This is a genomic window from Ruminococcus sp. YE71 (assembly GCF_900119155.1).
GTDB lineage: Bacteria > Bacillota > Clostridia > Oscillospirales > Ruminococcaceae > YE71.
In genome coordinates this window covers 173,015-230,685 of the sequence record NZ_FPIR01000002.1, presented here as the reverse complement: position 1 = coordinate 230,685, position 57,671 = coordinate 173,015, and the positions used below count along the sequence as shown (strand labels likewise).

At 55.2% G+C, this 57,671-nt stretch carries 53 protein-coding genes (2 of these 53 running past the window's edge); 20 read left to right on the top strand and 33 right to left on the bottom strand.

The window, feature by feature from the left end:
- The 10 genes from BT142_RS02770 to BT142_RS02725 all read left to right on the top strand — a co-directional run.
- Window positions 1-1,194: the 3' end of a glycosyl hydrolase 53 family protein gene (locus BT142_RS02770; protein WP_084659296.1), read on the top strand. The gene continues 1,401 nt to the left of window position 1, outside the view; the window shows 1,194 of its 2,595 coding nt (coding positions 1,402-2,595); the start codon falls outside the window, past its left edge; the stop codon is at window positions 1,192-1,194.
- Between the two features lie 75 nt (window positions 1,195-1,269).
- Window positions 1,270-3,102, top strand: coding sequence for a hypothetical protein (locus tag BT142_RS02765; protein WP_072416672.1), 1,833 nt, complete (start codon window positions 1,270-1,272; stop codon window positions 3,100-3,102).
- A complete protein-coding gene (locus tag BT142_RS02760) occupies window positions 3,075-3,296 on the top strand; it encodes a hypothetical protein (protein WP_072416671.1) in 222 nt (73 codons plus the stop codon). Before BT142_RS02765 ends, BT142_RS02760 begins: the two co-directional genes overlap by 28 nt.
- Window positions 3,286-4,401: a glycoside hydrolase family 53 protein gene (locus BT142_RS02755; RefSeq protein ID WP_072416670.1), complete on the top strand. Its 1,116-nt coding sequence runs from the start codon at window positions 3,286-3,288 to the stop codon at window positions 4,399-4,401. Before BT142_RS02760 ends, BT142_RS02755 begins: the two co-directional genes overlap by 11 nt.
- A 31-nt stretch (window positions 4,402-4,432) precedes the next feature.
- Window positions 4,433-5,722: an extracellular solute-binding protein gene (locus BT142_RS02750; RefSeq protein ID WP_072416669.1), complete on the top strand. Its 1,290-nt coding sequence runs from the start codon at window positions 4,433-4,435 to the stop codon at window positions 5,720-5,722.
- Window positions 5,723-5,891: 169 nt separating this feature from the next.
- Window positions 5,892-7,406 carry a carbohydrate ABC transporter permease gene (locus BT142_RS02745; protein ID WP_072416668.1) on the top strand — a complete coding sequence of 505 codons (1,515 nt, stop codon included), beginning with the start codon at window positions 5,892-5,894 and terminating at the stop codon, window positions 7,404-7,406.
- Window positions 7,406-8,275, top strand: a complete 870-nt coding sequence (locus BT142_RS02740) for a sugar ABC transporter permease (RefSeq protein WP_072416667.1) — start codon at window positions 7,406-7,408, stop codon at window positions 8,273-8,275. Before BT142_RS02745 ends, BT142_RS02740 begins: the two co-directional genes overlap by 1 nt.
- A gap of 85 nt (window positions 8,276-8,360) precedes the next feature.
- Window positions 8,361-9,509, top strand: coding sequence for an ABC transporter ATP-binding protein (ugpC, locus tag BT142_RS02735; RefSeq protein WP_072416666.1), 1,149 nt, complete (start codon window positions 8,361-8,363; stop codon window positions 9,507-9,509).
- A 6-nt stretch (window positions 9,510-9,515) separates the two neighbouring features.
- A complete protein-coding gene (locus tag BT142_RS02730; protein WP_084659295.1) occupies window positions 9,516-10,562 on the top strand; it encodes a LacI family DNA-binding transcriptional regulator in 1,047 nt (348 codons plus the stop codon).
- A 181-nt stretch (window positions 10,563-10,743) separates the two neighbouring features.
- Window positions 10,744-12,123, top strand: coding sequence for a hypothetical protein (locus BT142_RS02725; RefSeq protein WP_072416664.1), 1,380 nt, complete (start codon window positions 10,744-10,746; stop codon window positions 12,121-12,123).
- A gap of 181 nt (window positions 12,124-12,304) precedes the next feature.
- Here BT142_RS02725 and hypE read toward each other — a convergent pair whose 3' ends face one another.
- From hypE to BT142_RS02655, 14 genes are all read right to left on the bottom strand, one after another.
- A complete protein-coding gene (gene hypE / locus BT142_RS02720; protein WP_072416663.1) occupies window positions 12,305-13,312 on the bottom strand; it encodes a hydrogenase expression/formation protein HypE in 1,008 nt (335 codons plus the stop codon).
- 37 nt (window positions 13,313-13,349) lie between these two features.
- Window positions 13,350-13,802 (bottom strand): GNAT family N-acetyltransferase, encoded by a 453-nt coding sequence (locus BT142_RS02715; protein ID WP_072416662.1) that lies wholly within the window; start codon window positions 13,800-13,802, stop codon window positions 13,350-13,352.
- 40 nt (window positions 13,803-13,842) lie between these two features.
- Window positions 13,843-14,895, bottom strand: coding sequence for a hydrogenase formation protein HypD (gene hypD, locus BT142_RS02710; protein ID WP_072416661.1), 1,053 nt, complete (start codon window positions 14,893-14,895; stop codon window positions 13,843-13,845).
- The gene (locus BT142_RS02705; RefSeq protein WP_072416660.1) at window positions 14,892-15,101 is read right to left on the bottom strand and encodes a HypC/HybG/HupF family hydrogenase formation chaperone; all 210 of its coding nucleotides are present in this window, start codon (window positions 15,099-15,101) and stop codon (window positions 14,892-14,894) included. The genes hypD and BT142_RS02705 overlap by 4 nt, the downstream gene beginning before the upstream one ends.
- A 31-nt stretch (window positions 15,102-15,132) precedes the next feature.
- A complete protein-coding gene (hypF, locus tag BT142_RS02700; RefSeq protein WP_072416659.1) occupies window positions 15,133-17,466 on the bottom strand; it encodes a carbamoyltransferase HypF in 2,334 nt (777 codons plus the stop codon).
- A gap of 67 nt (window positions 17,467-17,533) precedes the next feature.
- Window positions 17,534-18,091 carry a hypothetical protein gene (locus tag BT142_RS02695; RefSeq protein ID WP_072416658.1) on the bottom strand — a complete coding sequence of 186 codons (558 nt, stop codon included), beginning with the start codon at window positions 18,089-18,091 and terminating at the stop codon, window positions 17,534-17,536.
- A 21-nt stretch (window positions 18,092-18,112) separates the two neighbouring features.
- On the bottom strand, window positions 18,113-19,144 hold the full coding sequence (locus BT142_RS02690; RefSeq protein WP_072416657.1) for a nitrogenase component 1: 1,032 nt from the start codon (window positions 19,142-19,144) through the stop codon (window positions 18,113-18,115).
- Window positions 19,141-20,439 carry a nitrogenase component 1 gene (locus BT142_RS02685; RefSeq protein ID WP_072416656.1) on the bottom strand — a complete coding sequence of 433 codons (1,299 nt, stop codon included), beginning with the start codon at window positions 20,437-20,439 and terminating at the stop codon, window positions 19,141-19,143. The genes BT142_RS02690 and BT142_RS02685 overlap by 4 nt, the downstream gene beginning before the upstream one ends.
- A complete protein-coding gene (locus BT142_RS02680) occupies window positions 20,436-21,194 on the bottom strand; it encodes a nucleotide-binding protein (protein ID WP_072416655.1) in 759 nt (252 codons plus the stop codon). The genes BT142_RS02685 and BT142_RS02680 overlap by 4 nt, the downstream gene beginning before the upstream one ends.
- On the bottom strand, window positions 21,191-22,315 hold the full coding sequence (locus tag BT142_RS02675; protein WP_072416654.1) for a nitrogenase component 1: 1,125 nt from the start codon (window positions 22,313-22,315) through the stop codon (window positions 21,191-21,193). Before BT142_RS02675 ends, BT142_RS02680 begins: the two co-directional genes overlap by 4 nt.
- A 12-nt stretch (window positions 22,316-22,327) precedes the next feature.
- Window positions 22,328-23,644: a nitrogenase component 1 gene (locus BT142_RS02670; protein WP_072416653.1), complete on the bottom strand. Its 1,317-nt coding sequence runs from the start codon at window positions 23,642-23,644 to the stop codon at window positions 22,328-22,330.
- A gap of 4 nt (window positions 23,645-23,648) precedes the next feature.
- Window positions 23,649-24,404: a nitrogenase iron protein NifH gene (locus BT142_RS02665; protein ID WP_072416652.1), complete on the bottom strand. Its 756-nt coding sequence runs from the start codon at window positions 24,402-24,404 to the stop codon at window positions 23,649-23,651.
- Window positions 24,397-25,449: a [FeFe] hydrogenase H-cluster radical SAM maturase HydE gene (gene hydE / locus BT142_RS02660; RefSeq protein ID WP_092983064.1), complete on the bottom strand. Its 1,053-nt coding sequence runs from the start codon at window positions 25,447-25,449 to the stop codon at window positions 24,397-24,399. The genes BT142_RS02665 and hydE overlap by 8 nt, the downstream gene beginning before the upstream one ends.
- Window positions 25,450-25,605: 156 nt before the next feature.
- Window positions 25,606-25,854 (bottom strand): TM1266 family iron-only hydrogenase system putative regulator, encoded by a 249-nt coding sequence (locus tag BT142_RS02655; protein WP_072416650.1) that lies wholly within the window; start codon window positions 25,852-25,854, stop codon window positions 25,606-25,608.
- A 264-nt stretch (window positions 25,855-26,118) separates the two neighbouring features.
- On the opposite strand from BT142_RS02655, the gene iorA reads away from it, so the two are divergent.
- The 9 genes from iorA (at window position 26,119) to BT142_RS18630 (ending at window position 32,498) form a co-directional block, all read left to right on the top strand.
- On the top strand, window positions 26,119-27,843 hold the full coding sequence (iorA, locus tag BT142_RS02650; protein ID WP_072416649.1) for an indolepyruvate ferredoxin oxidoreductase subunit alpha: 1,725 nt from the start codon (window positions 26,119-26,121) through the stop codon (window positions 27,841-27,843).
- A gap of 118 nt (window positions 27,844-27,961) precedes the next feature.
- Complete coding sequence (locus BT142_RS02645) at window positions 27,962-28,168, top strand: hypothetical protein (RefSeq protein WP_072416648.1); 207 nt, start codon at window positions 27,962-27,964, stop codon at window positions 28,166-28,168.
- Window positions 28,161-28,334, top strand: coding sequence for a hypothetical protein (locus BT142_RS18965; RefSeq protein ID WP_175444877.1), 174 nt, complete (start codon window positions 28,161-28,163; stop codon window positions 28,332-28,334). The genes BT142_RS02645 and BT142_RS18965 overlap by 8 nt, the downstream gene beginning before the upstream one ends.
- A gap of 6 nt (window positions 28,335-28,340) precedes the next feature.
- Complete coding sequence (locus tag BT142_RS02640; protein ID WP_072416647.1) at window positions 28,341-28,916, top strand: indolepyruvate oxidoreductase subunit beta; 576 nt, start codon at window positions 28,341-28,343, stop codon at window positions 28,914-28,916.
- 95 nt (window positions 28,917-29,011) lie between these two features.
- Complete coding sequence (locus BT142_RS02635) at window positions 29,012-30,328, top strand: phenylacetate--CoA ligase family protein (protein ID WP_072416646.1); 1,317 nt, start codon at window positions 29,012-29,014, stop codon at window positions 30,326-30,328.
- A 19-nt stretch (window positions 30,329-30,347) separates the two neighbouring features.
- A complete protein-coding gene (locus BT142_RS02630) occupies window positions 30,348-30,791 on the top strand; it encodes a hypothetical protein (protein WP_072416645.1) in 444 nt (147 codons plus the stop codon).
- Between the two features lie 12 nt (window positions 30,792-30,803).
- Complete coding sequence (locus BT142_RS02625) at window positions 30,804-31,292, top strand: DUF1877 family protein (RefSeq protein WP_072416644.1); 489 nt, start codon at window positions 30,804-30,806, stop codon at window positions 31,290-31,292.
- A 206-nt stretch (window positions 31,293-31,498) separates the two neighbouring features.
- Window positions 31,499-31,933, top strand: coding sequence for an ACT domain-containing protein (locus tag BT142_RS02620; protein WP_072416643.1), 435 nt, complete (start codon window positions 31,499-31,501; stop codon window positions 31,931-31,933).
- 73 nt (window positions 31,934-32,006) lie between these two features.
- Window positions 32,007-32,498 (top strand): hypothetical protein, encoded by a 492-nt coding sequence (locus BT142_RS18630; RefSeq protein WP_139182168.1) that lies wholly within the window; start codon window positions 32,007-32,009, stop codon window positions 32,496-32,498.
- 32 nt (window positions 32,499-32,530) lie between these two features.
- Here BT142_RS18630 and BT142_RS18625 read toward each other — a convergent pair whose 3' ends face one another.
- The 19 genes from BT142_RS18625 to mraZ all read right to left on the bottom strand — a co-directional run bounded on the left by BT142_RS18625 (window position 32,531) and on the right by mraZ (window position 55,601).
- A complete protein-coding gene (locus BT142_RS18625) occupies window positions 32,531-35,584 on the bottom strand; it encodes a fibronectin type III domain-containing protein (RefSeq protein ID WP_139182167.1) in 3,054 nt (1,017 codons plus the stop codon).
- Window positions 35,585-35,789: 205 nt separating this feature from the next.
- Window positions 35,790-36,725 carry a hypothetical protein gene (locus tag BT142_RS18960; RefSeq protein ID WP_072416642.1) on the bottom strand — a complete coding sequence of 312 codons (936 nt, stop codon included), beginning with the start codon at window positions 36,723-36,725 and terminating at the stop codon, window positions 35,790-35,792.
- Between the two features lie 338 nt (window positions 36,726-37,063).
- Window positions 37,064-37,336, bottom strand: coding sequence for a zinc-ribbon domain containing protein (locus BT142_RS02595; RefSeq protein ID WP_072416641.1), 273 nt, complete (start codon window positions 37,334-37,336; stop codon window positions 37,064-37,066).
- A gap of 90 nt (window positions 37,337-37,426) precedes the next feature.
- The gene (locus BT142_RS02590) at window positions 37,427-37,966 is read right to left on the bottom strand and encodes an RNA polymerase sigma factor (protein WP_072416640.1); all 540 of its coding nucleotides are present in this window, start codon (window positions 37,964-37,966) and stop codon (window positions 37,427-37,429) included.
- A 199-nt stretch (window positions 37,967-38,165) separates the two neighbouring features.
- The gene (locus BT142_RS02585; RefSeq protein WP_072416639.1) at window positions 38,166-38,726 is read right to left on the bottom strand and encodes a Fe-S-containing hydro-lyase; all 561 of its coding nucleotides are present in this window, start codon (window positions 38,724-38,726) and stop codon (window positions 38,166-38,168) included.
- Window positions 38,716-39,714, bottom strand: coding sequence for a V-type ATP synthase subunit E family protein (locus BT142_RS02580; RefSeq protein ID WP_072416638.1), 999 nt, complete (start codon window positions 39,712-39,714; stop codon window positions 38,716-38,718). Before BT142_RS02580 ends, BT142_RS02585 begins: the two co-directional genes overlap by 11 nt.
- 272 nt (window positions 39,715-39,986) lie before the next feature.
- Window positions 39,987-41,141: a cell division protein FtsZ gene (gene ftsZ / locus BT142_RS02575; protein WP_072416637.1), complete on the bottom strand. Its 1,155-nt coding sequence runs from the start codon at window positions 41,139-41,141 to the stop codon at window positions 39,987-39,989.
- A gap of 231 nt (window positions 41,142-41,372) precedes the next feature.
- The gene (locus BT142_RS02570) at window positions 41,373-42,488 is read right to left on the bottom strand and encodes a cell division protein FtsQ/DivIB (protein ID WP_072416636.1); all 1,116 of its coding nucleotides are present in this window, start codon (window positions 42,486-42,488) and stop codon (window positions 41,373-41,375) included.
- 19 nt (window positions 42,489-42,507) lie between these two features.
- On the bottom strand, window positions 42,508-43,761 hold the full coding sequence (gene murA, locus BT142_RS02565) for a UDP-N-acetylglucosamine 1-carboxyvinyltransferase (protein WP_072416635.1): 1,254 nt from the start codon (window positions 43,759-43,761) through the stop codon (window positions 42,508-42,510).
- 47 nt (window positions 43,762-43,808) lie between these two features.
- Entirely contained in the window at window positions 43,809-44,672 is an 864-nt protein-coding gene (locus tag BT142_RS02560; protein ID WP_072416634.1) for a hypothetical protein, read from the bottom strand.
- A gap of 42 nt (window positions 44,673-44,714) precedes the next feature.
- Window positions 44,715-45,848: an undecaprenyldiphospho-muramoylpentapeptide beta-N-acetylglucosaminyltransferase gene (murG, locus tag BT142_RS02555; protein ID WP_072416633.1), complete on the bottom strand. Its 1,134-nt coding sequence runs from the start codon at window positions 45,846-45,848 to the stop codon at window positions 44,715-44,717.
- 163 nt (window positions 45,849-46,011) lie between these two features.
- Complete coding sequence (locus BT142_RS02550; RefSeq protein ID WP_072416632.1) at window positions 46,012-47,274, bottom strand: FtsW/RodA/SpoVE family cell cycle protein; 1,263 nt, start codon at window positions 47,272-47,274, stop codon at window positions 46,012-46,014.
- 31 nt (window positions 47,275-47,305) lie between these two features.
- Complete coding sequence (locus tag BT142_RS02545) at window positions 47,306-48,319, bottom strand: MraY family glycosyltransferase (RefSeq protein WP_072416631.1); 1,014 nt, start codon at window positions 48,317-48,319, stop codon at window positions 47,306-47,308.
- Window positions 48,306-49,670 (bottom strand): UDP-N-acetylmuramoyl-tripeptide--D-alanyl-D-alanine ligase, encoded by a 1,365-nt coding sequence (murF, locus tag BT142_RS02540; RefSeq protein WP_072416630.1) that lies wholly within the window; start codon window positions 49,668-49,670, stop codon window positions 48,306-48,308. Before murF ends, BT142_RS02545 begins: the two co-directional genes overlap by 14 nt.
- Before the next feature lie 69 nt (window positions 49,671-49,739).
- Window positions 49,740-51,191 (bottom strand): UDP-N-acetylmuramoyl-L-alanyl-D-glutamate--2,6-diaminopimelate ligase, encoded by a 1,452-nt coding sequence (locus tag BT142_RS02535; RefSeq protein WP_072416629.1) that lies wholly within the window; start codon window positions 51,189-51,191, stop codon window positions 49,740-49,742.
- A gap of 19 nt (window positions 51,192-51,210) precedes the next feature.
- On the bottom strand, window positions 51,211-53,535 hold the full coding sequence (locus BT142_RS02530; RefSeq protein WP_072416628.1) for a penicillin-binding transpeptidase domain-containing protein: 2,325 nt from the start codon (window positions 53,533-53,535) through the stop codon (window positions 51,211-51,213).
- A gap of 122 nt (window positions 53,536-53,657) precedes the next feature.
- On the bottom strand, window positions 53,658-54,140 hold the full coding sequence (locus BT142_RS02525) for an FtsB/FtsL family cell division protein (RefSeq protein ID WP_072416627.1): 483 nt from the start codon (window positions 54,138-54,140) through the stop codon (window positions 53,658-53,660).
- A 46-nt stretch (window positions 54,141-54,186) separates the two neighbouring features.
- Complete coding sequence (rsmH, locus tag BT142_RS02520) at window positions 54,187-55,134, bottom strand: 16S rRNA (cytosine(1402)-N(4))-methyltransferase RsmH (protein WP_072416626.1); 948 nt, start codon at window positions 55,132-55,134, stop codon at window positions 54,187-54,189.
- A complete protein-coding gene (mraZ, locus tag BT142_RS02515; protein WP_084659293.1) occupies window positions 55,134-55,601 on the bottom strand; it encodes a division/cell wall cluster transcriptional repressor MraZ in 468 nt (155 codons plus the stop codon). The genes rsmH and mraZ overlap by 1 nt, the downstream gene beginning before the upstream one ends.
- Window positions 55,602-56,320: 719 nt before the next feature.
- On the opposite strand from mraZ, the gene BT142_RS02510 reads away from it, so the two are divergent.
- Window positions 56,321-57,671, top strand: partial view of an EAL domain-containing protein gene (locus tag BT142_RS02510; protein ID WP_072416625.1) — the 5' portion only. The gene runs 587 nt beyond the window's last position; the window shows 1,351 of its 1,938 coding nt (coding positions 1-1,351); the start codon lies at window positions 56,321-56,323; the stop codon falls past the right edge of the window.

Here is a 57,671-nt window from a genome sequence, read left to right as displayed (position 1 = left end):
GAGAAGGTAGTGCTTCCCGACACCGTGCCTGCCATATACACCGACGGCAGTGAGAAGGAAGTCGCCGTCAAGTGGGAGGACGCAGACCTCGAAGCCATGAGCGCAGGCGAGGCGGCGACCTACACGGTCAAGGGCGTCGCGGACGGCATGGAGACCGTCTGCCGCATCTCGATGGTCGAGGCGAACTACGTTACCAACTACAGCTTCGAGGACGAAGACCGCTCCATGTGGGTGCTCGAAAACAAGGACGACAAGACCACCGAGCTGGACTTCCAGCAGAAGCAGATGGACGCTGTGACGGGCGAATGGTCGGTACACTTCTGGGGCGAGACAGGCACTGACTTCGAGCTGTATCAGGAGATAAAGGACATCCCCGCAGGCAAGTACACGCTGGCGGCTTCGGTACAGGGTGGCTTCAACAAGGACGGCGAACCGCAGAACATCTACGTTTACCTCAGGGTCAACGGCGAGGAGACCACCGCAAAGGCGGAGATAACCGAGTGGGCTGTCTGGGACACCGCTAAGACCGAAGCAGTGGATATACCCGAGGGCGCGGAAGTCACCGTCGGCATCCACGTCGAGGCAGGCAAGGAATCCTGGGGAACCATCGACGATTTCCTGCTCAATCCCGTGGACGAGAGCAAGCCTTCCGACGAGAAAAAGTCCGACGGCAAGGATAACAAGGACAATAAGGACGAATCAAAGACCGACGACTCCAAGACCGACAGCAGTCCTTCGGGCGGTTCGGCAGAGGTCGCGAACGCGGGCTTTGAGGACGGTGAGAGCAGCTGGACGTTCGAGAATATCGACAACACCACCACTCAGATAGACATCCAGCAGAAAGCCGACGACGCCTACAGCGGCGAGAACGCACTGCACTTCTGGGGCGAGAACGGCACTAAGTTCAGGGCTTATCAGAAGGTGGCGGCGGCGGCTGGCACCTACGACCTGGCGGCGTTCGTGCAGGGCGGATTCAGCGGCGATGACAACTCGCAGAACTTATACATCTACTGCTCGGTCAACGGCACCGAGTACACCTGCCCCGTGACCCTCTCGGGCTGGAGCGTATGGCAGTCACCCGTAATAAGCGGCATCGTCGTCCCCGAGGGCGCGGAAGTCATCATCGGGATCTACGTCGAAGCAGGCGCTCAGTCATGGGGCACTGTGGACGACTTCGCACTCACACCGGCTTGATCTTAATGAAGAAATCAGAAATAAGAAAGAGGAAAGAGCATTTCTTATCTCTATAAAATAAAGGAAGTGACTGATTTGGAAGAAAAATTCGTGCTAAACCTGATCCATCGTCCCGAGCTTGCTCCCGAATACGCGGAGACGGTCATGGGGCAGGGAAAGAAGAAGGATATCACGCGTTCCGATCTCAGGGACGAATCGCTGGATATATTCATCTTTCAGCAGGAGACAGCCCACAAGAACGGGCTGAAAACCACCATCGAGATGACCTACGCTTCGCTGTTCTCGGAAGAAGCGGTAAGGCTCGCTAAGGAACACCACGAGAAGTACGGCGACGAGATAGGGCTCTCGCTGCTGGGACTCCCCTGCAAGGAGTTCCGCGACAAGTACAAGACCCATGACTTCTGCATATGGATGTTTTCGAGCGAGGACAAGCGTGCCATCGTTGACGATGTGTTCGGAAAGTTCTACGAGTGCTTCGGGTTCTACCCTGCGTCTACGGGCTCCTACTACATGGACGCGGAGCTCACCAACTACATCAAGGAGAAGTACCCCTCGGTAGTGTGCGCGGTGGCGACCTGCTGGGAGGAGGGGCCGAAGGCTTACCACACCTGCAACAACAGCTGGTACACCCTCATGGACGGCGGCCCGTGGGCTCCGTGGATACCCTCGAAGCAGAACACCCACGCTCCCGCGGCGAACGAAGAGGAGGACAGCGGCATCGTCGCGATTCCGCATCTGTCCCGTGACCTGCTCGCCTGCTACGACGGCAACGGCTCGAACTTCGGCACCCATCCGCAGAACGTGCTCCGCGGAATGATATATCACGACGGCAAGTACCCCTACCTGTTCAACCTCATCGACCAGTACAGGCACCTTGCGAAGTACAACGACGGCATCGCATACAACATGATGTTCGTGGGACCGGGATGGCTCAACAAGCTGGGCCGCTGGGAGTCGCCCTATGAGCTGCTGGCAAAAAGCTACGAGGACGGACTCGCATACTACGGTGAGCTGAAAAAGCAGGGCAGGCTCATCGACATGACGATGGAGGAGTTCGCACACTTCTACCGCGAGAACAAGCACTACACCCAGCCTGAATGTGCGCTCTGGAAGGACATTCTCTACGGCAGCAAAAAGCAGGTGTTCTGGTACTGCGACCCGTTCATGAGGGCAGGCATAGACATGAATCAGGGCGGTGCGCTGTTTGACCTGAGACCCTATGTCTCGAAGCTGGACTGGAAGTTCGGCATCGGTACGAAGAGGGTTCAGGATGTGTCCTATCCGTTCCTCATCCAGATGAACTACCGTGCAGGATACTTCACCCACTACGCAGGCGAGGGCACCATCCGCAGCTGCAAGATAAGCTGGAAGGGGCAGGAGACGGATATGTGCCTCTGCCGCACAAAGGCGCACTTCTCGCAGGAGGGGAACAAGCGTATGCTGACCCTCGACCCTGTGGACATCGTGTTCGACGGACTGAGCGCGAAGATACAGACGGTCATCACCTTTGAGGAAGGCAGCTCACGCATCGACTACAGACGCGAGATACTCGAAATTTCCGACGAGAACGAAAAGCTCGGCATCACCGAGTACATCACCGCCTGCTACGGCACCACCGAGTACCCTGAGGACATGACCGAGGTCGTGCTCACCGCCGAGGGCAGGGACGGCACAAAGACCATCAGCTACGCATACAAGGACCGCACCGAAACGGTCGAGGGAGCAAAGGCTCTCACGGCTGTGATACCGCCCATCGAGACTAAGGTCGCTTTCGGCAGCAAAGAGGACGCGGTCGGATATATCCACGAGGGCTACGCCTTCTCGCCGATGTTCACACTCGGCATCAAAAAACCGCTCGGGAAAGGAGATGTGCTGAACACATGGCTCAGTCTGCAAAAGGAAAACTGAATTTCAGATGTCCGTCCTGCTTCATGCGTGACATCGACATCGATATGTTCTACGACAAGGACATGAAGGAATACTACTGCATCCGCTGCTGCTATCACGGAAGCGAGGCGGACGTTCTCGCGAAAAACGAGATGGCAAGGTTCCGCTACCGCGACATGATGAAGCGCATCACGGTGGACGATTATGACGACTGACAGGCTCATAATGGGCTGCGACCTCTCGACCCTTGAGGACGTCGAAGCCGACGGCGGAAGATTCTTCGACGGCGGCAAAGAGGGGCTGTGCGACGATATTCTCATCAGCCACGGCTACAGCTCGGTCAGGCTCAGGGTCTGGAACGACCCCTACGACCGCAGCGGCAAGCCCTACGGCGGCGGCACCTGCGACACCGAAAAGATGATACGCACCGCAGTCAGGCTCAAAAACAAGGGCATGAGCTTCATGCTCGACCTGCACTACTCCGATTTCTGGTGCGACCCTGCAAGACAGGGCACCCCGAAAGCGTGGCAGGATATGAACCTCGATGAGATGTGCTCCGCCCTCGGCGAGTTCACCGAGAGGACGGTCAGCGCCTTCATGAGCGCGGGGGCAGCTCCCGAGTACGTTCAGGTGGGAAACGAGATCACAAATGGTATGCTCTGGGACACCGCAAAGCTCGACAGGAGCACACCCGAAGCGTTCGAGGAGAGCTTTGCAAGGCTCGCAAAGCTGCTGAAATCAGGCTGCGAAGCGGTGCGCAGAGTCTCGGACGCGAAGATAATACTCCACCTTGAACAGAGCGGCAGGAACGCCATGTGGCGCGAGTGGTTCGACGAGGCGGTAAAGCACGGCATCGACTTCGACATCATCGGGGCGTCCTACTACCCCCTGTGGCACGGCAGCCTCGCCACCATGAAAGCGAACCTCGACGACATGGTGAGCCGCTACGGCAAAGACGTGATGATAGTCGAGACCGCTTACCCCTTCACCGACAGGCACTTCGACCCGAACAGCCGACAGCTGATGATAAACGACAGCTTCACCCCCGATGACGGCTCGAAGCCCGCCTGGAGCTTCACACCCGAGGGGCAGGCGCAGTACCTGCGCGACCTGGTCGGGACTGCGAAGACCATCGGCGGCGGAAGATGTCTCGGCATCTACTGGTGGGAGCCCGCATGGATACCGACCCCGAATTCCACCTGGGCGACCCGTGAAGCCCTCGCGGACATCGGCGAGGAAGAAAAGGATACAGGCAACGAATGGGCGAACCAGTGCCTGTTCGATTACGACGGAAATGCGCTGCCCGCGCTTGACATTTAGGGCAATTTACTAAGATACGGAGGTAACTCATATGAAAATCAAAAGATTCCTTTCGGCAGCAATGGCACTCACGATGATCGCGGCAGGTCTTTCGGGCTGCGGCGGTTCGGATTCCGACAGCGGTTCGGGCGGCACAGGCGGCGGCTCGGGCAAGAAGTCGGGCGGCGCGGCTCAGGAGATAACCGTATGGGCTCCCGAGGAGATCAGCGAGCTGACCCAGCAGAAGCTCTCGGCGTGGGTGGATTCGTCCGACTGGGCAGGTCAGTACACCATCACCGTTTCTGCCATGGGCGAGGGCGACGCTGCAACTCAGATGCTTACCGACGTTGAGGCAGGCGCGGATGTTTACGGCTTCGCACAGGATCAGCTGGCACGACTCGTTGCGGCAGGTGCGCTTTCCGCTCCGGGCGGCGTGTTCCTCGACAATGTCAACAACAATAACGACTCGGGCTCCATCGGCGCGGCTACCCTTGACGGAAAGGTCTACGCTTACCCCGAGACTTCCGATAACGGCTTCTTCCTGTACTATGACAAGTCGGTAGTCTCCGACCCGTCCACACTGGAAGGCATACTCAGCGATTGCAGCGCGGCAGGCAAGAAGTTCTACATGGACATCCAGTCGGGCTGGTACAACGTGGCGTTCTTCTTCGCGACAGGCGCTCAGTGCTACTACAACTACGACACTGAGGGCAACGTTACCGACGCAGTCTGCGACTACAGCGGCGTCAACGGTCTCACCGCGTTCAAGGCGATGAACGACATGGCTCAGAACCCCGGGTTCGGACAGTCTCCCGACGGCGCGGCTTCTCTGTTCGACCCCAACGGCGGCACGGCAGGCGCCATCGTTTCGGGCACATGGGATTCCGCCACTGTCAAGGAACTTCTCGGCGACAACTTCGGCGCCGCCAAGATGCCGACCTTCACCGTTGACGGCCACACCTATCAGATGAGCGGCTTCGGCGGCTTCAAGCTGGTGGGCGTCAAGCCCCAGACCGATTCGGACAAGCTGACCTTCTGCCACGCTGTCGCGGACTACCTCACGAGCGAGGATATGCAGCTGGCACGTTTCGAGGCAAACGGCTGGGGTCCTTCCAACAAGAACGCTCAGCAGTCGGATTCCGTCAAGTCCAACGAAGCGCTGTCGGCACTCGCGGAACAGCTCCAGTTCTGCCCTGCTCAGGGTCAGTACCCGAACGCTTACTGGACGCTGACCGAGGCTTTCGGCACCGACATCAACAGCGGCAAGTACAAGGACGCATCCGACGCAGACCTGACCGCAGCTCTCACCGAGCTCGAAGCGGCTATCAAGGACGCAAAGTGATGCTCTCACGATAACACTACCCATAATTATTTCTCCACTATAAAAAGAGGAGCGGCAGCGCCGTGCTGAAACGGCGGTGTCTGCCGCTTCCGAAGTGCATGGAACTTCATACGCTTCGGAAACGGCAGATACATCAGACAAACCACTACCACGAAAGGATAGATGTTCAATGAAAAGACTACCCGAGCTCGAATACTTAGGGCTTCCGCCTGCGCAGCAAAAGCTGTATGATGTCAGGCTTTTCTTCGCGGAGCTTCCGAAGAAACTGCTCTGCGGACTGAAAAAAATACCGAGCGGCATCGGACGCTTCTTCGCGGCGGTCGGAAGATTCTTCTCTGACCTCGGCTCGATGTTCGTAAACGGCGACGTTAAGACGAAGCTCTCGTTTTTCATCATGGGCTTCGGACAGTTTTTCCGCAGACAGACAGGGCGCGGCATCATCTTCCTCATCATGGAGGCGCTGTTTGTCTGGTTCATGGCAGGGTTCGGCCTCGGATACCTCTCGGACATGAGCACACTCGGAACTGTCGCCGTCGAAAAGACGCTTAACGACTACGGCCTTGAGATAACCGTCTACAAGGACAACAGCCTGAAAATACTGCTGTACGGCGTGCTCACCATCTTCATCATCCTCGGTTTCCTGTGGACCTGGTACACGAACGTGAAACAGAACTACACCGCACAGGAGCTAATCGCCGAGGGCATACGCCCCAAGTCCTTCAAGGACGACCTGAAAAGCATCGCGGACGAGCAGTATTACAAGACCCTGCTGGCTGTCCCGCTTCTCGGCATCACGGTGTTCACCGTAATCCCGATATTCTTCATGATACTCATAGCCTTCACCAACTACGACTACTCCCACCTGCCCCCCGAAAAGCTGTTCTCTTGGGTGGGCTTCGAGAACTTCCGCACCATACTCTCCACCGACGTTTCGGGCGGCTCAAAATTCGCCTTCACCTTCAGGGAGATACTGATATGGACGATGATATGGGCGCTGGTCGCGACCTTCTCCAACTACTTCCTCGGAATGTTCGTGGCTATCTGCATCAACAAGAAGGGCATCCGCTTCAAGAAGGGCTTCAGAACTATACTCGTTATGACCATCGCTGTGCCGCAGTTCGTTTCGCTGCTGCTCGTGTCGAAGATGTTTGCGGATGAGGGCATCGTCAACAGTATGCTGATGGATCTCGGCTGGATAAGCTCGAAGATCGGCTTCATGACCACCCCCACCCTCGCAAAGATAATGGTGCTCATCATCAACCTCTGGATAGGCATACCCTACCTGATGCTCATAACCACGGGCGTGCTGATGAATATACCTTCCGACCTCTACGAGAGCGCACGCATCGACGGCGCTTCGGGCATGAAGCAGTTCACGAAGATAACCCTGCCGTATATGCTGTTCGTGACGGGTCCCTACCTGCTCACAAGCTTCACGGCGAACATCAACAACTTCAACGTCATCTACCTGCTGACCGCAGGCGCCCCCAAGACCATGTCCTACGAGGGCGGCGCAGGTCAGACCGACCTGCTGATAACATGGCTCTACACCCTGACCATGACCAACAACGACTACAAAATGGCGGCGGTCATCGGTATCCTTGTGTTCGTGGTGGTAGCGGTGATATCGCTCATCGTCTACAACCTGTCCCCTGCGATGAAGAATGAGGAGGATTTCCAGTAATGGCAGACACAACGAAAAAGTATGCGAGCAAATCGGGCAGAGAGCGCACCTCACGCATACTCATCTACGTCTTTCTGACGGCGCTCAGCATCATTTGGATGATACCCTTTTTCTACCTGATATGTCAGGCGTTCCGCGGCGAATCGCGGTCGATGGTGACCTACTTCTTCCCGAAGCAGTGGTCGCTGGAGAATTTCCGCATCCTGTTCAGGGAAACGGAGTTCGGTCACTGGTATCTGAACACGCTCATCATCGCGCTTTTCAACGCGGTATTGCAGACGGTCATCGTGCTTTGTGTGGCATACGCGCTTTCGAGAATGAGATTCAAGGGCAGAAAACTGCTGATGAACCTTATGCTGATACTGGGGATGTTCCCGGGGTTTCTCTCGATGATAGCGACCTATTTCATCTTAAAGCTCATCGGTCTGACGAGCGAGAACAGTGTGCCGGGACTTATCCTTGTGTACGCGGCAAGCTCGGGCATGGGATACTACATCGCGAAGGGCTTTTTCGACACGATACCGAAGTCGCTGGACGAAGCGGCGCGTATCGACGGCGCATCGAGGAGCAGAGTATTCTTCCGCATCATCATGCCGATGGCGAAGCCGATAATCATCTACACGATAATGATGGCGTTCATCGCGCCGTGGGGCGATTTCATGTATGCGTCGCTGATAACCTTCGGTCATGAGAAAGCCTACAATGTTGCGGTAGGATTATACAAGTGGCTGGACAAGGAGCATCTGAGCAATTATTTCACGGTATTCTGTGCAGGCGGACTGTTCGTATCAGTCCCCGTGACCGCGCTGTTTTTAGGACTCCAGAAGTACTATGTAGAAGGCGTAACAGGCGGAGCAGTAAAGGGCTGACCCCCAGGCCGCTCGCAGAGCGGCAACCCCTCAAAAAACCCAAAACACACAAACCAACAGCGAAGAAACATTCGGAGGAATATATATGGCTGACGTAAAACTGACAAATGTCAAAAAGCAGTACGACAACGGTTTTGTCGCGGTGCATGATTTTAACCTGGAGATAAAGCACGAGGAGTTCATCGTGCTGGTAGGACCGTCGGGATGCGGCAAGTCCACGACCCTTCGTATGATAGCAGGACTTGAGGACATCACCGACGGAACGATCGAGATAGACGGCACCGTCGTGAACGATATGGAGCCGAAGGACCGCGACATCGCGATGGTTTTCCAGAACTACGCGCTGTATCCGCATATGAGCGTTTACGAGAATATCGCTTTCGGCCTCAGGCTCAGAAAAGTCCCGAACAAGGAGATACACAAGAAGGTCACCGAGGCGGCGGAGATACTCGGCATCACCGAACTCCTCGGACGGAAGCCGAAACAGCTCTCGGGCGGTCAGAGACAGCGTGTTGCTATCGGCCGCGCTATCGTCAGAGTCCCCAAGGTGTTCCTCATGGACGAGCCGCTCTCGAACCTCGACGCGAAACTCAGGAACCAGATGCGCGCCGAGATAATCCTGCTCCGCGAAAAGATCCGCACCACCTTCGTGTACGTAACTCACGACCAGACCGAGGCTATGACCCTCGGCGACCGCATCGTTATCATGAAGGACGGCTACGTGATGCAGGTAGGTACGCCGCAGGAACTCTTCAACCACCCCGCGAACCTGTTCGTGGCAGGCTTCATCGGCACGCCCCAGATGAACTTCTTCGACGCGGAACTGAAAAAGGACAGAAACGGCTACACCGCCAAGGTCGAGGGTCTGAACGTGAAAGTCCCGAAACATATCGCGGATGCGCTTGACAAGCGCGAGAGCGTTCCCGAAAAGGTGCTCCTCGGCGTGCGACCCGAGAACCTTATCCTCACCGACAGCGGCGAAAGCATCGGCGCAAGCATTAAGGTCACCGAAATGATGGGCAGCGAGATACACATCCACGCTGAACTTCCCGACGGAAAGAACGTCATCATCAAGGTGCAGATAGCCGACCTTGACGACGACCAGCAGAATGAGATGCTCACAAGACACGGCATCGCCTTCAGGATCCGCGAACGCACTATCAACCTCTTCGACCCCGAGGACGGCAGAAATCTCGCCGTGAGCGACGCGGCGGCTGTCCCGACGAACGAATAATGACAAATGACAAAGGATCAGGTGTTGCAAAGCATGGATACCGAAATGAAGAATAAAAAGACCCAGCTCGAAGATATCGCGGAAGCACTCGGTCTTTCAAAATCTACCGTTTCAAGGGCTATCTCGGGCAAGGGCAGGGTCAGCGCAGAGACCCGCGAGAGGGTCATGCGCTGCATCGAGGAAATGCACTATACCCCGAATATGATCGCAAAAAGCCTCTCGGAAAGCAAGACTTACAACATCGGCGTGGTGATCCCGATGGACAGCAGCGAGACCGAAGCGCCCTTCTTCCAGACCTGTCTCATGGGCATCTCGAAGGAGTGCGCTATCAGGGACTACGACGCCATAATCGTCGGCACCGACAAGAACGACCTCTCACAGCTGAAACGCGTGGTCGGCAACCGCAAGGCGGACGGATTTATCATCATGCGCCCCGTTGCGAACGGCGAGATGGAAAAGCTGCTGAGAGAGAGCGGACTGCCCTTCGTCACTGTGGGTCAGAGCGTTGACAGCTCGGCGGTGACGGTGGACAGCAACCACAAGGACGGCTGCCGCGAACTGACATCCTACCTGCTGATGTCGAGCCCCGCCGACAAGATAGGGCTCATCATCGGAAGCATGGAGCACACGGTCAACAAGAGCCGCTTTGCAGGCTTCATGAAGGCGTTCGAGGCGGTGCATCGGGCACCCTCCCAGCAGATGATATTCACAGGCATCGACAGCGACCTGCAATTCTCGAAGGCGGCGGCGGCGCTGCTCAAAAACGAGCCCGACTGCATAATCTGCGGCGACGACGTGCTCTGCATCAAGCTGCTCAACATCCTCAACGAGATGGGCAGGCGCATCCCCGATGACATAAGGGTCGCGTCCTTCTACAACAGCTCCCTGCTGGACGTGTATCAGCCGCCGATAACCTCGCTCATCTACGACTCGGAAGAGCTGGGGTCTGTGGCCGCGGCAAAGATAATCGAGATGCTCGGCAGCAGCAGCTCGAACGAATCCGCGCTGCTCAGCTACGAGATGCTCGTGCGCAGGTCTACACAACAGGTCTGAACCGACAGCACCGCAGACTGCTTTGCGGTGCTGTTTTTGTGCTTTTTGTCAGAAATGTACATAATCAAATGGCAGAATTGTCTGAAAAGCACCTTGTAAATTTTCATAAAATATGCTATAATATTAATATGTATATGCGCAAGCGATTGCGCCTGACTTGATTTTGGAGGACAAGAAAGAAATGAAAAGCATTATAAAAAGAACTGCGGCAGGATTTGCGGCTGCGGCTCTTGCTGTTACCGCTGCGGTCTCGGGTTCGATATTCGCGGTGGCTGACGGCGTTGAAGTCAAGAACGCATTATTTGAGACCGACATCTGGGGCGACGGCGGCGCATGGGCTGTCTCTGTCGATTGGGACACGGGCGCTACCGTTTCCTACATAAGCTATGCCGACAAGGGCGCGGACGCTCCCTCGACGGGTTCCGCAAACGGCGTGAACGTGTGGTTCCCCTCCGACTGTGACGGCGGCGAGGCTGTACTGACCCAGACCGTTTCCGTGCCCGCAGGCGAGTATGCCATCAAAGCACAGGGCATGGGCGAGAACTGCGACCTCAGAGTTTCGATGGGCGACTGCGAGAGCGGCAACGTTGGCATGAACGGCTGGAACGTCTGGAATGAGGCTTCCACCGAATTCAGCTGCCTGAGCGCAGGCGATGTGGAGATAAGGATAATCGCAGACTGCAAGCCCGGCGGCTGGATATACCTCGACGGCGTGACCGTTGATGTCATCAGCCTTTATTCCGACTCGTCTTCAAACAGCTCGGGCGATACGTCAAGCTCGTCTGTCCCCGATGACAGCGAATCGGAGTACGAAGACAATTCTTCGAGCGTGCCCGACTCTTCTTCCGACACGACTTCTTCCAAGCCAACTAACACCACTCAGAACAACACCATCTACAACGGCAACTTCGAGAAGGTCAGCGAGACCGACCTCGTGGGCTGGACCGTTGACTGGAAGGACGAGCTCAAGTGCTGGTACGCGACCGACGAGCAGAAAAAGGGCAGAGCCGACCTCGCGAACAACTACCTGAACGTATGGGCTGAGAAGGCTGTTCCCTTCTCCCTCAAGCAGACCGTTCACTTCACCCCGGGCGACTACAAGATAGCCTACAGCCTCGACGCCAACGAGAATTTCGACACCGGCGTTAAGGTCAGAGTCGGCAGTCTTGTGACCACCGCTTTTCCCAAGGGCGAAGGCTGGGAGAAGTGGAAAAAGTGCGCGTCCGACAAGTTCACCATCACCGAAGAGGGCGACTACGAGGTCGAGTTCTTCGGCGACCTGGCGGCTGACGCGTGGTTCGCTCTCGACAACATCGAAGTCAAGGACGGCGGATATGACCCTGCTTCGGGTTCGGGCAGCACCTCTTCTTCGAGCAGTTCGGGCAGCAGCACAGCCAAGTCAACCACAAGCACCGCGGCGGGCGGCGGCTCGACAAGTTCCGCAGCCGCCGATTCGACTGCCAACACCGAGACAGGCGCTGCAAACACCGCAGCACAGGCTTTCCTGCTCGCATCCGCAGCGGCGGCCGTCATCGTGGTAAACAAGAAGCGCAAGGACTGATTTTTTCAGACAGCAATATAAAAAGCTCGGAAGTTTCACGCTTCCGAGCTTTTTTGATGCCGATTTTATGTGTGGGCTGCTCATTTGGCTCTCTTACGGGTAAGAGCGACCTTCCCTCAGCAGGGACTCTTTGTAGCCGTGCAAAGCAAAGGCGGAGGTTCTCCCCCTGTAGAAATCGCACTCAGCAGATCCTCGGCAGGAGCTCGCCCTTCGGCTGCGGGAGCATGGTCTGCGTGCCGATCTCGGTCTCCATGATGACCTTGCCGACATTGTCCGCGGTGACGTGCCCAATGACCGCCGCATTTGCCGAGTACTTGCCCTCGCGGAGCTTCGCCACCAGCGCGTCCGCGTGCTCGGCAGGCGCGAAAATGACCAGCCTTCCCTCGCAGGCGAGATACAGCGGCTCAAGTCCCAGCATTCCGCAGACGCCCTTCACACGGTCGTCAACAGGTATAGCCTCGCGGTCGAGGGTGATGCCGACACTGCTCTGCGACGCGATCTCGTAAAGCACCGTACCAACGCCGCCGCGTGTTGCGTCGCGGATAACGTGTATGTCGTTCGTGACCTCGAACATACTTTCGACAGTGTGCCACAGCGGTGCGCAGTCGCTGTCAACGTCCGACTCGATGCCGTAGTCGTCGCGCGCGATAAGGATGGTGCAGCCGTGCCTGCCCACGTCGCCCGTCACGATGACCGCGTCCCCGGGCTTCGCGAGACTGCCCGAAGTGTGGGCATTCTCCATGATCTGCCCGACACCGGTGGTGTTGATGAACACGCCGTCGCACTGACCCTTGCCCGTCACCTTGGTGTCGCCTGCGACGATGCGCACGCCCACCTCAGCGGCGGTCTTTTCCATCGCAGCGGCGATCTGCTCCAGGTCGTCGAGGGGAAAACCCTCCTCGATAACGAATCCGCAGGTCATGTAGAGCGGCTTTGCACCCATGCAGGACAGGTCGTTGACCGTTCCGCAGATAGACAGCTTTCCGATGTTTCCGCCGTTGAATTTCCAGGGCGAAACGATGAATCCGTCAGTGGTCATGGCAAGCCTGCCGCTTATCGCAGGAAGCACTGCCGCATCATCGGCGGTAAATTCGGGACTGTCAAAGTGTGCCTTGAACACACGCTCGATAAGTTCACTTGTCTGCTTTCCGCCCGCACCGTGAGCTAAAGTTACTGTATTGTTTGACATTGTTTTTTCCTCCGTTTTTAAGATAGATCAGAATTTATCATTTGATCTGTTTTACATATACTCTTGACACTCCACCGTAAATGCTTTCCATTTGCGTTATATACTCAAATCCGTATTTTTCATATAGACCAATGTGATCTGTTGATAAATATATTTTAGGTATATTATATTCTTTAGCCAGAGATTCAATTTTCTGAAACAGCAGTCCAATATACCTATGCCCCCGATATTGTGGGAAAGTATATATAAATCCGCACCAAGGGGAATAGTCTGTTGATAGAATTTCGTCTTTCTTTGCGAATGTACAGAAAGAAATCAGTTTATCTTCGTCCGTAAGCAAAAGCAGTTTAGAGCCTTCACCCACAGTATTAAAAAAGGTGCCATCACTTAACAGTTGATATAGGTATGCTCCGGCGCTCCAGTCACTTTTTCCGATTTCATCAAGCCAATGCCTTTGCCTTTCGTTTTCATAAAAGCTGATTACTTCCAATTGTAATTACACCTCTAAATCCCGATTTATCATGTTTTCTTTATTCTATCTCGCTGTACTGATAGTACGCCGCACAAGCCCCTTCATCCGACACCATGCACGCGCCGACCGGGTGGAGCGGTGTGCAGCCCTTGCCGAATACCTTGCAGTCTGACGGCTTGCACTTGCCTTGCAGAACGTCGCCGCAGCGGCAGGCGGGGTTCGGTCTGCCCTTTATCTCGGGCATCGCGTATTTCAGGCGAGCGTCGTAATCGGCGTACTCGGCTCTGAGCTTCATGCCCGACATGGGTATCAGCCCAAGTCCGCGCCACTCGCTGTCGCACGGCTCCATAACGCGCTCCATCAGCTCCATCGCCGACTTGTTGCCCTCGTCCTTCACGACGCGGGTGTAGCAGTTGCGGAAGAACGGCTCGCCCTTTTCAAGCAGACGCACAGTCACCGCCATCGCCGTGATGAGTTCGCTCGCCGTGAATCCTGCCACAACGCCCGACACGCCCTTCTCCTCGCACAGCTTTATGCAGGCGGAATTTCCCGTGATGGCGTTCACATGACCGGGATAGAGGAACGCGTCCGCGCTGCCCACCAGCGCATTGTAGGCGTTCGGCATGGTCTTGTTCGCAGTCAGCAGCGAGAAGTTTTTCAGCCCTGCCGCCTTAGCCTGCTCAGCCGCGAGACACGCCGACGGGGTAGTCGTCTCAAACCCGACCGCGAGGAAAACAACCTGTCTGTCGGGGTTTTCCTTGGCTATCTCCACCGCGTCGAGCGGCGAGTAAACGGGACGGATGTCCGCGCCCTTTGCCCTCGCCCCCGCAAGGCTCATCTCGGTGCCCGGCACGCGGATGAGGTCGCCGAAGGTGCATATAAGACATCCCTTTTCCAGCGCCAGCCAGCACGCCTCGTCGATGAAGCCCACCGCCGTTACGCACACGGGACATCCCGGGCCCGAGATAAGGTCGATGCTTTCGGGCAGCAGCTTTCTCAGTCCGATGCGGAATATCTCATGGGTGTGCGTGCCGCAGACCTCCATGATGCGCAGCGGTCTGCCGCTGTAACCCGTGATAATGTCTCTTGCTTTTTTTACGCTCTCGGTCATAGCAGATCCTCCATCAGCTCGTCGGCTTCTTCGGCCTCGTCCTGCGTGATCTTCGCGATAGCCACGCCTGCGTGTACCATCACGAAATCGCCCGGCTCCAGATCCTCAAGGATGCCCGCGCTGACCTCGCGCTTTGCACCGCTCGCATCAATAACAGCCGTTCCGTCCTTAACATTAACAACTCTTGCAGATAATCCAACACACATAACAATATACCTCCGTAGTATTTTTTATCTATTATTTCAGGACCCCGTGCGCTGCCTGACCCACGCAGATGCCGCCGTCGTTGGGCGGGATGAGGGTGTGGAGCAGAACGGTGAAGCCTGCCTTTTCGAGGGCGGCTTTTGTCAGCTTCACCAGCAGACGGTTCTGGAAAACGCCGCCGCTGAGTGCGACCTCGTTCAGTCCGTGCTTTTCGCGCAGCTCGATGCAGGCGATGCGAATCAGCTCGGAAAGCGCCGCATGGAACTCGAAGGCGAGCTGTCCCGCGTCGCCGCCGTCCATGAAGCGCCGCGCTATCTCAGCCGCGAGTGCCGAACTGCCGAGGGTGATGAAGCCGCTGCCCGACTCGGTGTCGGCAGTCATTTCTATCGGCAGCGTCAGCTTCGTTTCACCGTTTTGTTTTACGTAGCGCTCGGCGGCGGTCATCAGCGCGGTCGAAGCCTCGCCCTCGAATGTCGAAGCCTGCCTGATGCCGAGTATCGCCGACACCGCGTCGAAAATGCGTCCGCAGCTGGTCGAAAGCACGCTGTTGACCCTCTTGTCAGCCATCGCCGACTGTATCTTGAAGGTCTTTGCGTCGCACAGCCCGAGCCGTTCGCAGACCGCCTGCGCGTCCTCGCCGAACCCCTGCCGAATCAGCTGAACGGCGATGCGCCAGCCCTCCTTCGAGGAGAGGTCGCCGCCGCACTGCATGAAGGGCGCCACGCTCCCGACGCGCTCGTAGCTGCCGTAGCCGCAGATCATCAGTTCGCCGCCCCAGATCGTGCCGTCGTCGCCGTAACCCGTGCCGTCGAAGCTCACGCCTATCACGCGGCTGTCGGGGGCAAGGCGGTTCTCAGCCATGCAGGACAGGATGTGCGCGAAATGGTGCTGAATCTTCACGAGGGGCAAGCCCATCTCTTCGGCAAGCTCCTCCGCCACCGTCACCGTGTTGTACATCGGGTGCGTGTCGCAGACGATGACCTCGGGCTCTGCTTCCAGCAGACCGATCATGCGGTGAACCGACTCTTTCAGCGCCCTCACCGTGCGGATGTCCGCCATGTCGCCCACGTAGGGCGACGCGTACAGCAGACCGTTCCGCGCGATGCAGAAGGTGTTTTTCAGCTCGCCGCCGATGCCTATCGCCTGCCGACCCTCGCCGCCGTGAAGCATTACGGGCAGCGGCGCAAAGCCCCTCGAACGGCGTATCATATACGGCTTCCCGAACAGCCAGTCGCAGACCGAGTCGTCAGCGCGGATGCGTATCTTTCGGTCGTGGGTGAGGATATAGTCGCAGAAGCCCGGTATCTCGGCGAGTGCATCCTCGTCACTGCGGCAGATGGGTGCGCCCCTCGCGTTGCCGCTGGTCATGACGAGACAGTCGGTGAAGTCAAGCCCGTCGGGGTAGTCGAACAGCAGCATCTGCACGGGCGCGTATGGCAGCATCACGCCCACCGTGTCGTTGTCGGGGGCTATCTGCTCCGAGAGGGTGCTGTCGGGGCGGCGTTCGAGCAGAAGTATCGGCTTCTGCCAGCCCGTGAGGTACTCGCGCTGACCCTCGGCGACGAAGCACTCGCGCTCGGTGGTCTCAAAGTCGCGCATCATTACCGCGAATGGCTTCATCGGGCGGCGTTTCAGCTCGCGGAGCCTTGCCACTGCCGCCGCATTGTGAGCGTCGCAGCAAAGATGGAAACCTCCGATGCCCTTGACCGCCGCGACCTTGCCAGCCATTATCTCGCGCCGTATCAGCCGAATCGCGTCGCCGTCGAAAATGTCGGTGCCGAGTATCCGAACCCTCGGACCGCAGTCGTTGCAGCAGACGGGCTGAGCGTCGTAGCGTCGGGTGGCGGGGTCGTGATATTCGCTGTCGCACTCGGAGCACATGGGGAACTCGCCCATGCTGGTGCGCACGCGGTCGTAGGGCATGGTGTCGAGGATCGTCAGCCGCGGACCGCACTGGGTGCAGTTGATGAACGGGTGGAGATAGCGCCTGTCGTTCTTATCGAACAGCTCGGTGCGGCACTTGTCGCAGGTGGCGATGTCGGGCGAAACGAAAATATCGCCGTACTCCTTCTTGCTCTCGATTATGCGAAAATCCGCAAATTCGGGGAACTCACCGTCCTCGCAGGGGTCGATGTCCAGCCCCAGTATCACCGAGCGTTCGGGCGGCGAATTGCGCACGATGTCGGCGTAGCGGTCTATCTGCTCGCCGCTCCCCTGCACTATCGCCTCGACATACGAGCCCTTGTTCGCCACCGTGCCGCAAACGCCTGTTTTTTCAGCCGAAACAGCCATAAACGGACGAAATCCCACGCCCTGAACTATGCCGAAAATTTTCATGCGAACGGTCTTTAACGCCAAATCACGCACCTCCTTGTTAAAGTAGAAATAAGAAATCAGAAATCAGAAAGAATTTTTCTTTTAAAGAGAATACACCCTATTCTTTCTTACCTATTTTATATACAACAGGACAAAAATAGCTGTCCTCATTTGCGACTATCACTCTGTCTCCTGTCTCAATTTTCGGGAAATCCCTGCTCAGACAGCATACGTTTTCATATATCTCTCCGTTTATCTCGACAGTGCAGTAGTAATAGTCATAAACGGTCTCAAACAGTGTATATCTGTGCTTGTAAGTTCCTGCTTCAACGGTTTTTTCATACGGAAGATAAACAGAGCATTTTCCCGAGGAATTAGCACATCGGACGGTCTTGTCAACTACCGCTGCATAGCAGGCAGATGTTTCACGGCGTTTGGATGACGGTGCTGACAACATACCGAAAAATGCAAATACAAGGCTGTAAAAGACAGGAAATTCTTTCTCGGCAAGCAGCGTATAAATGCCTGCGATAAGGCTTATGACCATGACAGCAGTTAAGAATATTTTCAGAGTCTTTTCTCCGCTTTTCTTTTCGATCATTTTTATTTCGTCAGCAGTGACCTTTTCATCTTGTACCGCCGAAAGCATTTGCAGATAACCGTAGGTGAGAACCATTGCTTTTGCTCCTAAGCTGTTTTAAGCAAGCGTCGCACTTACCGCATAATGCGGAAAATCAATCAGCTCGCCGCCGAAGTACTTCATCGCACGCCACAGGTCGCGGTCTGCGAAGATCACATCGTAGCCGCCCTGCTCTATGCGCTCGCGGAGCGTGCCCTCGTCCTTTATTCGGAAATCGTTTTCATGCGCGTATCTCTTGTCAAGGGCGAACCAGGTCGCACAATCGACCTCACAGCCCTTCAGCTTCTCGCGCAGAGTGTTCGCCGCGAACTGCTGATTTATCACAAGCACTTTCTTCCCCGACAGTCCGTCCGCACTCTCGCAGACGGCTTCGGGCAGACAGGGATAGCCCGCCTCGAACGGCGTTCCGAAACGCTTGTTCAGGTACTCCGCCGCCTTCACGCCCGAGGGCGAGATGACCAGCAGACGCTCACACTCGGCGGCGCGTTTCACCTCGTCAAGTCCGCTGTCCAGACCGAAGCAGACCACCTCGTCAAAGCCCATAGCCTTTCCTGCGGCGATGAGCTTTTCGGCGAACATCAGCCCCGTGTTCAGCGGAGTCGCACCGATGATGCCGAGTTTTCCCTTCTTCGGCTCGATGCCCTCCTCCGCGAACCGCCTGAACAGTTCGGTGTAGGCAAGCTCCTCGCCGTAGTCGTACAGCCGCGTGCCGTCGGTCGGGAGCGCGATGCAGGGCAGTCCCGAACGCCGCTCGCTCATGCGTTCCAGCGCGTGGTAGTCGGTGGCGATGACCGCAGGCACGGGGGTGCCGATTATCGCGGTGAAGTCCGCCTCCACCTGCCCCGTCACCTTCACGAGCTTTTCCACCAGCCTGTCGTCGCGCCCGAGGATAGCGTCCATGTCGCGGAGCCCCGCGCTGAACAGCGCCGAACGCTTGCAGTGCCACCTCGGCTCGTCGAAGCCGCAGACGTTTCCTGCACAGCCGCCCGCGTCACAGATGACCACGATGCCGCCCATCTCGTACAGCACCGAGCAGGCTCCCGAATCGTCGGGGGCGAGGGGGGAGATGTGTTTCAGTAACGTGCTCATATCTTCACCGCCTTTCCCTCGGTAAGCGCCGTGTCGAGCTGTTCAAAGAGCAGGGTCACAGCCCTGTAGCCGAAGGGCTGTTCCTCGCCGCTCCAGCTCACCGACGGCAGGTCTTTGTGGTAGTACGCCGCGTCGGTGCCGATGCAGGCGTTTATCTCGCAGTCGCGCTCGTAACCCATCATCGTCGGCGACAGGTTCGAGTATACGCGTGTCTCGGGCGAGACTTCGGCGAGCTTTCTGAGGAACAGGAAGTTGCGCTCGCCGATAGTGCCGTATATCTCCGCCACCCTGAAACCGTACTCGCAGAGCGCCAGCGCCAGCTCGAAGCTGTCCGCGTTCATGCACTCGCCCACCGCGAAGCTCACCTCGCCGTGCTTCGCCTTAAACGCGGTCACGGTGTCGAACGCCTCGTCGTAGAACTCGCTGTCGTCGAACTCCGCGCCTATCGCCTGACCCAGCAGCTTGTACTGGTTGTGTATCTTCCCGAGCCTGTACAGCCGCGTCAGCTCGATGAACGGGATGCCGAGCCGCTTTTCCATGTCCTGTGCCGCCGCCCTCGCTTCCGAGTTGAGCACCAGCGCGAAATTCGCACGGGAGATCTGCCTGTACTCCTCGAAGGTCTTGCAGCGGCCTATCTCGTGTATCTTTTTGATGCCCGCGCGGCGGAGCAGCTCGTATATCTCGCACCCGTCCTCCAGCGCCGAGAAAAAGCCCATCAGAGCGCACTCGTTGGAGCGTCGCTTCTGCGGTTCGAGCAGCGAATATATCGACTTTCTCGCAAGACCCATCGGCGGCAGGCGCTTTTCACGCGTGAGCGCGTACATATACGCAGGCACGCAGGGCACGCCGCTTGTCTCGGCACAGCTTCGACAGACGCGCTCCATGTCGGTGCCGAGCAGCGCGTCCACGCAGGTCACACATATCATGATAGCAGACGGCGTGTAGTCGAGCTCTTCGACTATCTCGGCGCAGGCCTTCGGTATCTTCTTGAGGTAGCGTCCCGTCACGATGTCGGTGTCGTCCAGCATCAGGTAAAAGAACTTGTCGTTGTAGCCCAGCTCGTTGAGCAGCGCGGTGTTTCGGCCGCAGCAGCCCGGAGCCACCAGCAGCATCACCGACTCGGGCACGACCAGTCCCGCACGCTTCACGCCGAAGCCCTTGGCACCCGGCGAGTTGAAGTCGAGGGTCGCGGGGGATGAATATATCATGTGCTTCGAGGAGACCAGCTCGTCGGGGATGTTCTCGAACCCCGATGCGGCAAGCTCCGCGGCAGTTACGTAAAAGCCCTTGTTCATACTTTTTCCTCGTCGATAAGTTTCTGTGCCAGCGCGAAGAACCGCTTCGAGGTCTCACATTCGGGGTCGCCCTCGATGACCGTCTTGCCCATGTCCTCGTACTTGATGATGTCAGCCGAGCGCGGGATGTCTGCGGCGACTTCAAGCCCTGCGCCCTCAGCGAAGGCGCGGACCTTCTCTTCCTCGTTCTCGACGTTGCGGCGGTTCATGATGACGCCGCGGACTTTCGCGTAGCTTCTGTCCTCGAAGTTCTTCACCGCGCTGTTGATGTTGTTCGCGGCGTAGAGCGCCATCTTCTCGCCCGAGGTGACGATGAGCACCTGCTCGGCGTAGCCCTCACGTATCGGCGCTGCGAACCCTCCGCAGACCACGTCCCCGAGGACGTCGTACAGCACCACGTCGGGCTTGTGCTTCTCGAAAAGCTCCAGCTGTTCGAGAAGGTTGAAGGTGGTGATTATCCCTCGACCCGCGCATCCGAGCCCGGGGGTAGGACCGCCCGTCTCGATGCAGAGGATATCCCCGAAGCCTATCTTCGATATTTCCCCGATGCTGTTCGGGTCGTCGTCATGCTCGCGCAGGTAATCCATAACAGGCTGCAAAGGTTCGCCGCCCAGCAGATTTATGGTCGAGTCGGCTTTCGGGTCGCAGCCTATCTGTATCACGCGCTTGCCCAGCATCGCAAACGCGGCGGCAAGATTCGCGGTACAGGTCGATTTGCCTATGCCGCCCTTGCCGTAGAGTGCAAGTTTTATCATTTAAAATACTCCTTGATGTCGGTATTTATGAGGTCTTTCATGTCCCTCTCGAAGCATCTTCCCGAGAAGGCAAAATGCGGCAGTTCGATGAACCGCGTACCGTCGGGGACGATGTATTTGTACAGAGGGTCGGCGATGACCGTTTTCGGATCCATGTCCGAAAGCGCCGCTTCGATGTCCTCCTCAGCGTAAAGGTCGAGATCGGTGTCGGCAAGGATGCCATCTCCGCAGGTCAGCGGACAGATGACCTTTGCACTGATGCCGAGATCGGCAGACAGCGCCGCCGCCAGCGATACCGAACCTATCCCCTCGCCGATGATGACCGTGTCGGCATCGTCAGCGGTGCGGACAGCGCCGCCGTTTTCACCCTTCAGCTGTTCCGCAAACGCCTTCGCGTAAGCCCTGCCATAGGGAACGCCGCAAACGTAGGGTATCCCGAAACGCTCTTCCATATACTTCGCCGCCGCAAGTCCCGAGCTGCTCACCACAAGGTTCACGCTCGCGGATGCCGCACGGCGTATCTCGTCAAGAGAACTTCCCATCGCAATGCAGGAAACGTACTCCAGACCGTTCTCTGCGAGCCAGCCTTTCACCGCGTCCATCGTGCCGCGCCACTTGAAGTCGAGGGGGGTCATGCCGATGATGTTCACGCCAGAGCCCTCGGTCTTCGGACACTCACGGACGTACTGCTTCACGATGTAGTCAAACGCTTCCGACGCCCCCTCGATGTAGGAGTGCGTACCGTTGGTGTGCATCCCGAAGGTCGGGATATCGGTGCGGGATTCTATCTCGGCGGCTATCGCGTCGAAATCCACGCCCGTCATCATCGGCATCGGCGAACCGCACACCGCGATGAACTCGGGCTTCTGGTCATTCGCCGCCGACACGATGTCGGAAATGAGCTTTTCGTCGTTGCCCATGATGGCGTCCATTTCGGTCAGCGCCGAAATATACATTTTCGACTGGATGTCGTACCAGCGCGGCTCGTCGTGGGTGGCGTAGGTGGAATTGCACCCCGAAGCGTCGTGGGTGACCACCATTCCGCCCAGCTCGTACAGCGCCGAACAGACCCCTGCCGTGTCAGCCGAGTAGCAGGGTATTATCTTTGAAACGTTCTTCATAGCCTGCCCTCCTTACGCAAGACAGCTCGCACAGCCGTAGCCTTTCAGGCTTATGACGCGCTTTCTGTCCTTCTCGTTCCGATATGCGTCAGTCATCAGCTCCGCGAGCTTCACGATACCCGAATAGCCGTAATAACCGCCGTTCAGGATGATATTCACGAAGTTGTCGGTGGCGAAGTAGTAAGCCGCCTTCTGACCCACAGCCAGCACCTTCTCATGGGGCTCATAGCGCATATTCAGCATATTGACGTTGGCGGCGGCGTATATCTCAAGGTCGGGGCGTGCGGCTTTCAGACGTTCGAAAGCGTCGCCCTCCTCACCCGCGCCGTCAGCGATAACGTACCTGACGTTGAAGCCGTGCGCGATGAGCAGTTCGGCAAGCTCAAAGGGTCGGGTGACCGCCGTGAAATCTATCGCCACAGCCGTGTCGCCGATGACCTCGTGAGCCGCTTCGAGCGCCGAATCTGCGGCGGCTCTTTCCGCCGAGAGGTCTGTCTGACCGATGCCGAGAGCCTCACAGAGGGTGCGGTGGTTTTCCTCGATGGTGTCATAAACGAAGCTGTTGGGCAGGTAAAGATGCCTTGCCCCGAACCGCTCTTCAAGCGTGCCGCCTGCGAGGACAGCCGTCGGGATGTATGTGATATTCAGCGAGCCCTTCGCCATTTCAAGGTACTCGTCAAAGGTCTTGCAGAGAGTTATGTCACGGAGCGTAAAGCCTGCTCCGCGGATGGTCTTCACAAGCTCCGAACCCTCGTCGGTGGCGCGGTCGTTGCCGATGATGTTCACCGACTTCGGGTCGAGTGGCATCGGCTTCAGCGCGTCGTAGAGCTGTGCCGCCATCTTCGCAACGGGCGAAACGGTGGTGCGCATGGTCGGGGTCATGTAGCAGTCGGAGAACCATATGTCGGGGAAACGCTCATGAAGCTCGTTGATTATCGCCTCAAAATCCACGCCCGCGAACAGGTGGATGCAGCTCAGGTACAGCAGCACCACAGGCGGTCTCTTGCCGAGCTTTTCGATTATCTCGGTCACGCCGTCGATAACGTCGGTCTCGATCGTGCCGTCGAACATATCCTCTTCCGAAACGGATATCCAGCTCATGCGGTCAAGGGTCAGCATCTCCGCCGCCGTGAGGATAACGCCCCTCAGACAGCCCTGCGCACAGCAGAATATCTCGTGCGCTTCGGGGAGCAGCATACCCGAGTGGACGATGTTCCACATACCCCTTGCAGGGGTGTTGTATTCAAGCCCCGACTCGAAGAAACAGTCGCGGTCGGTGTCAGCGATCTGCTTGCAGGGGGGCTTTTCATAGCGTATATCTTTAAGCATACTGTCACTCCTTAAAGCTGTCGAGCAGAGCCTGAGCGATAGCGTCGAGCTGTGTCACGGCGCGGCTTTCTGGACAGACCACCGAAACGGGCTTGCCCCTCTCCTCTGCGAAGGTTATCTCCTCGCTGCGGTCGAGCGAACCGATGACGGTGGTGTTGAAGTCAGCCGCCAGTTCTTCCGTGCCCTCGTTCTCGCCCCTCACGCCGCGTCGGTTGAGGATGATGCCGCCGAGGGAAGCATAGCCCCTGCCCTTGAAGTTCTCCACCGCCATGCAGATATTCGCCGCCGCATATCTCGACATCTTCTCGCCGCTGGTCACGACGAACACCTTGTCTGCGTAGCCCTTTCTCATGGGCATCGAGAAGCCGCCGCACACAACGTCACCCAGCACATCGTATATCACAACGTCAGGCTGATAGACCTCATAAGCGCCGAGCTTTTTGAGCGTTTCGAGGGCGTTGATGATGCCGCGTCCCGCACACCCGATACCCGGAACGGGGCCGCCCGCTTCGACGCACTTCACGCCGAACTCGCCCTCAAAGACCACCTCTTCGAGGGTGAGCTTATTGCCCTTCTGACGGGTGAGGTCGAGAACAGTGGGGATGCGCTTGCCGCCGTGCAGCAGCGAAGTCGAGTCGGCCTTCGGGTCGCAGCCTATCTGCATGACCTTCATGCCCTTCTGAGCCAGTGCCGCGGAAACGTTTGACGAAACGGTGGATTTTCCGATACCGCCCTTGCCGTAGATCGCTATTTTAATCATCGCAGTAATCTCCTCTCGTGATCTCGATCTCGTAACCTATCGACTCCATGCGCCGCTGCAAGCAGAAGCGGCATTCGGTGGTGGAATCCTCGGTGCAGATCTTGTTGTCGTAAAGCATATACTTCTTCCGCACAGCCGTCGGCGAAAGGTTCGGCATGATGACGTTCGCCCCGTGGAGCACTCCCTGTTCCCTGCCGTTGGGTCTGATCGTCCCGAGAGCCGTGGTGGCTGGCAGCAGCACGTTCGGCAGCATGATGCGCACAAGGCTCAGCACGAACAGCGTCAGTTCATATGAACCCTTCGGCTCGTCACGGAACGGCGTGTCCTTATGGGGCAGGAACGGCCCCGTCCCCACCATGTGGGGTTTGAACTCGCAGAGGAACTCCAGATCCGAAGCGAGGGTGTCCGAATTCGCGAAGGGTGCGCCGATCATCATGCCCGTACCCGTCTGATAGCCCAGCTCTTTCAGGTCTTGCAGACATTTCATGCGGTGCTCGAAGGACATGAAGTCGGGGTGGAGCTGTTCGTAGTGGCACTTTGTGGCTGTCTCGTGTCGGAGCAGGTATCTGTCCGCCCCCGCCTCACGGAGCCTCGCCAGATCTTCGCGCTCCAGCTCACCCAGCGACAGCGTCACCGCACAGTCGGGATGCGCCGCCTTTATCCTGCGGACTATCTCCACGAGCCTGTCGGTGGTGTAGGCAGGGTCTTCGCCGCTCTGCAACACGAAGGTGCGGAAACCCGTCTCGTAGCCCTCGTCACAGCAGGCGAGTATCTCGTCGTCGGTCAGGCGGTAGCGCTGAGCGTTCCTGTTCGAGCGGCGGATACCGCAGTAAAGGCAGTCGTTCTTGCAGTAGTTGGAGAATTCGACTATACCTCTTATATAGATCTTCTTGCCGTATTTTTCGTCTGCGATCTTTCTTGCGACCGAAGCCGCGTACTCGCGTTCCTCGTCCGTGAAACCGTCAAACAGCGTCACCCACTCCCCGTGCGGGAGTTTCTTTTCGCGGTCGAGCTTGTCGATAAGACCTTTCAGTATTTCGTTCATCATTTCACCTCATGCAAAAATCGAAAAAGGGACAGCCCATCCCTGTGCAAGCAGATATGGCTGTCCCGTTGATTCACATATGGGGTGCGCATCATCATGCTTCTGTCTCAGGCGCGTGAGCGGCTTTGACATCAGGGGAAAAAGCGGCTGATATTTTCATCCGGCAGGTGCATAGACCGTTTTGGCGCTGACGCCGCTGAGTCTGCCTATCCTGCCCGTCAGAGAGCTTATCTTGTCCTGCGGAGCGTCGATAGCGATGCTTATGACGCTCACGCCCTTAGTTCGGTAGGGGACGCCCATCCTGCCAATCACGAACTTGTCGTATTCGTGGAGCAGGGCGTTTATGTCCGCCGCCGATTCGGGGTCTTTTACGATTATAGCAATAACGGCTATACGTGTTTCCATAAGGCACACTCCTTTGCTGTTATTACACTTATATTATAGCATATCCCACACCCAAAGTCAATGATCTCTGACAAGATTTGTCTGTTCTCACAATAGCGCGGGGGAAAATTATACTGATTTATACAAAATCAGTATAATTTACGTTCTGTATCTCACTGATTTAAAGCACGAAGATATTTTTCAAAAAGATGCACAAAAAATATTGCTTTTTTGTACAGACTGTGGTATAATAGTAATATTAAGACTTGAAAGGAAGGTTTTTCAATGAAAAAACTTATGCTCGGAAACGAAGCATTTGCACGCGGACTGTACGAAGCAGGCTGCGAATTCGTTTCCTCCTATCCGGGAACTCCCTCGACCGAGGTCACTGAGTTTGCCGCAAAATACGATGAAATGTACGCTGAATGGGCTCCCAATGAGAAGGTCGCTATGGAAGCGGCTCTCGGTGCGTCCATAGCAGGTAAAAGAAGCTTCTGCGGAATGAAGCACGTCGGTCTCAACGTTGCCGCCGACCCCCTCTACACCGCAGGATATACGGGCGTTAACGGCGGCATGGTCGTTTGCGTTGCCGACGACCCGGGTATGCACTCCTCCCAGAACGAGCAGGACTCCCGTCACCACGCTATCGCTTCCAAGGTGCTGATGGTCGAGCCCTCCGACTCGCAGGAATGCAAGGACTTCACCAAGACCGCGTTCGAGCTGAGCGAGAAGTTCGACTGCCCCGTTATCGTGCGCATGACTACCCGTATCGCACACTCCCAGTCGTCGGTGGAACTGCTCGACAGAGTCGTTCCCGACGCTAAGCCCTACGAGAAGAACCCCGGCAAGTTCGTTATGGTGCCGGGCAACGCAAAGCGCCGTCACCCCGTCGTTGAGCAGAAGCTCCGCGACGCTGCCGAATACGCCGAGACCAGCCCCCTCAACCGCGTTGAGTACAACGATACTTCCATCGGTATCATCGCGGCAGGCGACTGCTACGTTTACGCTAAGGAAGCCCTCGGCGACAAGGCGAGCTACTTGAAGCTCGGTATGGTAAATCCCCTGCCCGTCAACATCATCCGCGATTTCGCCGAGAAGTGCGGCAAGGTATACGTCATCGAAGAGCTTGACGACATCATCGAGACCCACTGCAAGAAAAACGGCGTAAGCGTTATCGGCCGCGAGGTATTCTCGGGCATCGGCGAGATATCCCAGTCGATCGTCCGCAAGGCTATCCTCGGCGAGACTGCCGAAGTCATGACCTTCGGCGAGGACGTGCCTGTTCGTCCGCCTGTAATGTGCGCCGGATGTCCTCACAGAGGTCTGTTCTACTGCCTGTCGCAGCTGGGCGTTTACGTTTCGGGTGACATCGGCTGCTACACGCTCGGTTCGGCAGCTCCGCTCTGCGCTATGGACACCACCATCTGCATGGGCGCATCCATCAGCGCACTTCACGGCTACAACAAGGCTCTCGGCGCTGACGCCGAGAAGAAGAGCGTTGCTGTTATCGGCGACTCGACCTTCATGCACAGCGGTATGACAGGTCTCGTGAACGTTGCCTACAACGCTTCCAACTCCACCACCATCATCCTCGACAACTCCATCACGGGCATGACAGGTCACCAGCAGAACCCGACCACAGGCAAGAACCTCAAGGGCGACCCTGCTGCGGCTGTAAACCTCGAAGAGCTCTGCAAGGCTATCGGCATCAGGAGCGTCCGCGTAGTTGACCCCTACCACATGGCAGAGACTAAGAAGGTCATCGAGGAGGAGCTCGCAAAGGACGAGCCGTCTGTTATCATCTCGCGCCGTCCGTGTGCTCTGCTGAAGTATGTCAAGCACAATCCTCCGCTGCACGTTGACGAGGACAAGTGCGTAGGCTGCAAGCAGTGCCTGAAAGTCGGCTGCCCCGCTATCTCGATCAAGAACAAGAAGAGCGTTATCGACCATACACAGTGCGTAGGCTGCGGCATCTGCACCGAGCTTTGCAAGCTCAACGCGATCATCTGATATAAAGAAGAAATAAGAGTTAAGAAATAAGAAAGAGGTCACATTCCGACCGTCGGCAAAACCGGCGTTAAACGGTCAGGGGTTCTGATCTCTTATAGATCAAGGAGAATAACACGAAATGAAGAAGATCAACTGCCTGCGGTGCGGAGTCCCGATGAAGCACCTTTTTAACCAAAGAATACAGCTCGGAGGGGCAAGCTGGCTGCTGCCGGACCTTAACAATATCATGTCGGGGTATCTGCCCGTGATGATACTTGTCTGCCCGAAGTGCCGCAAGCTCGAATTCTTCCTGCTCAGCGAAAAGCAGCGGAATAAGCATGAATAACCTTCTTCAAGCCGCCGTTGTCATGGGCGTGCCGTTTATACTGATAGCGCTCGTCATCGCGGCGGTGGGATTTATTCTCAGGCGCGTGCGCCCCGACCTCTACATGACAGACGAGGAAAAGGCGGAGCTGAAAGCAAAACAAGACAATGAAATAAACAAGGAGTAATATATAATGGAAACTAAATCTATTATGATAGTCGGCGTGGGCGGACAGGGCACCCTGCTCGCATCGCGCATACTCGGCAGCGTGTTTCTTGCCGAGGGCTATGACGTTAAGGTCAGCGAGGTTCACGGAATGAGCCAGCGCGGCGGTTCTGTGGTGACCTACGTCAAGTACGGCGAGAAGGTGTACTCGCCCGTAGTCGAGCTGGGCGAGGCGGACGTTATCATCAGCTTCGAGCAGCTTGAAAGCGCAAGATGGCTGCCCTACCTCAAAAAGGGCGGCAAGCTCATCACTTCCGACCAGACCCTCGACCCCATGCCCGTTATCACAGGCGCGGCAGTTTACCCCGAGGACATCATCGCCAAGATCGGGAAGATGGGCGTTGAGGTAACTTCCGTTGACGCACTCGGACTCGCGGAGCAGGCAGGCACCGCAAAGGCTGCGAACGTGGTGCTCATGGGCGTGGTATCGAAGAAGCTGCCTTTCGAGGAGAGCGTATGGCAGACCGCACTCGAACAGTGCGTCCCCGCAAAGTTCCTCGAACTGAACAAGAAAGCATTCGCGCTCGGAAGAGAAGCGGTGTAATACAGATAATAGATGAGAGATAAGAGATAAGAGATTTTATTCTGTCTTTCATCAATTATCGATCATCTTTATCTTTTTTTCAGGAGGAATATCCAATGGAACAAGCCAAAAAGTACTGGGACGAAGAGCATGAATGTATGTCCCGCGAAGACATGAAGAAACTGCAAAGCGAGAAGCTCGTGGCACAGGTGAAGCACGTATGGGAAAACGTTCCCTACTACAGAAAGAAGATGGAAGAAAAGGGCGTCACCCCCGACGACATCAAGTCGGTTGACGACCTCTGCAAGCTCCCCTTCCTCTCGAAGGCCGACCTCAGAGACGCTTACCCCTACGGTCTGCTGGGCAAGCCCCTCTCGGAGTGCGTGCGCATCCAGTCCACCAGCGGCACTACAGGCAAGCGCGTAGTTGCGTTCTACACTCAGCACGACGTTGACCTGTGGGAAGACTGCGTTGCAAGAGCTATCACAGCAGCAGGCGGAACCGAGGATGACGTTTGTCAGGTCGCTTACGGCTACGGTCTGTTCACGGGCGGCGCAGGTCTGCACGGCGGTTCGCACAAGGTCGGCTGCCTTACCCTGCCCATGTCCTCGGGCAACACCGAAAGACAGATACAGTTCATGCAGGATCTCGGTGCTACCATTCTCTGCTGCACACCTTCGTATGCGGCTTACATCGGCGAAGTCGTCAAGGAAATGGGTATTTCACCCGACGAACTGTCGCTCAAGGCAGGCATCTTCGGTGCCGAGCCCTGGACAGAAGAAATGCGTCAGGAGATCGAGAGTTCCCTCGGACTCAAGGCGTATGACATCTACGGCCTTACCGAGCTCAGCGGCCCCGGCGTGTCCTTCGAGTGCTGCGAGCAGAAGGGTATGCACGTAAACGAGGATCACTTCATCGCCGAGATCATCAATCCCGAGACAGGCGAAGTTCTCCCCGACGGCACAAAGGGTGAGCTGGTGTTCACCGCTATCGACAAGGAAGCGTTCCCGATGATCCGCTACCGCACACGCGACATCTGCGTGCTCAGCCGCGAGAAGTGCTCCTGCGGCAGAACATTAGTCCGCATGGCTAAGCCTATGGGCAGAAGCGACGATATGCTCATCATCAAGGGCGTCAACGTATTCCCGTCCCAGATCGAGAGCGTTCTGCTCAAGATGGCGAACGCCACCCCGAACTACCAGATCGTCGTTGACCGCGTCGGCACCACCGACACCTTCGAGATACTCGTCGAGATCAGCGATGATATGTTCTCCGACACCGTCAAGACCTACGAGGAGCTCCAGAAGAAGATCTCCAACGACATCAAGAGCGTTCTCGGCATCCGTGCGAAGATCAAGCTTGTCGAGCCCAAGTCTATCCCCCGTTCCGAGGGCAAGGCTGTCCGCGTGATCGACAAGCGCAAGCTGGTCTGAGCGAAGGCGGTACAGCATAATGTTCACCTTCAAAAGGGCTGACAGCAGCAAATATCAGGGCGGCTGCAACATAATGAACGTCGGGAATGGTTCCATACAGGCTGCACAGCTTTTCCCGGGTCAGGCAATAGCGCTTTTCGGACAGCCCGATGAGTTCACCGAAGACTATGAGCAGATGTTCACCATGGTGGTCTCTGCCGAAAGAGAAGGCTGCGAGCCGATTTATCTGGAGATATACCACGGCCCGAGCGGCCCTGCTATCGGCGGCGACAGCAGCTCCATCGAGGCAAACGCGGCGGCTAAAGAGCTCGCTGCCCTGCTTATAGCGGCAAAGCCTGCTGATTATGACTGGGAGGGCGATTACGCCGACGTCCCCGTTCATATCAGGATGGGCATAAAAAACGGCGTCCCCTATTACGAGGACGAAATGGGAGAGGACTTCGATCCCGAAGATTTTATGTAAGGAGGTCACGGCATGATCGGCAGCGGCGTTTATTTCGCAGTTGACGGACAGACGGTGAAAAAACTTCGCAGTCTGGGTGCAAAAGGTGCAGCGGAGTACATCATTCAAGAGCTCGAACCGCTGTACTTCGACGAGTTTCCCGAGCAGACCTTCGAGGTCGAGGAGTACTGGGAAGCCATACACCGTGCGCTGACGGGGGATTTCCTCTTCGACGGCAGCGAGCCGATGTCGGAAGTGATACTCGGCGGCGAGCTTCTGAGCTACGACGGATATATCGTGAGCGCCAAGCCGCCCGAGCAGGTCTCGAAGCTCTGCGGCGAGATAGCGTCCCTTACCGAAAGCGATTTCGATAAAGGTTACAGCGCCATCGACACCGCCGACTATCCCGACAAGAGCGCAGAAGACTGTGAAGAAGCGTTCGGATACCTGAAAGACAGCCTGTCCTTCTGGCGTTTCGCCGCAGAGCACGGGCTCTGGGTACTTTTCACAGCAGAAATATAAAAAATAAATCCCTTTTACTTTTGTGTAATCCCGATTTGTGGTGACTGCGGGTTTAACCTGGGAAACCTTTCTTTTAGCCGTGCGCAGCCAAGGCAAAGGTTTCCCCCTGTAAAACCCGCAGTCAGCGGCACAAATAATGATTTATCACAGGAACACATTTGCAAAAAGGGAAAAACATACTATCATTTAGAAAGAAGGTAGTCATCATGACAGTAAAACAGTTATCGGTATTTGTTGAGAACAGAGCAGGCAGGCTCTCGAACATCACAAGACTTCTCGGCGACAACGGCGTGAACATCCGCGCCATGTCCATCGCCGACACGAAGGATTTCGGCATCCTGCGCCTCATCGTCAACGACAGCGAGAAGGCAATGCAGGTACTGAAAGACAACAGCTTTGCAGTGACCATCACGAACGTTCTTGCGCTCCGCATCGCCGACCGTCCGGGCGGACTTGCCGACGCGATGGCTTGTCTCTACAAGGACAACATCAGCGTCGAGTATATGTACGCGGCTTTCATTTCCGAGACCGACGAGACCGCTTATCTCATCCTCAGAGCCGACAAGACCGACGAGGCTGTTACCGCGCTCACCGAGGGCGGATTCAAGCTCGTTTCCGATACCGAGCTGAAATCGCTCTGATAAACCACGCAAACCAAAGACCCGTTCGTAATTGATACGAACGGGTCTAATTATAAATGAAAGGTACAATATAATGGGACGTTCTAAAATGCAAGGTACTCCGTGGCATTATGAATATAAGAAAGAAGAACCTAAAGACAATGATTATTCATCTCTCACTTGTATTTATTTAAGTTCAAAGAACATATGTAATCATAAAAAATCATATTATTACAACGAAAGATGTCCTCAGTATATGAAAAATGTTTGCTCTTTAAAAGAGGGTAAATATGAAGAACCTTTAGCACTTTTGTATTCAATGATGTATAGTAAAAATTCTCAAAGTTTACTATTAAAATCAAACCAAAAAATCAGCAGAAATCAAAAGCACAAAATATATTTAGATTGTGTTATTCTAAAAAAAACAAAATGCCCCTCTTGCAAAAGTAGCAATATAAAAAAGAAAACAACGGAGTTTAAGAAAAAAGGAATAGTTTTACATAATTTTTGTTGTTTGAGTTGTAACCATGAATGGACATTAACAGCATATGACAAAGATGCTGATGATTATTTTAATAACCTGTAAAAAAAGGACGGAGATTATCCGTCCTTTTAATGTTAATAATTGTAGACCGAAGTTATCCCGAGATACTCTTCAAGCGTCTTGCCGCTCGCAGTTACCTTCTTTGCGAGGTCAACACCCAGATATCTGATGTGCCACGACTCATACATGAAACCTGTCGAATTCTGCTTGCCATACGGATAGCGGATGATGAATCCGTACTCCGCACAGTGCGCCGCCAGCCACTTCGCCTCGGCTGTGTTATTGAACGAGGACGAAGGATTGTTCACGTCCAGCGCGAGACCCGTCTGATGCTCGCTGTGTCCGGGACGCGCCGAATAGGTGTCGGCAGCAGCCTTTCCGTCACGCGCAACGTAGTTGTTGTAGAGGTACGCCTGATAGGAATAGCTCCTGAATCCCGAAGCACACCACAGATAAATACCGTCCTTCTTCGCCGCCTGCTGTAGCTTCGCGAACGCCGCCGCAGTCTCAGCGGTCAGTCCGCCCGGGTTGTAGCTCGCAGGGAGCGCGTAGGTCTTGTTCGCGATGAGCACGCCGTTAACGTATGTAACGCCGTTCTTGACCTCGATAGTCGGACCTGCGTTGGGGTCTTTGAGGGTGGTAGCCTTGTAGTCCTTGCCGAACTCGCCGAAAACCTTGCTTCCGTCGCCGCTCAGTCTGAACGCGCGTATCCTGAAATAGTAAGCGGTATTCGGGGTCAGACCGCCGTAGCGGATGTTGTCCGCGTCCTTGCCGAGGGTATCGCTGAGCACGAATTTGCCGTTGATCTTGCGGTATACCTCGTAGCCGTCGCAGTCGAGCTTTTCCCATGTAAGGCGGACAGCGGTCTTGCCCTTGCTAATCTTGATGACATTGACAGCAGGCGGAGCCTCGACCTTCTTGACCTGAAGCGTGGTGACCTTCGTGTTAGCCGAGAATTCGCCGAAAACGGTAGTCGAGCCGCTCTTGTTGAAAGCTCTCACAGTCACGTAGTAAACGGTGTTCGGGGTCAGACCCGTGATGTTCATGCTGGTTGCGTCGCCGTTCGTGGTGCCGCAGAACAGCCACTTGTTATCCTTGTAGATGTACACCTCGTAGCCCGAGCATACCTGCTTCTGCCAGTACACCTTCACGGAGTCGGAAGTCTTGCTGATGCCCGTGATCTTCGCCTGAGCGGGCTTCGCAACGGTCTCCGCCTTGGTGGAAGAGGTGATGACCGAGGTATATCCGCTGAACAGCCTTGTGCCGTCAGCCTTGGTGTTGAATGCTCTCATCCTGAACTGATAGGAAGTGCCCGCCGACAGGTTCTCGATCCTGTAGTTGTAAACGCCCTTGGATGCAGTACCCACGAGAGTCCACATACCGTTCTTCTTCATCCATACCTGAACGCCGTCGCACTTGAGCTCTTCCCAGTAAAGTCTGAGGGCGTACTTGCCGACGCCCGTCCTCACGTACTTCGGAGTAGCGGGAGCCTTTACATCGTCAACGGGTGCGATACCCATAGTCTTCGACTCGATGACGCTTGTGTAATTACTTGTCACCTTAGTTCCGTCGGGCTTGGTGTTGAACGCTCTCAGCTTGAAGCGGTAGGTGGTACCCTCAGTAAGCCCCTCGATACGGTAATTGGTAACGTCCTTAGCAGCGATATCTTTGAGAATCCACGAGCCGTTCTTCTCCATCCATACCTCAACGCCGTCGCACTGGAGTTCTTCCCAGTAAAGTCTGAGAGCGAACTTGCCCCTGCCCGTTCTGATATACTTCGGTACATCGGGAGCCTTGACCTCAACGGGTTCAGCGGCGGTAGAGACCTTGATTATCTCCGAATCCTTGCCCTCAACGAGTTGACCGTCAGTCTTCTTGTTGTAAGCACATAGCCTGAACTGATAGGATGTGCCGGATTTAAGCCCCGTAACGAGGTAATTTGTCACATTCTTTCCGACCCTGCCTGCCTCTTTCCACTCGCCGTTCTTGTCGAGCATCTTTACGACAACGCCGTCGCACTCCAGCGACTTCCAGTAGAGTCTGATGTTGTCCTTGCCGCTGTCAGCCTTGGTGAATTCGGGAACATCGGGAGCTTTGATCTCTGCCTTGGCAGACGCGGTTATCGTGCTTGTATAGCCGCTGTAGACCTTAGTGCCGTCCGCCTTCTTGTTGAAAGCCCTCAGCCTGAAATAATACTCGGTACCAGAAACGAGCCCGTCAACGAGGAAATCGTTCACACCCTTCGCGGCAGTACCGTACAGCTCCCAGTCATAGCCCTCCGACTTGTATATCTCAACGCCGTCGCACTGGAGCGCTTCCCAGTAAAGCCTGATAGCCTTGTCCTCGCAGCTGCTCTTCGTGTACTTCGGAGTTTCGGGAGCCTTGACCTCGCCCTTAACGTCGTCAAAGTCGGTGCCCTTTTTCTCAACAGCAGTGCTCTTGAGAGTATCGCCGTCAACGTTCACATAAGTCAGCACAGCGTATGTAGACTCGGGGTCAAAGTCCTCCCACAGATACGAAGTCGTATTTGCGCCGAGGATGCGGTGAGAATAGCCGTTCTTGCCGCCGTAGCGGTAAAGCAGATAGCCGTCTACGCCCGATACCTTCTCCCACTCGATAAGAGCGCCCTTGTCGGTGACCTTGGTGGTGACGAACTTTGTGGGAGCGGGAGCCTTTGTCTTTTCGCCCGAAGAGACATTGTCATCCTTGTCGAAGTCGGTACCCTTCTTCTCGACCGACGGGCTCTTGATGGTGTCGCCGTCAACGTTCACGTAACTCAGCAGAGCGTAGGTGTAGTCGGGGTCGAAGTCAGTCCATGTGAAGGATGTGATGTTTGCGTTCAGTATGTAGTGGGAATAGCCGTTCTTGCCGCCGTAACGGTAGAGCAGGTAGCCGTCAACGCCCTGCACCTTTTCCCACTCTATGAGAGCGCCCTTGTCGGTGATCTTCGTGGTAGTGAACTTGGGAGCGTTCTTGACGCCTGCGGGTATCTTAGCCGCCTGTTCCCTGCTGAGCGAGGTGTATGCGATCATGGAGTCCGCATTCAGACCCGTTTCCGCAAATACCGTCGTAGCCGCCGAAGCCGCCATCATGAGTGCGAGCATCGCCGCCGTGATCTTCTTCATCATATTTTTTCCGCCTTTCTGTCTCGCGGCAGAGTTTCCTCCGCCTGTTTTTGATCCTTTCTTTTGCCCTCTCTGACGTGAGCTTTATTTCGATGTATCTATTATAACACACACTCCCATTATTTTCAAGGGGATTTTGTCAAAAAAAATTCTTATATTATTCTTAAAAAAGACCCGTTATCATTAACGGGCCTTTCATAATTTATTATCACTTAGCGCTGTGGATCCAGATCCTGCTGACCATACCGTCGTCGAGGAAGGATACCTGAAGCTTGGTATCGCCCTCTTCGTAGTAGAAGTTGTTGTCGTCAGAGGACTTGGGCGAACCGTAAGCGTTCTCAACATCGTACTTGTTGGAGTTGAGGCTGATGTTCACAACAGTGTAAACATAAACGCTCGGGTCGGTGTAGAGGTTGTCCATGATCTCGATGGAGAAGATCTTGTCGTCCTTCACCTGAAGAGTCATGCCGAAGTAGTAGTACTCATAAGCAACATCGTTAGCATCGATGCAGCTGAGGACCTTTGCGGAAGGTGCAGCCTGAGTGCCCAGCGAACCCTCGATCTCGCTCATCTTATCGCCGATGCCGATCTCGACACCGCTGTAGAGAACTCTTACATCCTGCTCGAATTCGGTGAGCTCCTTTGGAGTTTCGGGCTCCTGAGTAGATGAACTCTCGGTAGGAGTGGTCTGGCTCTCGGAATCGGTCGGCTTCTCGGTCGCAGGAGTTGTGGACGCGGAAGTCGAGGACGAGGTCGAAGCAGAGGTCGCCTTGGTGGTCGTAGACTTTGTGGTGGTCGCCTTCTTGGTGGTAGCAGGGATCTTGGTGGTCACCTTCTTGGCGGTGGTCGTAGTCTTTCTGCTGTATGTCTTCTTGGTGGTATTCTCGCCCGAATCGGTGTTGGTAGCAGCGTCGGGAACGATAGTCGTAACACCGTTCTCATCCCTGCCGTCGTCTACCGAATCTACCTCAGTGTCAGCTTCATCAGCATCGGGAACGGATGCGTCGATGGAAGTCGCAGTAGTCCTGAGGGTAGCGAGGCTTACCTCACCGTCTTTTTTCTTGCCGAGGTCGTCGAGTTTGCCGCAGGAAGCAAGACAAAGCGCAGCCGCGATAACAGCGATAGCCTTTGCGTTGAGTTTCATGATATATTCTCCTTTGTGTGTTCGTATTAGCCTGTACGGATGATGCCAAGCGTACCCGTCAGGCATTCTTTCTTCGTACACTTCTATTCTACATCATTTCACTATAAAAGTCAATCAGCAACCATCATGAAAAAAATATGCATTTTTTTGGGATTTCAGTTCATTTTGCTCGGGTTGTGGGGGTGCCGTACCTTCTTGAGGGAGACCCCCGCCTTAGCTTCGCACGGCAAGGGGAGAACCTTTCTTCAGAAAGGTTTCCCCAGCAAAACCCGCACTCTATAAGCCAAAAGGCACTTCCGTCGAGACGAAAGTGCCTGATAGTTTTGATATTAAGGCGATCAGCCCTTCATTTTTGCAAAGCAGTCGCTGCAATAAACGGGTCTGTCTTCTCTGGGCTGGAAGCGAACCTTTGCCTCACCGCCGCAGGCAGCGCACACGGTAGTGAACACCGGTCTGTCGTCAGGGCGGCTGGCCTTACGCTTGTCGCGGCAGTCCTTGCAGCGCTTAGGCTCGTTTGTGAGACCCTTTTCTGCGAAGTACTCCTGTTCACCTGCGGTGAAAATGAATTCATTTCCACATTCCTTGCATACTAACGTCTTGTCCTCGTACATGATTACCAAACCTTTCCGATCGAGATACCCCGATACACTATTGAAAATTTTTCTCCCGATCACCCGTTCACCGCAGATCATCGTCAAGGCTCAATGCTGTTGAAGTTCTGTCCTCAGCTTTTTGCGAGCTCTCTGCATCGCATTATCGACCGATTTCAGGTCTTTGCCGAGCCGTTCAGCTATTTGCGAGTAGCTGTGTCCCACGAGATAAAGACTCACGACCTCGCGCTCGTAGTCGGTGAGGCAGGTCTTGATCGCCGCCCTCAGCCGTTCGAGCTGTTCGCTGTGTGACTGCCCCTCATCCGCGACCTTCGAGAGTTCGCTTTCGGGGTCAGTTGCGCCGCCGATAAGGCTGTTGCGTTTGAGCGCCCCGTACATCCTGTTTTTCGCACAGGAGATGAGATACGTTCTCGCGCTGCCCTTTTCGGGGTCAAAGCTGTTCACTGCGCCGAGCGCACCCATCAGCCCCTCCTGCAACAGATCCTCACATATAAGAGGGTCAAGTTCGATCGCAAGAGCGTACACCGAGTGTGTCAGTCTTATCATCAGCTCGGTCGCTGCCGCCGCGTCGATCGCCGCCCTGCGGGTCAGTTCCTCGTCGCTGAGCAGCTTATAATCTTGCTGTTCCACAGTTTCCTCCCGAGCATCATGCCTATAAGTAATCATACCACATCATAACAAAAAAGTCAAGCACTATTAAAATTTTATCAAAGAACCTGTAATTTTCGTAGCATTTTACAATTTTCGTCATAATAAATTGTACATAAATACAACATAAAATCCATTGAAAAAGAAAGCAGCCCTTACAGCTGCTTTCATTAATCACATATCAAAGCTGTGCAAACTCTGCCCTGCCCGTCTTAAAAACATTTCCGCCGCTGCAATCTATGCAGGTTACGACCGGGAAATCTTCAATATACAGTTTCTTGACAGATTCGCAGCCCAGATCCTCGAATGCGATGACCTCGCACTCCTTGATCCTGCTTGCCGCAAGTGCTCCGCAGCCGCCGACAGCGCAGAAATACACCGCACCGTTGCGCCCGATAGCATCGCAGACAGCCTCGCTGCGTTCGCCCTTGCCGATCATCGCGACAAGACCGAGGTCTAAGAATCTCGGGGCATACTTATCCATTCGTCCGCTGGTAGTCGGTCCGCAGGAACCTATCGGCTTGCCCTCGGGGGAGGGAGTCGGGCCCGCGTAGTAGATCACAGCGTCTTTCAGGTCATAAGGCAGTTCCTTGCCCTCGTCAAGCAGCGCAGTTATCCGCTTATGAGCGGCATCACGCGAGGTGTACACCGTACCCGTCAGCAGTACCTTGTCGCCTGCCCTGAGTTTCGGCGCAGCCTCACGAAGCTGCGAGACATCAAGCCTTATCGGTTCATTCGCCATCGCCGTCGTCTACGAGGTCAAGACCCTCATCAACGAGGTCTCTTGCGGAGTTAGCCATTCTCATGCTCTCAGAGCTGAGTTCATTGATCTGACCGAGCAGCTTGCTGACAACGTCGTTAAGACCCTCGAACTGATCCTTGACTTCCTTTCTGAGGTCAGCGGATCTGGACTTGATGGAAGCTGCCTGATTCTGAGCGTCCTCGATGAGCTTAGCAGCCTTAGCCTCAGCCTCGGTAGTGACCTTGTAAGCCTTAACGTTAGCCTCTTCGGTAACTCTGTCAGCCTCAGCCTGAGCGCCAGAAGTGATCTCCTCAGCCTCGCTTCTTGCGTCGGACATAACGGTCTCAGCCACCTCATTAGCGTGAGCCATGGTAGCCGCAGCCTCATTGTTTGCCTTAGTAACGGTAGCCTCAGCCTGAGCGTTAGCGTCATCGATGACCTGATTAGCCTGAGTTTCAGCCTCTTCAGTGGTGTTCTTAGCCTGCTCCTTAGCAGCGAGAACGATCTTGTTAGCGGTGTTCTGAGCCTCGATAAATACGTTTCCGAGGTCGAATGCCTGCGAAGTGCTGCTCGAAGAAGCTGCGCCTTCCTTCTTAGCGTTCTCAACGTCTTCCTTGAGCTGCTCGATCTCCTCCGCCTGCTGCTTGATGGTAGCGTCCTTCTCAGCGATCTGCTGCTCATAGTCAGCGATGCGCATATTCATCGAATCGGTAGAAGCCATCAGTTCTGCGACCTTGTTCTTAGCCTCTTCGACCTTCTTCTTGGACTCCTCAACCTGGCTCTCGAGTTCCTTCTTGCCCTCGAAATCGCCGCCCTTGCCTGCGCCGTTAGCGACCTGTATCTCAAGACGCTCGTTGGTCTCTTCAAGATCCTTGACCTTATTCTCAAGAGTATAGATCTTCGAGTTAAGATCGTCAACGTAAGTGAGAACGTCCTGCTTATCAAATCCGCCCATACGGACAGTTCTTAAATAACCTGTGCTTGCCATTTTCGTTTCCTCCCAATAGCTGTAGTTTCATATATTAATTATACTATACTTTAATTATTTTTTCAACTGAATTTTTGAATTTCTGTAAACTTCATCGGCTTGAACAAATATAAAACAGCTTTTTTGTTTATTTCAACCATTTGTTACAAAACTGAATTATTGTTGCCCTTTGCACAAATGCGCTGAATCGTTCTTAATCGTTTTCGTAGATGATTGCTATATTTAAGGATTAAGGACGAACAGGAACTGATCCCGTCCGCCCTTTCATTTTTTTACTTAGACTTGAAGATATTGAAGATATCGTCGTAGTATGTCGGGTTATCCGCAGCCTTCACGCCTGCTCTGTGGTTAGCCTCAGCCTGCTCCTTAGCGTTCTCCTCAGCCTTCGGTCTTGCGGCAGCCGCAGCGGAAAGAGCCTCAGCGAGGGGCTGAGATGCAGCCTTCTCCTGGATCTCCGCTCTTCTCTGAGCCGAGCCGTCGAAATCAGCAGCGATAACGGTCACATAGACCTCATCGTTCATATTGCCGTCGTAGCCGTTACCGAAGATGATCTCAGCATCCTCATCAACAGCCTCGGTGATAGCCTGTGTCAGCTCGTCGATCTCATCAACAACGATGTCCTCGCTCATGGTGATGTTTACGAGCAGTCTCTTAGCACCTGCAACGGAAGTCTCCAGCAGGTCGCTCTTGATCACCTGTGCAACTACCTCGGGCACCTTATCCTTGCCCTGACCATGACCGATAGCCATGTGAGCAAAGCCTGCGTCCTTGATGATGGTAGTGATATCAGCGAAGTCAACGTTGATCTCGTCGTGTCTGGTGATGATCTCAGCGATGGAGATCACGTCGGTCTTGAGAACCTCATCCGAGAGAGCGTAGCTCTGCTTCATGGTGAGCTTCTGACCTGTAGCAAGCAGGTTCTGGTTCGGGATAACGATGAGCGCGTCAACGTTCTCCAGCATCTTAGCGATACCCTGCTCAGCCTTCTCCATCTTCTTTGCACCCTCGAATCTGAAGGGCTTGGAAACTACCGCGATGGTGAGCTTCTCCATATCGTGTGCGATCTTCGCAACTACGGGAGCTGCGCCCGTACCTGTTCCGCCGCCCATACCTGCGGTGATGAATACCATATCGGCATCCTTTATCACCTCGGTGATATCGTCCTGACTCTCTATAGCCGAAGCCTCGCCTACCTCGGGCTTAGCGCCTGCGCCAAGTCCGTGAGTCTGCTTTGGACCAATCTGGATCTTTTCCTGTGCCTTGGAGTTCTTGAGTGCCTGTATATCGGTATTTATCGCAATATAATCAACGTTTCCGATGATACCTGTATCGGCAATGCTGTTCAGCGCGTTTCCGCCGCCGCCGCCAACTCCGATGACCTTGATCTTAGCTCCCTCGATAGGGGCTTCAACATACTCGTAAGCCATGTTCAACATCCTCCTGTTTTTACCGCTTTTTATACTGTGTAAAATGTATTTTTTCACAAGTCTGCGCCATTATCGGACACAACTGTCCAAATTTAGGCGCTATAATAGATATACTACTATAATATCACAAAATTCCGCCCTTGTAAAGACATAGAAATCCCAATCGTTAAATTTTAGCCGAACGCACAACTTGCCCCTGTTATCCCGAAGAACTTTTTGTGCAATAAGACATCACCAGCCGCCGTAATCGGTATTGCCGTTGTCGTATGTCCCGTAGTCGGTGTAGCCGTTATCCCAGGTCTGACCGCCGTCCCAGGTCTGTTCGCCGTTATCCCACGTCTGACCGTTGTCCCAGGTCTGTCCGCCGTTATCCCATGTCTGACCGTTGTCCTGAGCCTGACCATTGTCCTGAGCCTGACCGCCGTTGTCCCATGCCGCCTGACTGCTGTCCGTTTCGGAACTGCTGTCCGCGTCGGAAGAAGTGGTCGTGCTCGCCGACTGCGGCACCTCGGTCTTCTTCGGCAGAGTGGACACGCTCTTGTCGTTGGAATTGAACCAGAGGGTACCCTCATAGTTCTCGGGCAGTTTCTTCTCAATGACCGCCTGAATATACATCAGCTTGATGTCGAGATCGACCGCGCTTCCAAGGTCTATCTGTATGCGCCCGTCGTACACGAGTTTTATGTCGGTGCGGTCGGTGATGTCGATCTTCGCGATCTTCCCGAAATCCAGCTTGCTGAACGCCTCGAAAAGCTCGGTGATTATGACCGCCTTCTGTTTATCCGCGGACAGCGCTTCCGCACCCGCCCTGATCGGCAGTCGCGGATATTCGCCCGTTTTCTCGTCCTTTCCGACGCTCGTGTTCTCTTCGCCCACCAGCTCGAAGCCTGCTATAAGCGGCAGTTTCTTGTCCCGCTCCGAAGCCCCGATCTCCAGCAGTCTGCCCGAAGCCGAAAGGGTGCAGTAGCCGCCCTCGTACTCGATCTGTGCGATCTTCTTCGCTTCGGATATGTTTATCACCAGCCCGTCGGGGTAATCCTTGACCACCTCAACGCTGTCGATGTACACAAGGTTATCCTTCAGACGCTGTTCGATGAAGTCGGTGTTGAGCCTTATGAGGTTCTGTCCAGGCACGAGACCGCCCACCTGCTGTATCTGCTCGGGCGCGTAAAGGCTCGAACCGTTTATCGAAAGCCCCGTCGGTGAAAGGTTGAAAAACACGTTCACGCTCAGCAGCGACCCGACCGCCGCGATGACCGCGGCACCCAGCGTCAGATATAGATTTATCGTACTTCGGCGGCGTATCTGCCTGACAGCCGTCGAAGTGTATTTCCTCTGCTCTTCCATTCCTTTTGCCTTTCCTGTTTCACACTCTGCACACCCTCGCGCCCAGTGCCGAAAGCACCGTCTCTATCGAGTCGTAACCTCTGTCGATGAGGTGTGCGTTGGAGATGAGCGTCTCGCCCTCGGCAGCGCACGCCGCCGCGCAGAGTGCCGCTCCGCCTCTCAGGTCGGGAGCCACCACCGCCGCTCCCGAAAGGCTTTCCACCCCTCTCACGACGGCAACTCTGCCCTCCGTCCTTATATCCGCGCCCATGCGCACCAGTTCGTCAACGTGCCTGAACCTGTTCTCGAAGATGTCCTCCACGAAAACGCAGGTACCCTTCGCCCGCGTCATAGCCGCCATGACTATCGCCTGAGCGTCCGTCGGGAATCCGGGGTAGGGGCTCGTGCGGATGCTCCTGACCGCTCTCATCCGTTCGGGAGCGGAAAAGTACAGCCCCGAAGCGCTCTCCGCGGTCTTGCAGCCTGCCTGTTCGAGCACATTCATCACTGCCTCAAGCTCGCTGCCCGAAGCCCCTCTGATGAACACCTCGCCGCCCGTCGCCGCCGCCGCGCACATATAGGTCGCAGCCGCTATCCTGTCGGGCATGACGGTATACTCGCACCCGCGGAGCGAATCCACACCGCTGACAGTCACCGCCGTGCTGCCTGCGCCCTTTATCTTCGCGCCGCACCTGTTGAGAAACGCCGCCAGATCCGCTATCTCGGGCTCTCTCGCCGCGTTCGAGATAACTGTCTCGCCCTCGGCTGTGCAGGCGGCAAGCATGATATTCTCGGTAGCGCCCACCGACGGGAACGGAAGAGCTATCCGCTCTCCGCGGAGCCTGCCGCTGCACTTGCAGCAGAGCCGTCCGTGACGCTCGGTTATGACAGCACCCATCGAGCGCAGCGCCGAAAGGTGCATATCTATCGGTCTCGGCCCCAGTTCACAGCCGCCGGGGAAGCTCAGCTCACATTCGCCGACCCGTCCGAGCAGTGCGCCCAGAAACACAATCGACGAGCGCATCAGCCGCATCAGCACATCTGAAACGGCGCAGCCCTTCAGCTGCCTCGCGTCGATATACGCGCTGCCGCCCTCAAGCCTGCATTTGCAGCCCAGCGCCGACATTATCCTCAGCGCCGCGTAAACGTCCGAAAGCTGCGGACAGCGGTGTATCACCGTCTCGCCGCCGCAGAGCACAGCCCCGCTGAGTATCGGCAGAACGCTGTTTTTCGCGCCCTGTATCGTCAGTTCGCCGCTGAGTCTGCGTCCGCCCTCTATTTTCAAAGCCTGCATATGTACCACCTCACATGGTACATTTTATGCCGCTTTTTCCCTTTTCGTTACGGCTCGAAGGTGATAACGTCGGAAACGAACATCAGTCCGGGTATCGAGGGTATCTTCACCTTTCCGAAAAGCTCTCTCTTCATGCCCTTTGTGGAGAGCACCAGCGAAGTGATAGCCTTGTCGAACTCTTCGTCGGTGAGACCTTCCTTATTAATGAGTATCTCCACCTTGACAGTCCTCGATGAGAAGCCCGAGATCTTCACTGGCTCGTTATCCACCGCGTCCGAGTATATGATATGATCCTTGTGTTCGCCGCCGTTCGCGATGGCATAGTCATCCAGCACGATGGGGAACGGGGTGTAGTTCTTCACATCGAAAGACACGGTGCAGATGCGGTAGCTCTTGCTGAGGTCGCTGGTCATCGCGTTGATGTTGTACACGTTGCAGTTGCTGATTATCTCCGACTTGTACTGGGCAACGCCCTTCCTTGCGAATATGTCCTCAGAGCGGCAGCTGCTCTCCTCGCTGTTCGACGAAAAGATCGGCGGTGCGAAGAAAATGACCGTCAGCAGCACAATGACCGCCGCGATGATCGCCGTCAGTATCCTGCGTCTTGCAACATAAGTGCCGTTTATCTTCACGCCCCTGTCGAGCATATTAACGGCTGTCTGCTGTCCGCGCTTTGTCTTTGTGAACTCTTCATAGAGCTGATTTCCGTCGGGGGGCAGGTCGAGTGTCGGGTCGTGACCCGTGAACGCGATGTCCCTGTGCTGAGTAGCGGTCGCAAAATCGACCTTGGGTTTCGCGCTGAAATCATCCATACCGCCGCCGCGGTTTGTCTGGTTTATCTCTTTTCTTTGCTTGTCTGTCAGATTATTCAGATCAGGGGTAGAGATCGAATTCATATTACCGTGTGCCATCGGCAAACGTCCTTCCTTTGGACAGAGGGGGATCTGTCTTATTTATCTTTTGATGATAGGCTCCAGAGCCTTGTAAATCCTGTCATTTGTGTCGGATATGTAGAGCTTTGCCGCGTTCTCCGACAGCGACGCGAGCTTTGCCCTGTCATCGAGCAGCGACTTCACCGTGTTTATCAGCCACTCGCTTGTCAGGTCCTTCTGTTCGATAACGATGGCAGCTCCTGCCTTTTGCAGAACCATGCCGTTGTGATACTGGTGGTTGCCCGCAACGATCGGCGAAGGCACGAGTATCGAACCTCTGCCCATAGCCTCAAGCTCGGTCAGCGCATTCGCACCGCAGCGCGAGATGACGAGGTCTGCCGCCGCCATGCAGGTGGGCATATTGTTAATGTACTCCTTGACGATAAGGCTCGCATCCCGTTCGAGGTCGATGCCCCTGTCGGCAAGACACTGTTCAAAGTTTGTCTCTCTGCCATTCCCGCCGTAGGAGTGGATGTGATTTACCTGTATCCCCTTCTCCTTGTACCAGGAGATAAGGTCGAGAACGGTGGAATTTATCGCACCCGCGCCAAGGCTTCCGCCCGTTGAGAGTATGCACACGGTATTCATGTCGAATCCCAGCTCGCGCCGTGCGGCTTCCTTGGTTATCTTCGAGAAGCCCGACCTTACGGGGAGACCCGTCACCGTGTACTTTATCTTCGGGTCGAGGTACTTCTTCGCCTCTTCCACCGTGAGCATACAAACGTCCGCATACTTCGAGAGCAGCTTGTTTGTCACTCCGGGGTATGCGTTCTGCTCATGTATCGCGGTCTTGATGCCCATCTTCGCCGCCTGCCTTACGACAGGACCTGCAACATAACCGCCCGTACCGATAACGATATCGGGCTTGAAATCGCTGATTATCTGTTTCGAGCGCGGACCTGTTTTCAGCAGACACGCCGCCGCGTGCAGATTTCTCTTAATGTTCTCGCCGCTTATCCTGCGCTGAAAGCCCTCCACCTGTATCGGGTAGAACTTGTACCCCGCCTGCGGAACGAGCTTCGCTTCAAGCTTCTCGGGATTCCCCGCAAACGCGAACTCCGCGTCGGGATGATGCGACTTTATGACCTCCGCGATGGCGAGAGCAGGGTTGACGTGTCCTGCCGTTCCGCCTCCCGCGAGCAATACTCTGAGCATTTGTTTACCCTCCAAAATGTGTCTCCTTTTTCTTTTGTGCGGCTGACTGCTGGTTTCCCCGTGGGAAGACCCTCCGCCTTAGCTTCGCACGTCCGCCTTAGCTTCCCCCGTTAAAACCCCGCAGTCAGCACCGCAAAAGCAAAAAGGGGAAATGTGTTACCGTTCACGCCTCGGCAGGTTTTTGAGCCGTGGCTTTTTCCTGTGCTTTTTTCTTCTTTGTGCCGCGCTTGATGGTCTGGCGCGAGATCGAGAGCATTATGCCCATCTCGAACATCTGTAGGATTATCGCCGTACCGCCCGCGCTGAAAAACGGCAGCGCCACGCCCGTGTTCGGGAAGCCGTTGGTAGCTACCATGATATTCAGGAGTGCCTGGATACCTATCTGTATCGTGATACCCGTTGCGACCAGCATACCGAAGCGGTCTCTTGCGCTGGTAGCGATCTGGAAGCCCTTGAGGATGAACAGCACGAACAGCAGTACCACCACAAGTCCGCCCGCGAATCCCAGCTCCTCGCAGATTATCGCGAAAATGAAGTCGTTCTGCGACTCGGGCAGGTACAGGTACTTCTGTCTCGACTCGCCGAAGCCCAGTCCGAACCATCCGCCCGAACCGATAGCGAGCAGGCTCTCGTAGGTCTGGTGAGTGGTGTCCGAGGTATCAGCCATCGGGTTCTTCCATGCCTTGTATCTCGTGATTATGTAGCTGAACTTGCCGCCGCCCTTCACCACGAACAGCACCAGCAGCGCTATCAGCCCGAGAAACGCCGACACCATCATGAACTGCCAGAAGCGCTTTCTCGACATACCGCTTGCGAACAGCATCGCAACGCCGATTATGGTGAACAGCATTACCGCCGACATATGTCTCTGCATCAGCAGAACGATGAACACCAGTCCGAAGGTGATGTAGAACGGTATATAAATATAGTATGGTTTCTTCTCGAATTTCTGGAAATTCACCGACAGGATGTACGCAAATATCACGATGAACGCTATTTTCAGCATCTCCGACGGCTGAAAGGTAACGCCCACCTTAGGTATCTTTATCCATCGCTTTGCGTCCGCAACTTCTATGCCCCACAGCGCCGTGTATATACACGTCACCAGCGACACCCCGAAGAAGAAATACGCTATCTTCGTGTTGAAGAAGAAGTTGTAGTCCAGGTACGATGCGAAGAACATCGCCACGAATCCGATTATCGCGCACAGAAGCTGGCGCTTTATGATATAGTAGCTGTCGCCGTGTTCCTGCATCGAAGCCGCGAAGCTCGCGGAGAACATCATCAGCAGTCCGAAAACGGTCAGCAGTACGACCAGACCGAAGAAAGTCAGGTCTATCTCCGAGAGGATGAATCGCAGATTGAGTTTGCTGCGCTTGCTGCCCGCCTGCGGCGAAGATTTTTCTATTGTAGGTCTGTTCGCCATTTTGCTGTCCTTTCCGAATGGTATCGGGCGTTCAGAAGTATCTGTCCTGCCCGTAAGCCGCCAACGCGGCAGCCGCAGCCGCCCCCGCAAGAGCCGCCGCAGAGAATATCATTATCACTTTGTAGTCATTTACTTTGTACATCGAGATGTGCCTGTGCAGCGAGGAAGCGCGAAGCAGCAGCTTCTTTCGGCTCACATACACAAGGTAGTTCACCGCCGCCCCGACAGCGTCCGCCGCGGGCGATACCGCCGTCAGCACCATCCCGAGCTGATAGAAGTCGGTGAGCGTTATCACCGACGCCGTCATCGCCCCCGTAAGATACCCTCCCGAAGAGCCGCTCCTGAGCTTCGACGGCGAGAGCCCCCACAGCAGATACCCTGCCTGAGCCGCCGCCCCGACGAGCCCGATAGCTGTCAGCGCTTCGTTCTTCGTGATGCTGCCCACCAGCGACACGCCGAGCATCGAGACCGCCCCGACCGTCTGCGTCAGACCGCCGATACAGGTCTCTTCATCCGTCCCGAACCTGTTCATGATGCGGAACGAGTAGATAACGCCCGTCATGAAAACCGCCGTCACGGGACAGTAAGCCCTGCCCATCTCGAAAAATCCCAGTCCGAAGGGCAGCAGCACCGCCGAACCCGTCAGCCCGAGAAACTTCGCCGTCAGCGACGTCCCGAGACACACCGCGTAGGTGTACCCGAGCTTCACCGCGGTCTTCACACCGCAGGCCTTGCCCTGCACCTCGGTCATCACGTCGTCCGCGATGCCCGCCGCAGTTATGAGCGCCGAAAACAGCGCGAACACGAGCAGTCTTTTCCTGTCGGTCACGTAAGAAGCCGCCACCGATATGCCGAAAGCCAGCACGATGAGCGTCACCGCACCGCCGAAAGCAGGCTCACTGCCGTCGGTCCTGAATCGGTCGCCCACATACGGCTCATACCTGCCCGTATTGTATCTCCTCAGCAGCGGTATGAGTGCCGCGCCGAGAAAAAAGCTCAGCACGATGCACATCGCCGCCGTTATCGTCAGTTTAAGAAAGAGCATCTACCGCTTCTTCGAGCTTCATGCCTCGGCTGCCCTTGAACAGCACCACATCGCCTGCGTGCAGTTCCTCTTTCAGCGCGTCTATCATGTCCTGCTTGCTCTCGAAGAAATGGCAGCAGTCGGCGCTCATGCCCTTTTTGACCGCGCCGTCAACATAGTATCTCGAATCGTTTCCGCAGCAGTAGAGCAGATCTGCCTTCGAGCTGCCCACGTATTCGCCCGTCAGTCTGTGCAGGCTCCTTGCGTGCTTGCCAAGCTCCAGCATATCCGACAGCACCGCCACGCGTCTGCCGCCCTCGGGAACGCTTATCTGTCCCAGTGCCGAAAGCGCCGCCTTCACCGAATCGGGTGCGGCGTTGTAGCAGTCCACGATGAAGGTCATGTCCCTGACCTCGCGCAGGCTCTGTCTGATGCCCTGCGGCTCGAACTCCGCGATAGCTTCTGCCATCAGATCGGGCTCGATGCCCAGCGTCTGACCCACGCAGAACGCCGCGAGAGCGTTCTTAATATTGTGCTCGCCCAGCACGTTAAGTCTTGCGGCGATACTGCCGCCCTTGTAGTTTATCTTGAACGAGATGCCAGACTCATCGGGAACTATCTCCGAAGCGTAAACATCCGCAGTCTTTTTCTTCACCGAGAAGAACATGAGCTGTCTGCCGTGCCTCGGCTCTATCTGCGAGAGCAGCTTGTCGTCCATCGAGAGTATCAGCGGAGCCATGTAGTCCGCGCCGTCGAGTATCTCCATCTTCGCCTTGAGGATGCCCTCCTGCGAACCCAGATTCTCGATATGCGAGTGACCGATATTGGTGATGACCGCGATAGTCGGCTCACAGCACATGGACAGTCTCGACATCTCGCCGAAGTGGTTCATTCCCATCTCGATGACCGCCGCACCCGTCGTGCTGTCGATGCCGAACAGTGTTTTCGGCATACCTATCTCGTTGTTGTGGTTGCCCTCGGTCTTGACGGTCTTGAATGTCTTCGAGACCACGAGGGATATCATGTCCTTTGTGGTGGTCTTTCCGACGCTGCCCGTGATACCTATGAGCGGTATATCGAACTTTTTCCTGTAGTAGTTCGCAAGCTGCAAAAGCGCCCTTGCGGTGGAATCCACAACGATGCACTTTGCGTCCTTTATCGGGCGTTCTGCGATGACCGCCTCCGCGCCCAGCTCGCAGGCCTTCGCGCCGTAGTCATGTCCGTCGAAGTTCTCGCCCTTGATGGCGATGAACACCGAGTTCGGCTCTATCGTTCTTGTGTCGGTAGAGACAGAGCTTATCTCGACATCCGCAGGATAGCCGAAGCTGCCCCCGACTGCCTGAACTATCTCCGACAATTTCATTTTTTCCATTTCCGACACTCCTTTGGTTTCTTCGTTTATTTTTCTGAATGTCAGCGCCGAGCGCCGCCATGTCTGTTGTTATCTGTCGTTATAAAGCTCAGCCAGCGCCTCTGCAACTACTTCCCTTTCGTCAAAATGTATCTTCACGCCGCCCGCAAGGATCTGATAATCCTCATGACCCTTGCCCGCAAGCACGATAACATCCTTCGGCTCGGCATTCTTCACCGCCCAGAATATCGCCTCACGCCTGTCGGTGATGCGGATATACGGCGTATCGCAGCCATCGAGCCCTGCTATCATCTGGTCGATTATCGAATCGGGGTCTTCATTTCTCGGGTTGTCGCTGGTGATTATCATGAAGTCCGAGTTCTCCGCAGCCGCCTGCGCCATCAGCGGACGCTTCTTCGCGTCACGGTTGCCGCCGCAGCCCACGAGACACTTGACCTTGCCATCCGCACCGTGACGGATAGCCTGCAAAACATTCGCAACAGCGTCGGGAGTGTGAGCGTAGTCGCAGATGATGGTGAAATCTCTGCCCGTAGGCACTACCTCCGCTCTGCCGCGGACACCCGTCATCGAGTTTATCTCCTTCACCGCATCGGCAGCGGAGAAGCCAAGTTCTTTCAGACAGGCAAGCACCGCAAGCGCGTTTGAAACGTTGAAGATACCCGGCATCGCGAAGTTGACGTTGTGCTTCTCGCCGCCGCAGCAGTAAACGAACTTGACTCCAGCCGCACCGAGGGTAACAGCTTCCGCATAGTGGTCGGCAGGTTCGGCAGCCGAGAATGTCTTTGAAGGGATGCTTATCTCTTTAAGGTATCTCTGACCGTACTCGTCGTCGAGGTTTATAACTGCGGTATCGCATATCGAGAACAGCAGTTTTTTCGCCTGATAGTAGTTCTCCATCGTGCCGTGAACGTCCAGGTGATCCTGCGTAAGGTTCGTGAACACGCCCAGCTTGTAGTGGCAGGGACCCGTTCTCTTCTGTTCAAGGCCCTGTGAGGAGACCTCCATGATAACGTACTCGCAGCCCTTGTCAGCCATCTCGCGCAGCAGCTCGAAAAGGTCGTAGGGTTCGGGAGTAGTACGGCAGGTGGGTATTATCTCGTCGCCTATCTCGTTCTGACAGGTGCCGATAAGTCCCGACTTGTGACCGAGAGCCATCAGCGATTTTTTCAGAACGGTGGTGATGGTGGTCTTTCCGTTTGTGCCCGTAACGCCTATCATAGTCAGCTCACGCTCGGGATGTCCGAACCACGCCGCGCACAGACAGGGGAAAAACGCCCTTGTATCGGGGACGATGACCTGACAGTCAAGTCCCAGGTCGCGCTCGCAGAAAACAACTGCCGCGCCCTTCTTTATCATGTCCTCCGCCGCGCTGTGTCCGTCAAAGGTACCGCCCTTAATGCAGACGAACGCAAAGCCCTGCGGCATTTCTTTTCTTGTATCCGAGGTCACTCCCGTGACTTCAACATCGGCAAGCGATCCCGATTCGAGACCCATGCCGTCTATCAGTTGTGACAGCTTCATTATTCTAACATTTCCTTCCTTACTGAGAATTAACAACGTACTGCTGGAAGCTGACAGGTATCGCCGTACCCACAGGCACGGTCATTCCCGTCATCTCGCTTGCGACGGCACTCATATTCTCTTCCGCCGAGCCGTCGGTGGTCATATTGAGTCCGACGCTGTGCAGCAGCTGACGCGCATATTCCTTTGAAAGTCCGCTCACATCGGGAACGGTCACCATCTGTTCGGGGGTGGTGGTGTCGGTGTAGAGCACCACGGTTCCGCCCCTCTGTACCGAAGCACCCGCAGGGCTCTGACGCAGAACGGTGTCTCCGCTGCCCACAACGGTCACATTTAGACCGAGTGCTTCAATAGTCATTTTTGCCTCGTCTATCGGACGGTATTCCACGTTCGGAACGCTCACATCCAGCTCGGCAAGCTCTTCGTCGGTGTATTCGGGTATGAATCCGAGGTAGGGCAGCACGTTTGAAAGCACCTGAGTGCAGACAGGCGCAGCCACCTGGCTTCCGTAGAACTCGTCGCCCTGAGGGTCATCCACCATAACGAGCATGATGACCTGAGGGTCGTCGGCAGGGGCGAACGCGCAGTAGGATGCAACATAGTCCTTCTTACCCGTAAGGTCTATATCCAGCTTCTGGGAAGTACCCGACTTGCCGCCGATGCGGTAGCCCTGGATGTAGCAGTTCGAGCCCTGATTGGTGATGCAGACGTTTTCGAGTATCTCTCTCATAGCGGCGCTCGTGTCTTCCGAGATGACCTGACGCTTGATGTCAGGCTCGAAATCCTTTACGATGTTGCCGTTGCAGTCGATGATTCGGTCAACTATCTGCGGTGTCACGAGATAGCCGCCGTTTATTACCGCCGAGTAAGCGGTTATCATCTGTATGGGCGTGATCTTGTTGGTCTGACCGAAGCTCTCCGACGCAAGATCGACGATGGTCATGTTGTCGTAGGCGCGTGTCAGACCGTAAGCCTCACCCGGCAGGTCGATGCCCGTGGTATCGGTAAAGCCGTAAGCCTTGAGATACTGATAGAACTTGTCGATGCCGAGGCGCTGACCTATCTGGATGAACGCAGGGTTGCAGGAGTTGGTCATCGCTTCCTGAAGAGTCTGACCGCCGTGGTCGCTGTCCGACCAGCAGTGGTAGGTGGTGTCCAGCACCTTTATCTGCGTGCCGCAGAAGAAGGTATCGTTAAGGGTGATGGCGTTCTCTTCCAGCGCCGCCGAACCCGTGATGACCTTGAATACCGAACCCGGGAAGTACAGCTCCGAGATAGCCTTGTTGCTCCACTGTGTAGCCCATGCCGACATCTGCAAGTCGGTATAATCCTGCGAATCCTCGGGCAGCATCGCGAGCTTTGCCGCCATCTGCGCGTCGGATATCTCGGCAGGTTTGTTCGGGTCGTAGCTGTAGCAGGTCTCCATAGCGTAGACCTGACCCGTTTTCGGGTTCATGATGATACCGCAGGCGCGGTTGAGGGGCGAGTGCTGAGCTACAGCATCTTCCAGCGCCCTTTTTAAATAGTACTGGATATTTACGTCGATATTTGTGTGCAGCGAGTCGCCGTCCTGAGCGTCGTAGCTCTGCTTGTACTTATAAGGTATCTCCGTACCGTACTTGTCGGCAGCGGTGACTATCCTTCCGTCAACGCCCGCGAGGTATTCCTCGTAGTAGGCTTCGAGACCGTAGGTTCCCTCGCCCGCGTAGTTGGTGTAGCCGATAACGTTTGCCGCCAGCGAATTCTGCGGATAGAAGCGCTTGGTGTCGGGGTCGCAGCGGATACCGTCCAGCTCCTGCTCCGAGAGGAACTTCTCTATCTCGTCGGCGTCGGTCTTCTCGACCTCTTTTTTCAGCACGACGTAGCGCATGGACTTATCCGAGAGCTTTCCTGCCAGCTCTCCCCTCTCGATACCGAGCTTTTCCGCAAAGAAATCGAGAGCCGCATTGTAAGTGCCGTTTGAGTCCTTCGTAGTTTTCAGCTGTTCGGTAAGCTCATCGAGCTTATCCTTGTCGGTCTCCTTTGCGATAGCCGCCTGTATCTCTTTAAGGCGGTCATCCTTCTTGTTGATATACTCCCACAGCATATAGTTGTCGGAGTACACCGTGTAAACGGTGGCGCTCTGTGCCAGCACCTGACCGTTGGAGTCATAGATCGTGCCTCTCGAAGCCGAGACTGTAGTGCTTGTCAGCTGCTGCGAATTCGCCAGCGACTGCCAGGTCTTGCTCTGCTTTATCGACACCTTGAATATACACCATATAGTATATACCACTATCACCGCAAGTATGAGTGTCAGCCATACGAGCACTCTGCGGCGCATTCGTTCCGTAGGGCGGTCAATCATCGTCAAAAACCCTTTCGTTTCATCCCAAAAATAATTATCCATGTAGAACAAGAAAGCTAAGCACATTTTCAAATGTTCTTAACTTCCCCGTCAGAGAGCTTGCCTCTCTAATATTCTATTCATCAGAGCCCCAGATATTCCAGGGTCTCTTCCCACCATTCGGACAGCCTGATGAAGATGTTGGTATCCTCGGGCTGTACCCTCTCCGCAGTGGTCTTTTCCTGTATCTCTACGTATTCTATCTGTGATTTGTCGAGCTTTTGCAGACCGAGGTTTTTCTCGGCGTACTCCTCGACCTTCGTAAGCCCCGTCTGCTGTGCGAGCTCGCTCTGCAAACTGAGGTTCTCGTTGTTGAGCACCGCGAGTTCATTCTCAAGGTTCGTATTCTCGGCGTAGAGCCTCGAAAGCTCTGCCTTTCCGTACAGAATACCCGAAAGAAGTGCAAGCACTATCATCGCCCCGAGTATGATCTTCACATTGGCAGCGTTCCTTCTGCGCTTGTTCGCGCTTCTTTTGCTGCGTATACGTGCTGCATATTCGTCTTCCTGCTCGTTGAACTGTTCATATTTCTCAAGATCGTATGCAAGATTCACATTTACTGCCATAGAAGCTCACCCCCGCTTGATTCAGATAATAGATACCGTTTATATCCTATTCGTCGTACTGTGTCATTCTCACACGTTCGATAGTGCGGAGCTTCGCGCTCCTGCTTCGGCTGTTGACCTCAAGCTCGCCCTCCGACGCGGTGACGGGCTTGCGGAAAACAAGCTGTCCCAGCGGCTTCTTTCCGCATACGCACTGCGGAAAATCGGGCGGACAGGTGCAGCCCGTACACAGCCCTGCGAAGCGTTTCTTCACCATCCTGTCCTCCAGCGAGTGGAAGGTGATGACCGCGAGCCGTCCCCCGACGTTCAGCAGCGAGAACGCCGTATCCAGTGTGCGGTCAAGCTCGCCCAGCTCGTCATTGACGGCTATCCTCACCGCCTGAAAGGTCTTTCTGCACGGATTCTTCTCGCGCCTAACCTTCTGCGGCACTGCCGACTTGACTATCTCAGCCAGCTGCAAGGTCGTCTCGATCGGCTTGGTCTCCCTTGCCGCGACTATCGCCTTTGCTATCGACGGCGCGAATTTCTCCTCGCCGTAATCAAAAAGTATAGTTCTGAGCTGTTCATAGCTCCATTCGTTCACAACATCTCTTGCCGAGAGCCCTTCGCCGCTCATCCTCATATCGAGGGGCGCGTCCTTGTGGAATGAGAACCCTCTCTCAGCCGCGTCCAGCTGATGCGACGACACGCCGAGGTCGAGCATGACCCCGTCCACGCGGTCTATCCCCAGCTCGTGCAGCTTGTCAGCCATCCCCGAGAATTCCGAGTGTACGACCGTCGCAGGCAGTCCCTTCAGACGCTCTGTCGCCGCCGCCACCGCTTCGGGGTCGCGGTCGAAGGCGATGAGCCTGCCCTTTTCGGGGTCGAGACGCGAAGCCAGCTCGAAGCTGTGCCCTCCGCCGCCTGCCGTACCGTCAACGTATATCCCGTCGGGCCGCACGCCGAGCGAATCTACCGTTTCGTGCAGCAGCACGGATACATGACTAAAATCCATCAGAAGCCTGCCGCCTCCAGTGCTTTCATATATTCCTCATCGGAAATACTGTTCTTTTCGTTCCATTTATCGGCGTTCCATATCTCACAGTGGTCGGTAACGCCCGTCACGACAGCCTCGCTGTCTATCCCCGCCATCTCCCTCAGTCTCTGGGGGATGAGGATGCGTCCCTGCTTGTCCGCGTCAACGTCCACGGCGTTCGCCATAAGCGTCCGCTGAACGGTGATGGTCGCGGTCATGGGCTGCTCGCTGAGCTTTTCTGCCTTAGCGTCGAACAGCTCGGGAGTGAACACGAAAATGCAGCCGCCGACCCCTCTTGTGAGGACGTAGCTCTCGCCCATCAGCTCTCTGAGCTTTGCGGGGAAAGCCATTCTGCCCTTAGCGTCCACCGACTGGGTGTAGCTGCCTTTGAGCATTTTGCCTGCCATTTTCACGTTCACCGCCCTTTCTCGTGAGAATTTTCTCATTTCAGGGTGGGAACCGCCAAAAATTCACCGCTTTTGCACACTTTTCCCCACCTGCATATCCATTATACAACATATCATGGAAAAATGCAAGAGCAAAAACAGACAAATCCTCTGTCGGCAGACAAGCCCGAGCGCACGGACATATCAAAAATCCGAAAATTTTCATCACGCAGACGATCGGAAGATGGGGAATCGCCCTTAACCGTTTTGTAACTTTCATTACTATTGCCAATTTCTTACAGAGGACACTATACTGCGGTTCATTTCTGTTACATTTATTATAGCACAACATCTTGTGTTCGTCAATAGCGTCCGCGGACAGATAATGTAGTCGTCACGACCGTTTTTTTGTACATTTCAAAAACAGAGGTCTCTCTAATTATGACAAATAGGTTACAAACAGACCCCCTCTCCCGAAAAAACTCATTTCCCTCTCAGAATATAAATTTTTTCTGAACTTTTTCACTTTCCCTCATCGGTATGCCCGATGCAGTTTTCGGCAAAAACGCGGTATATTGCATAAACAATAACGCATCCGTCAAAATATGAAGTTTTTAAATCCTTTTCGCTCATGCTTTTTTGTGCAACCCGACGAATTACTCAAAATATTTAGCATATTATTGCACAGTTATTGACAAATCGACTATTAGGTGTTATAATGTTTGTGACGAATATTTGCTTTTGTTAATGAAACTCAAATGTAGAAAGGAAGTGAGCCTATGCTGTTCAGATCATTGTCCCTTAATCATACGAACTATACCCCTGTCAGCGATCTGACGGTCGTAGCGCTCTGCTTCGTTATCCTTGTACTGCTTGTGCAGACCCACGTCCGCAAGGACAATAACTTCAAACGCATGATGGGTATGCTGGCGGCGATAGTCGTCACCGCCCTCTCAAACGTAACTTTGCAGATGCTCATAACCTCGGGCGATACCATTCGCTACGCAAAAGCCATCTACATCGCCCGCGAACTGCACAATATATCGGTGATAGCCTATATGTACCTGCATATCAGCTATCTGCGCGAACCCCTGTGGCTCAACGACAAGACCATACGGCTGTACCGCATCGCAACGGTCACCCTGCTCGCCTGCTTCACGCTGTCGGATGTGGTGATGACCTTCCTGAACGTCGGATTCAGGGTGGGCAGGGACGGCAAGGTCGCAACGGGTGTGAACCTGTTCATCCCCCTGTACGGACTGTTCCTTGTGCTGGTGCTGTTCCTTATCATACGCTACCGCGACAGGCTCGTGAAACAAATATTCCACGGTCTGCTCGCCGTGAACCTGCTGTCATGGTTCCTGATGTTCTCTCAGGGTCTGCACAGGCAGCAGTCCTTCACCACAGCCGCATATTTTTTCCCGATAATCGGTCTGTTCTTCATCTTCCACTCCAACCCCTACGATGTTGACACGGGCGCGGTGTCTTCAAGCTACCTCTATCAGGAGCTCGAAGAGAACCTCTCGAAAGACCACAAAGTGCTGATAATGAGCTGCTATATGGTGGGCTTCGACAAGTTCATCAAGGAATCCAAGGAGCTGAAGCTTGAGTTCTACGACTTTCTGCGCCAGAATATGCGCCGCGGCGTTCTCTACCGCTTCCCTCACGAACGCCTGATAATGACAATACCCGTCTCCGACCACAAAGACCACCGCTTTCAGGTGGAAAAGATGCTCTCCGACTTCGGCAGGAAACACAAGAAGTTCAACATGGACTACAAGATAGTCATCTGCGAAATGAACGAGCGCATCACCAGGCCCCACGACTACCCCCTCCTCATCGAGTTCGTGGAGGCCTCCATGAGCCTCAACACCGTAAACAACGTCAACGACGATGACATCGACAAGTTCTTCGACTCAAGGTATATCATCAATCAGCTGGACGATATCGTGAATACCCACGACCTCAACGACAGCCGCGTGCTGCTCTACCTCCAGCCCGTCTATAACCTCACCACAGGCACCTACGACACCGCCGAAGCACTCATGAGACTCAGGCTCGACGACCTTGGGCTGGTGTTCCCCGACAAGTTCATCCCCCTCGCCGAACAGAACGGTCAGATACATACCC

Bases quoted from the DNA above. Each gene is read 5' to 3' on its own strand.
- BT142_RS02670 (WP_072416653.1), bottom strand. From the start codon at position 23,644: ATGCTTAAAGATATACGCTATGAAAAGCCCCCCTGCAAGCAGATCGCT.
- BT142_RS02535 (WP_072416629.1), bottom strand. From the start codon at position 51,191: ATGAAGCTGTCACAACTGATAGACGGCATGGGTCTCGAATCGGGATCG.
- BT142_RS02545 (WP_072416631.1), bottom strand. From the start codon at position 48,319: ATGCTCTTTCTTAAACTGACGATAACGGCGGCGATGTGCATCGTGCTG.
- BT142_RS02760 (WP_072416671.1), top strand. From the start codon at position 3,075: ATGGCTCAGTCTGCAAAAGGAAAACTGAATTTCAGATGTCCGTCCTGC.
- BT142_RS02725 (WP_072416664.1), top strand. From the start codon at position 10,744: ATGAAAAGCATTATAAAAAGAACTGCGGCAGGATTTGCGGCTGCGGCT.
- mraZ (WP_084659293.1), bottom strand. From the start codon at position 55,601: ATGAGAAAATTCTCACGAGAAAGGGCGGTGAACGTGAAAATGGCAGGC.
- BT142_RS02755 (WP_072416670.1), top strand. From the start codon at position 3,286: ATGACGACTGACAGGCTCATAATGGGCTGCGACCTCTCGACCCTTGAG.
- BT142_RS02655 (WP_072416650.1), bottom strand. From the start codon at position 25,854: ATGGAAACACGTATAGCCGTTATTGCTATAATCGTAAAAGACCCCGAA.
- murG (WP_072416633.1), bottom strand. From the start codon at position 45,848: ATGCTCAGAGTATTGCTCGCGGGAGGCGGAACGGCAGGACACGTCAAC.
- BT142_RS18960 (WP_072416642.1), bottom strand. From the start codon at position 36,725: ATGAAACTCAACGCAAAGGCTATCGCTGTTATCGCGGCTGCGCTTTGT.
- BT142_RS02550 (WP_072416632.1), bottom strand. From the start codon at position 47,274: ATGGCGAACAGACCTACAATAGAAAAATCTTCGCCGCAGGCGGGCAGC.
- BT142_RS02745 (WP_072416668.1), top strand. From the start codon at position 5,892: ATGAAAAGACTACCCGAGCTCGAATACTTAGGGCTTCCGCCTGCGCAG.
- BT142_RS18625 (WP_139182167.1), bottom strand. From the start codon at position 35,584: ATGATGAAGAAGATCACGGCGGCGATGCTCGCACTCATGATGGCGGCT.
- BT142_RS18965 (WP_175444877.1), top strand. From the start codon at position 28,161: ATGAATAACCTTCTTCAAGCCGCCGTTGTCATGGGCGTGCCGTTTATA.
- BT142_RS02530 (WP_072416628.1), bottom strand. From the start codon at position 53,535: ATGATTGACCGCCCTACGGAACGAATGCGCCGCAGAGTGCTCGTATGG.
- ftsZ (WP_072416637.1), bottom strand. From the start codon at position 41,141: ATGGCTTACGAGTATGTTGAAGCCCCTATCGAGGGAGCTAAGATCAAG.
- BT142_RS02595 (WP_072416641.1), bottom strand. From the start codon at position 37,336: ATGTACGAGGACAAGACGTTAGTATGCAAGGAATGTGGAAATGAATTC.
- BT142_RS02625 (WP_072416644.1), top strand. From the start codon at position 30,804: ATGATCGGCAGCGGCGTTTATTTCGCAGTTGACGGACAGACGGTGAAA.
- hydE (WP_092983064.1), bottom strand. From the start codon at position 25,449: ATGAACGAAATACTGAAAGGTCTTATCGACAAGCTCGACCGCGAAAAG.
- BT142_RS02740 (WP_072416667.1), top strand. From the start codon at position 7,406: ATGGCAGACACAACGAAAAAGTATGCGAGCAAATCGGGCAGAGAGCGC.
- BT142_RS02645 (WP_072416648.1), top strand. From the start codon at position 27,962: ATGAAGAAGATCAACTGCCTGCGGTGCGGAGTCCCGATGAAGCACCTT.
- BT142_RS02570 (WP_072416636.1), bottom strand. From the start codon at position 42,488: ATGGAAGAGCAGAGGAAATACACTTCGACGGCTGTCAGGCAGATACGC.
- BT142_RS02630 (WP_072416645.1), top strand. From the start codon at position 30,348: ATGTTCACCTTCAAAAGGGCTGACAGCAGCAAATATCAGGGCGGCTGC.
- BT142_RS02665 (WP_072416652.1), bottom strand. From the start codon at position 24,404: ATGATTAAAATAGCGATCTACGGCAAGGGCGGTATCGGAAAATCCACC.
- BT142_RS02640 (WP_072416647.1), top strand. From the start codon at position 28,341: ATGGAAACTAAATCTATTATGATAGTCGGCGTGGGCGGACAGGGCACC.
- ugpC (WP_072416666.1), top strand. From the start codon at position 8,361: ATGGCTGACGTAAAACTGACAAATGTCAAAAAGCAGTACGACAACGGT.
- BT142_RS02635 (WP_072416646.1), top strand. From the start codon at position 29,012: ATGGAACAAGCCAAAAAGTACTGGGACGAAGAGCATGAATGTATGTCC.
- BT142_RS02705 (WP_072416660.1), bottom strand. From the start codon at position 15,101: ATGTGTGTTGGATTATCTGCAAGAGTTGTTAATGTTAAGGACGGAACG.
- murA (WP_072416635.1), bottom strand. From the start codon at position 43,761: ATGCAGGCTTTGAAAATAGAGGGCGGACGCAGACTCAGCGGCGAACTG.
- murF (WP_072416630.1), bottom strand. From the start codon at position 49,670: ATGGAAAAAATGAAATTGTCGGAGATAGTTCAGGCAGTCGGGGGCAGC.
- BT142_RS02730 (WP_084659295.1), top strand. From the start codon at position 9,516: ATGACAAAGGATCAGGTGTTGCAAAGCATGGATACCGAAATGAAGAAT.
- BT142_RS02675 (WP_072416654.1), bottom strand. From the start codon at position 22,315: ATGAAGAACGTTTCAAAGATAATACCCTGCTACTCGGCTGACACGGCA.
- BT142_RS02620 (WP_072416643.1), top strand. From the start codon at position 31,499: ATGACAGTAAAACAGTTATCGGTATTTGTTGAGAACAGAGCAGGCAGG.
- BT142_RS02750 (WP_072416669.1), top strand. From the start codon at position 4,433: ATGAAAATCAAAAGATTCCTTTCGGCAGCAATGGCACTCACGATGATC.
- iorA (WP_072416649.1), top strand. From the start codon at position 26,119: ATGAAAAAACTTATGCTCGGAAACGAAGCATTTGCACGCGGACTGTAC.
- hypD (WP_072416661.1), bottom strand. From the start codon at position 14,895: ATGACCGAGAGCGTAAAAAAAGCAAGAGACATTATCACGGGTTACAGC.
- BT142_RS02685 (WP_072416656.1), bottom strand. From the start codon at position 20,439: ATGAACAAGGGCTTTTACGTAACTGCCGCGGAGCTTGCCGCATCGGGG.
- BT142_RS02695 (WP_072416658.1), bottom strand. From the start codon at position 18,091: ATGGTTCTCACCTACGGTTATCTGCAAATGCTTTCGGCGGTACAAGAT.
- BT142_RS02690 (WP_072416657.1), bottom strand. From the start codon at position 19,144: ATGAGCACGTTACTGAAACACATCTCCCCCCTCGCCCCCGACGATTCG.
- BT142_RS02525 (WP_072416627.1), bottom strand. From the start codon at position 54,140: ATGGCAGTAAATGTGAATCTTGCATACGATCTTGAGAAATATGAACAG.
- BT142_RS02560 (WP_072416634.1), bottom strand. From the start codon at position 44,672: ATGGCACACGGTAATATGAATTCGATCTCTACCCCTGATCTGAATAAT.
- hypE (WP_072416663.1), bottom strand. From the start codon at position 13,312: ATGTCAAACAATACAGTAACTTTAGCTCACGGTGCGGGCGGAAAGCAG.
- BT142_RS02580 (WP_072416638.1), bottom strand. From the start codon at position 39,714: ATGGCAAGCACAGGTTATTTAAGAACTGTCCGTATGGGCGGATTTGAT.
- rsmH (WP_072416626.1), bottom strand. From the start codon at position 55,134: ATGGATTTTAGTCATGTATCCGTGCTGCTGCACGAAACGGTAGATTCG.
- BT142_RS02585 (WP_072416639.1), bottom strand. From the start codon at position 38,726: ATGGCGAATGAACCGATAAGGCTTGATGTCTCGCAGCTTCGTGAGGCT.
- BT142_RS18630 (WP_139182168.1), top strand. From the start codon at position 32,007: ATGGGACGTTCTAAAATGCAAGGTACTCCGTGGCATTATGAATATAAG.
- BT142_RS02680 (WP_072416655.1), bottom strand. From the start codon at position 21,194: ATGATAAAACTTGCACTCTACGGCAAGGGCGGCATAGGCAAATCGACC.